Source organism: Pseudomonas sp. NPDC087615 (assembly GCF_044743445.1).
In the GTDB taxonomy this organism is placed as follows: domain Bacteria; phylum Pseudomonadota; class Gammaproteobacteria; order Pseudomonadales; family Pseudomonadaceae; genus Aquipseudomonas; species Aquipseudomonas baetica_A.
The window spans coordinates 114,142-170,732 of record NZ_JBIUWM010000002.1 but is presented as its reverse complement, the minus strand read 5'-3'; the positions used below and the strand labels follow the sequence as shown (position 1 = coordinate 170,732).

General features: G+C 45.5%; 60 protein-coding genes and 1 tRNA gene (2 of these 61 only partly in view). 29 read left to right on the top strand and 32 right to left on the bottom strand.

What is annotated here, in order from left to right:
- Positions 1-165, top strand: the 3' portion of a protein-coding gene (locus ACIOU6_RS02285; protein ID WP_401133458.1) for an ATP-binding protein. Its footprint begins 753 nt before the window's first position; the window shows 165 of its 918 coding nt (coding positions 754-918); its start codon lies off the left edge, out of view; it ends in the stop codon at positions 163-165.
- The gene (locus ACIOU6_RS02280) at positions 146-1,567 is read left to right on the top strand and encodes a phosphotransferase (protein WP_401133455.1); all 1,422 of its coding nucleotides are present in this window, start codon (positions 146-148) and stop codon (positions 1,565-1,567) included. Before ACIOU6_RS02285 ends, ACIOU6_RS02280 begins: the two co-directional genes overlap by 20 nt.
- Positions 1,568-1,660: 93 nt before the next feature.
- Here the strand turns inward: ACIOU6_RS02280 and ACIOU6_RS02275 are convergent, their stop codons facing one another.
- The 3 genes from ACIOU6_RS02275 to ACIOU6_RS02265 form a co-directional block, all read right to left on the bottom strand.
- The gene (locus ACIOU6_RS02275; protein ID WP_401133452.1) at positions 1,661-2,131 is read right to left on the bottom strand and encodes a hypothetical protein; all 471 of its coding nucleotides are present in this window, start codon (positions 2,129-2,131) and stop codon (positions 1,661-1,663) included.
- Between the two features lie 152 nt (positions 2,132-2,283).
- Positions 2,284-3,411: a hypothetical protein gene (locus ACIOU6_RS02270; protein WP_401133449.1), complete on the bottom strand. Its 1,128-nt coding sequence runs from the start codon at positions 3,409-3,411 to the stop codon at positions 2,284-2,286.
- A complete protein-coding gene (locus tag ACIOU6_RS02265; protein ID WP_401133446.1) occupies positions 3,401-3,970 on the bottom strand; it encodes a hypothetical protein in 570 nt (189 codons plus the stop codon). Before ACIOU6_RS02265 ends, ACIOU6_RS02270 begins: the two co-directional genes overlap by 11 nt.
- Before the next feature lie 733 nt (positions 3,971-4,703).
- Between ACIOU6_RS02265 and ACIOU6_RS02260 the strand changes: the two genes are divergently transcribed.
- The 6 genes from ACIOU6_RS02260 to ACIOU6_RS02235 all read left to right on the top strand — a co-directional run bounded on the left by ACIOU6_RS02260 (position 4,704) and on the right by ACIOU6_RS02235 (position 10,928).
- Complete coding sequence (locus ACIOU6_RS02260; RefSeq protein ID WP_401133443.1) at positions 4,704-5,120, top strand: hypothetical protein; 417 nt, start codon at positions 4,704-4,706, stop codon at positions 5,118-5,120.
- The gene (locus ACIOU6_RS02255; RefSeq protein WP_401133440.1) at positions 5,117-5,554 is read left to right on the top strand and encodes a hypothetical protein; all 438 of its coding nucleotides are present in this window, start codon (positions 5,117-5,119) and stop codon (positions 5,552-5,554) included. The genes ACIOU6_RS02260 and ACIOU6_RS02255 overlap by 4 nt, the downstream gene beginning before the upstream one ends.
- 121 nt (positions 5,555-5,675) lie before the next feature.
- The gene (locus tag ACIOU6_RS02250; RefSeq protein WP_401133437.1) at positions 5,676-6,365 is read left to right on the top strand and encodes a hypothetical protein; all 690 of its coding nucleotides are present in this window, start codon (positions 5,676-5,678) and stop codon (positions 6,363-6,365) included.
- Entirely contained in the window at positions 6,362-8,623 is a 2,262-nt protein-coding gene (locus tag ACIOU6_RS02245) for a hypothetical protein (protein WP_401133434.1), read from the top strand. The genes ACIOU6_RS02250 and ACIOU6_RS02245 overlap by 4 nt, the downstream gene beginning before the upstream one ends.
- A 121-nt stretch (positions 8,624-8,744) precedes the next feature.
- Complete coding sequence (locus tag ACIOU6_RS02240; RefSeq protein WP_401133432.1) at positions 8,745-9,404, top strand: hypothetical protein; 660 nt, start codon at positions 8,745-8,747, stop codon at positions 9,402-9,404.
- 216 nt (positions 9,405-9,620) lie between these two features.
- Complete coding sequence (locus tag ACIOU6_RS02235; RefSeq protein WP_401133429.1) at positions 9,621-10,928, top strand: hypothetical protein; 1,308 nt, start codon at positions 9,621-9,623, stop codon at positions 10,926-10,928.
- A gap of 65 nt (positions 10,929-10,993) precedes the next feature.
- Here the strand turns inward: ACIOU6_RS02235 and ACIOU6_RS02230 are convergent, their stop codons facing one another.
- Positions 10,994-11,302, bottom strand: coding sequence for a helix-turn-helix transcriptional regulator (locus ACIOU6_RS02230; protein ID WP_065948944.1), 309 nt, complete (start codon positions 11,300-11,302; stop codon positions 10,994-10,996).
- Positions 11,303-11,491: 189 nt separating this feature from the next.
- Here ACIOU6_RS02230 and ACIOU6_RS02225 point away from each other — a divergent pair, with 189 nt between their 5' ends.
- Genes ACIOU6_RS02225 through ACIOU6_RS02215 form a run of 3 tightly spaced genes read left to right on the top strand, consistent with a single transcriptional unit; the run spans position 11,492 to position 12,966 of the window.
- Positions 11,492-11,869 (top strand): hypothetical protein, encoded by a 378-nt coding sequence (locus ACIOU6_RS02225; protein ID WP_401133426.1) that lies wholly within the window; start codon positions 11,492-11,494, stop codon positions 11,867-11,869.
- Complete coding sequence (locus tag ACIOU6_RS02220) at positions 11,866-12,408, top strand: hypothetical protein (RefSeq protein ID WP_401133423.1); 543 nt, start codon at positions 11,866-11,868, stop codon at positions 12,406-12,408. The genes ACIOU6_RS02225 and ACIOU6_RS02220 overlap by 4 nt, the downstream gene beginning before the upstream one ends.
- 15 nt (positions 12,409-12,423) lie before the next feature.
- The gene (locus ACIOU6_RS02215; protein WP_401133420.1) at positions 12,424-12,966 is read left to right on the top strand and encodes a hypothetical protein; all 543 of its coding nucleotides are present in this window, start codon (positions 12,424-12,426) and stop codon (positions 12,964-12,966) included.
- 58 nt (positions 12,967-13,024) lie between these two features.
- On the opposite strand, the gene ACIOU6_RS02210 is transcribed toward ACIOU6_RS02215, so the two are convergent.
- Genes ACIOU6_RS02210 through ACIOU6_RS02200 form a run of 3 tightly spaced genes read right to left on the bottom strand, consistent with a single transcriptional unit; the run spans position 13,025 to position 13,858 of the window.
- The gene (locus tag ACIOU6_RS02210; protein ID WP_401133417.1) at positions 13,025-13,330 is read right to left on the bottom strand and encodes a hypothetical protein; all 306 of its coding nucleotides are present in this window, start codon (positions 13,328-13,330) and stop codon (positions 13,025-13,027) included.
- Between the two features lie 58 nt (positions 13,331-13,388).
- Positions 13,389-13,592, bottom strand: a complete 204-nt coding sequence (locus tag ACIOU6_RS02205) for a hypothetical protein (RefSeq protein ID WP_401133414.1) — start codon at positions 13,590-13,592, stop codon at positions 13,389-13,391.
- Positions 13,589-13,858, bottom strand: a complete 270-nt coding sequence (locus tag ACIOU6_RS02200; RefSeq protein ID WP_401133411.1) for a hypothetical protein — start codon at positions 13,856-13,858, stop codon at positions 13,589-13,591. Before ACIOU6_RS02200 ends, ACIOU6_RS02205 begins: the two co-directional genes overlap by 4 nt.
- Before the next feature lie 73 nt (positions 13,859-13,931).
- Here ACIOU6_RS02200 and ACIOU6_RS02195 point away from each other — a divergent pair, with 73 nt between their 5' ends.
- Positions 13,932-14,726, top strand: coding sequence for a hypothetical protein (locus ACIOU6_RS02195; RefSeq protein WP_401133408.1), 795 nt, complete (start codon positions 13,932-13,934; stop codon positions 14,724-14,726).
- Between the two features lie 34 nt (positions 14,727-14,760).
- Here the strand turns inward: ACIOU6_RS02195 and ACIOU6_RS02190 are convergent, their stop codons facing one another.
- Entirely contained in the window at positions 14,761-15,399 is a 639-nt protein-coding gene (locus ACIOU6_RS02190) for a hypothetical protein (RefSeq protein ID WP_401133405.1), read from the bottom strand.
- A gap of 82 nt (positions 15,400-15,481) precedes the next feature.
- On the opposite strand from ACIOU6_RS02190, the gene ACIOU6_RS02185 reads away from it, so the two are divergent.
- The 3 genes from ACIOU6_RS02185 to ACIOU6_RS02175 all read left to right on the top strand — a co-directional run bounded on the left by ACIOU6_RS02185 (position 15,482) and on the right by ACIOU6_RS02175 (position 18,072).
- Positions 15,482-16,231, top strand: coding sequence for a hypothetical protein (locus tag ACIOU6_RS02185; RefSeq protein WP_401133402.1), 750 nt, complete (start codon positions 15,482-15,484; stop codon positions 16,229-16,231).
- A 309-nt stretch (positions 16,232-16,540) separates the two neighbouring features.
- Positions 16,541-17,479: a hypothetical protein gene (locus ACIOU6_RS02180; protein ID WP_401133399.1), complete on the top strand. Its 939-nt coding sequence runs from the start codon at positions 16,541-16,543 to the stop codon at positions 17,477-17,479.
- Positions 17,476-18,072 carry a hypothetical protein gene (locus ACIOU6_RS02175; RefSeq protein ID WP_401133396.1) on the top strand — a complete coding sequence of 199 codons (597 nt, stop codon included), beginning with the start codon at positions 17,476-17,478 and terminating at the stop codon, positions 18,070-18,072. The genes ACIOU6_RS02180 and ACIOU6_RS02175 overlap by 4 nt, the downstream gene beginning before the upstream one ends.
- Here ACIOU6_RS02175 and ACIOU6_RS02170 read toward each other — a convergent pair.
- From ACIOU6_RS02170 to ACIOU6_RS02160, 3 genes are all read right to left on the bottom strand, one after another.
- Positions 18,069-18,782, bottom strand: coding sequence for a hypothetical protein (locus tag ACIOU6_RS02170; RefSeq protein WP_401133393.1), 714 nt, complete (start codon positions 18,780-18,782; stop codon positions 18,069-18,071). The two genes, ACIOU6_RS02175 and ACIOU6_RS02170, sit on opposite strands and share 4 nt — an antisense overlap.
- Before the next feature lie 5 nt (positions 18,783-18,787).
- Positions 18,788-20,143: a hypothetical protein gene (locus ACIOU6_RS02165; protein WP_401133390.1), complete on the bottom strand. Its 1,356-nt coding sequence runs from the start codon at positions 20,141-20,143 to the stop codon at positions 18,788-18,790.
- A 90-nt stretch (positions 20,144-20,233) separates the two neighbouring features.
- Positions 20,234-21,706, bottom strand: a complete 1,473-nt coding sequence (locus ACIOU6_RS02160; protein WP_401133387.1) for a hypothetical protein — start codon at positions 21,704-21,706, stop codon at positions 20,234-20,236.
- A 135-nt stretch (positions 21,707-21,841) separates the two neighbouring features.
- On the opposite strand from ACIOU6_RS02160, the gene ACIOU6_RS02155 reads away from it, so the two are divergent.
- The 5 genes from ACIOU6_RS02155 to ACIOU6_RS02135 all read left to right on the top strand — a co-directional run bounded on the left by ACIOU6_RS02155 (position 21,842) and on the right by ACIOU6_RS02135 (position 25,323).
- On the top strand, positions 21,842-22,531 hold the full coding sequence (locus tag ACIOU6_RS02155; protein WP_401133384.1) for a hypothetical protein: 690 nt from the start codon (positions 21,842-21,844) through the stop codon (positions 22,529-22,531).
- A gap of 70 nt (positions 22,532-22,601) precedes the next feature.
- A complete protein-coding gene (locus ACIOU6_RS02150; protein WP_401133381.1) occupies positions 22,602-23,216 on the top strand; it encodes a hypothetical protein in 615 nt (204 codons plus the stop codon).
- 1 nt (position 23,217) lies between these two features.
- Complete coding sequence (locus tag ACIOU6_RS02145) at positions 23,218-24,288, top strand: hypothetical protein (protein ID WP_401133378.1); 1,071 nt, start codon at positions 23,218-23,220, stop codon at positions 24,286-24,288.
- A 68-nt stretch (positions 24,289-24,356) separates the two neighbouring features.
- A complete protein-coding gene (locus ACIOU6_RS02140; protein WP_065948956.1) occupies positions 24,357-24,791 on the top strand; it encodes a hypothetical protein in 435 nt (144 codons plus the stop codon).
- A gap of 10 nt (positions 24,792-24,801) precedes the next feature.
- A complete protein-coding gene (locus ACIOU6_RS02135) occupies positions 24,802-25,323 on the top strand; it encodes a hypothetical protein (RefSeq protein WP_401133375.1) in 522 nt (173 codons plus the stop codon).
- 101 nt (positions 25,324-25,424) lie between these two features.
- Here the strand turns inward: ACIOU6_RS02135 and ACIOU6_RS02130 are convergent, their stop codons facing one another.
- The 7 genes from ACIOU6_RS02130 to ACIOU6_RS02100 form a co-directional block, all read right to left on the bottom strand.
- On the bottom strand, positions 25,425-25,718 hold the full coding sequence (locus ACIOU6_RS02130) for a hypothetical protein (RefSeq protein WP_141690855.1): 294 nt from the start codon (positions 25,716-25,718) through the stop codon (positions 25,425-25,427).
- Positions 25,715-26,527, bottom strand: coding sequence for a hypothetical protein (locus ACIOU6_RS02125; protein WP_401133371.1), 813 nt, complete (start codon positions 26,525-26,527; stop codon positions 25,715-25,717). Before ACIOU6_RS02125 ends, ACIOU6_RS02130 begins: the two co-directional genes overlap by 4 nt.
- Positions 26,528-27,190: 663 nt before the next feature.
- Entirely contained in the window at positions 27,191-28,207 is a 1,017-nt protein-coding gene (locus tag ACIOU6_RS02120; protein WP_401133369.1) for an SMEK domain-containing protein, read from the bottom strand.
- Between the two features lie 120 nt (positions 28,208-28,327).
- Positions 28,328-29,020, bottom strand: coding sequence for an SOS response-associated peptidase family protein (locus ACIOU6_RS02115; protein ID WP_401133367.1), 693 nt, complete (start codon positions 29,018-29,020; stop codon positions 28,328-28,330).
- A gap of 113 nt (positions 29,021-29,133) precedes the next feature.
- Complete coding sequence (locus ACIOU6_RS02110) at positions 29,134-30,282, bottom strand: hypothetical protein (RefSeq protein ID WP_401133364.1); 1,149 nt, start codon at positions 30,280-30,282, stop codon at positions 29,134-29,136.
- Positions 30,283-30,955: 673 nt separating this feature from the next.
- Positions 30,956-31,960, bottom strand: a complete 1,005-nt coding sequence (locus ACIOU6_RS02105; protein WP_401133361.1) for a DNA adenine methylase — start codon at positions 31,958-31,960, stop codon at positions 30,956-30,958.
- A gap of 143 nt (positions 31,961-32,103) precedes the next feature.
- Positions 32,104-32,670, bottom strand: coding sequence for a hypothetical protein (locus ACIOU6_RS02100; protein WP_401133358.1), 567 nt, complete (start codon positions 32,668-32,670; stop codon positions 32,104-32,106).
- 619 nt (positions 32,671-33,289) lie between these two features.
- Here ACIOU6_RS02100 and ACIOU6_RS02095 point away from each other — a divergent pair.
- From ACIOU6_RS02095 to ACIOU6_RS02085, 3 genes are all read left to right on the top strand, one after another.
- Positions 33,290-35,959, top strand: coding sequence for a hypothetical protein (locus tag ACIOU6_RS02095; protein ID WP_401133356.1), 2,670 nt, complete (start codon positions 33,290-33,292; stop codon positions 35,957-35,959).
- 58 nt (positions 35,960-36,017) lie between these two features.
- The gene (locus ACIOU6_RS02090; protein WP_401133353.1) at positions 36,018-38,588 is read left to right on the top strand and encodes a hypothetical protein; all 2,571 of its coding nucleotides are present in this window, start codon (positions 36,018-36,020) and stop codon (positions 38,586-38,588) included.
- A gap of 948 nt (positions 38,589-39,536) precedes the next feature.
- Entirely contained in the window at positions 39,537-39,788 is a 252-nt protein-coding gene (locus tag ACIOU6_RS02085) for a hypothetical protein (protein ID WP_401133350.1), read from the top strand.
- Here ACIOU6_RS02085 and ACIOU6_RS02080 read toward each other — a convergent pair.
- Positions 39,785-40,183 (bottom strand): hypothetical protein, encoded by a 399-nt coding sequence (locus ACIOU6_RS02080; protein WP_401133347.1) that lies wholly within the window; start codon positions 40,181-40,183, stop codon positions 39,785-39,787. The two genes, ACIOU6_RS02085 and ACIOU6_RS02080, sit on opposite strands and share 4 nt — an antisense overlap.
- Positions 40,184-40,465: 282 nt before the next feature.
- Between ACIOU6_RS02080 and ACIOU6_RS02075 the strand changes: the two genes are divergently transcribed.
- Both ACIOU6_RS02075 and ACIOU6_RS02070 read left to right on the top strand, forming a co-directional pair.
- Positions 40,466-40,729 (top strand): hypothetical protein, encoded by a 264-nt coding sequence (locus tag ACIOU6_RS02075; RefSeq protein ID WP_401133345.1) that lies wholly within the window; start codon positions 40,466-40,468, stop codon positions 40,727-40,729.
- Between the two features lie 109 nt (positions 40,730-40,838).
- Positions 40,839-42,572, top strand: coding sequence for a hypothetical protein (locus tag ACIOU6_RS02070; RefSeq protein WP_401133342.1), 1,734 nt, complete (start codon positions 40,839-40,841; stop codon positions 42,570-42,572).
- Between the two features lie 77 nt (positions 42,573-42,649).
- Here ACIOU6_RS02070 and ACIOU6_RS02065 read toward each other — a convergent pair whose 3' ends face one another.
- The 8 genes from ACIOU6_RS02065 to dapA form a co-directional block, all read right to left on the bottom strand.
- Positions 42,650-43,543 carry a hypothetical protein gene (locus ACIOU6_RS02065; RefSeq protein WP_401133339.1) on the bottom strand — a complete coding sequence of 298 codons (894 nt, stop codon included), beginning with the start codon at positions 43,541-43,543 and terminating at the stop codon, positions 42,650-42,652.
- 47 nt (positions 43,544-43,590) lie between these two features.
- Positions 43,591-44,082 (bottom strand): hypothetical protein, encoded by a 492-nt coding sequence (locus ACIOU6_RS02060; RefSeq protein ID WP_401133336.1) that lies wholly within the window; start codon positions 44,080-44,082, stop codon positions 43,591-43,593.
- A gap of 57 nt (positions 44,083-44,139) precedes the next feature.
- Positions 44,140-44,451 (bottom strand): hypothetical protein, encoded by a 312-nt coding sequence (locus tag ACIOU6_RS02055; RefSeq protein WP_144269764.1) that lies wholly within the window; start codon positions 44,449-44,451, stop codon positions 44,140-44,142.
- A 920-nt stretch (positions 44,452-45,371) separates the two neighbouring features.
- Positions 45,372-45,461, bottom strand: a tRNA-Ser gene (locus ACIOU6_RS02050).
- Between the two features lie 85 nt (positions 45,462-45,546).
- Positions 45,547-46,260, bottom strand: a complete 714-nt coding sequence (purC, locus tag ACIOU6_RS02045; RefSeq protein WP_122608857.1) for a phosphoribosylaminoimidazolesuccinocarboxamide synthase — start codon at positions 46,258-46,260, stop codon at positions 45,547-45,549.
- 28 nt (positions 46,261-46,288) lie between these two features.
- Entirely contained in the window at positions 46,289-47,050 is a 762-nt protein-coding gene (locus tag ACIOU6_RS02040) for an MBL fold metallo-hydrolase (protein WP_007911390.1), read from the bottom strand.
- A 4-nt stretch (positions 47,051-47,054) separates the two neighbouring features.
- Positions 47,055-48,170, bottom strand: coding sequence for an outer membrane protein assembly factor BamC (gene bamC / locus ACIOU6_RS02035; protein ID WP_339464863.1), 1,116 nt, complete (start codon positions 48,168-48,170; stop codon positions 47,055-47,057).
- A 17-nt stretch (positions 48,171-48,187) separates the two neighbouring features.
- Positions 48,188-49,066 (bottom strand): 4-hydroxy-tetrahydrodipicolinate synthase, encoded by an 879-nt coding sequence (gene dapA, locus ACIOU6_RS02030; protein WP_401133331.1) that lies wholly within the window; start codon positions 49,064-49,066, stop codon positions 48,188-48,190.
- A 339-nt stretch (positions 49,067-49,405) separates the two neighbouring features.
- Here dapA and ACIOU6_RS02025 point away from each other — a divergent pair, with 339 nt between their 5' ends.
- Positions 49,406-49,966: a glycine cleavage system protein R gene (locus ACIOU6_RS02025; RefSeq protein ID WP_016984694.1), complete on the top strand. Its 561-nt coding sequence runs from the start codon at positions 49,406-49,408 to the stop codon at positions 49,964-49,966.
- Positions 49,967-49,976: 10 nt separating this feature from the next.
- A complete protein-coding gene (locus ACIOU6_RS02020; protein WP_221729406.1) occupies positions 49,977-50,450 on the top strand; it encodes a peroxiredoxin in 474 nt (157 codons plus the stop codon).
- Between the two features lie 139 nt (positions 50,451-50,589).
- Here ACIOU6_RS02020 and ACIOU6_RS02015 read toward each other — a convergent pair whose 3' ends face one another.
- Together ACIOU6_RS02015 and ACIOU6_RS02010 are read right to left on the bottom strand one after the other, a co-directional pair.
- Positions 50,590-51,660 (bottom strand): AI-2E family transporter, encoded by a 1,071-nt coding sequence (locus ACIOU6_RS02015; protein WP_221729407.1) that lies wholly within the window; start codon positions 51,658-51,660, stop codon positions 50,590-50,592.
- A 32-nt stretch (positions 51,661-51,692) separates the two neighbouring features.
- A complete protein-coding gene (locus tag ACIOU6_RS02010) occupies positions 51,693-51,932 on the bottom strand; it encodes a sulfurtransferase TusA family protein (RefSeq protein WP_221729408.1) in 240 nt (79 codons plus the stop codon).
- 99 nt (positions 51,933-52,031) lie between these two features.
- On the opposite strand from ACIOU6_RS02010, the gene ACIOU6_RS02005 reads away from it, so the two are divergent.
- Positions 52,032-53,465: a M48 family metalloprotease gene (locus ACIOU6_RS02005; RefSeq protein ID WP_221729409.1), complete on the top strand. Its 1,434-nt coding sequence runs from the start codon at positions 52,032-52,034 to the stop codon at positions 53,463-53,465.
- Between the two features lie 79 nt (positions 53,466-53,544).
- Here ACIOU6_RS02005 and ACIOU6_RS02000 read toward each other — a convergent pair whose 3' ends face one another.
- Entirely contained in the window at positions 53,545-54,975 is a 1,431-nt protein-coding gene (locus ACIOU6_RS02000; RefSeq protein ID WP_221729410.1) for a DegQ family serine endoprotease, read from the bottom strand.
- 34 nt (positions 54,976-55,009) lie between these two features.
- Between ACIOU6_RS02000 and ACIOU6_RS01995 the strand changes: the two genes are divergently transcribed.
- Positions 55,010-55,156 (top strand): hypothetical protein, encoded by a 147-nt coding sequence (locus ACIOU6_RS01995; protein ID WP_221729411.1) that lies wholly within the window; start codon positions 55,010-55,012, stop codon positions 55,154-55,156.
- A gap of 29 nt (positions 55,157-55,185) precedes the next feature.
- Here ACIOU6_RS01995 and ACIOU6_RS01990 read toward each other — a convergent pair whose 3' ends face one another.
- Together ACIOU6_RS01990 and ACIOU6_RS01985 are read right to left on the bottom strand one after the other, a co-directional pair.
- Entirely contained in the window at positions 55,186-56,151 is a 966-nt protein-coding gene (locus ACIOU6_RS01990; protein ID WP_401133324.1) for a MucB/RseB C-terminal domain-containing protein, read from the bottom strand.
- An 8-nt stretch (positions 56,152-56,159) separates the two neighbouring features.
- A protein-coding gene (locus ACIOU6_RS01985) for a sigma-E factor negative regulatory protein (RefSeq protein WP_007911408.1) crosses the window boundary here: on the bottom strand, positions 56,160-56,591 show its 3' portion. Its footprint extends 156 nt past the window's final position; 432 of the gene's 588 nt are visible here — the last part of the coding sequence; its start codon lies off the right edge, out of view — the gene reads right to left on this strand; its stop codon occupies positions 56,160-56,162.

Genomic DNA, 56,591 nt, shown 5'->3' with positions numbered 1-56,591 from the left:
GGAGTTTCGAATAAAGATAGAAATCTCCATACGGGATATGGTCTCGCCACTGCGTCCAGTGCAATGAAAGCTATGGAAGGTGAATTATCACTTTCTAACAGCCTTGAGGGCGGCGCAAAGTTTGAACTTAGATGGTACAAAGATAATGAAACTACTACTGGTTGAAGATAATAAATCGTATGCCGAGACGCTTATAGAGCAGATTTCGAGAATAGAAGGAAATATTGAAGTTTTTCTAGCTGAAAGCCGTGATAGTGCGCTCTCATTTCTGAATGAGGTCTTTTTTGACCTGGTAATTCTTGATCTCGAAATTCCTACTACCGATGGTTCTTTCGATTTAGAAGTTGAGCATGGGCATCAAGTTTTTTATAGCGCAGGTAGTTTAACGCCAGGCACACCGGTCTATATTTTAACAGGGTCCGACCCAGATGCATTTCTTAGAGGGCTCGCTAGGAAAGGTCAAAGTATAGACTTATGGGGTGACGGTACATTGGTGCCAACTGTAGCCTATTACCTAAAAGAGGACGGCAATCAACTAATCGCAGAAATTAGGGATATCGCATCGCGCATAGCTCTCACTGACGCTATTCGCATAAATATCGGTGCCAACGCAATCGATCTTACGCAAGAACAAAAAAGGGCCATTAAAGTATTTACAAGAGCAAACGGTGGCAGCTTTTGTAAGTTAAAGAAGTTAGGCGGTTTATCAGATGCAATAGTACTGAAGATCAGTGTGATGGATCAAGCAGGCCGTGTTAGATGTGAATGTGTCGGCAAATTAGGTCTTGCGAGGCATGTCAAGAAGGAGATCGCTGCATATGAAGCAGAGGTAAAACATCTGCGACTGGGAACCTTTGCGCCAGTAATGAGTTATAACGATCAGGGACTTCGTGGCTTTTCTGCTATTTTTTATGTCTTGGCAGATGAACATACCGATACTTTTTTTCAGTTAGCCTTAACCAACCCTGCTGCAGCCCTTGATGTACTTGGACGGATACGCACTGCTTTAGCACGCTGGTCAGACTCGAGAAATGTCAAACCGGTGAAAATAAAAGACATTCGCAGGCGGATCTTGAGTGATGAAAACTTTCAAAATATCATTACTACTCACTCTCTTCAAATACTTATAGATTTGGAAGAGAGGACCGTTGAAATCTCAGAAGCTTGCATTCATGGTGATTTACATGGAGGAAACATACTAGTCAATGGAGATAACACTCCGGTACTTATCGACTTTGGCGACGTGGGTACTGGCTACACTTGCCTTGACCCAATAACCCTTGAGCTTAGTTTAATATTCCATCCTGATGCCAGAGCGAACGGATTAGCTACCCTGCTTGAATCATCAGGTGAAAGTTGGCTTGACCTAAATATCTACGCAAAGGATTCACCACTTTATCAAGTGGTTAAGTATTGCAGGGAATGGGCCTATGACGTCGCCCCTCACGATGAATCAGTTTTGAGCATGGCGTATTTATTTGTCTTGAAGCAGTTCAAATATGACACTGTTCCACCCGAAGTACTTAATAAGATCCTAAGAGGGATAATTAATAGACTCAAAGATTAGCGGTGGCGCTTACTCATTTATGTCTATTCTTCCCCCCAAATATAATCCGGCGCCAGGTATACGGCGCCGCAGTATATATTTACATAATTCTTATTATTTTAAGATACTCACTTCATTATAGGCGTCAGCTTGGATCATATTGAGCTGGGCAGACCACAAGCCTACAGCGGCACCCAGGACGATGAGACTCACCACTACAGGTACGTGGAGTGCGAAGGCTATGGCGAGCATCACAGAGGGCATCAGGAAGCACACAGCGCCGTCTTTGATGATTGCTTTGTGCTGTGCCACGTACTGGCCGGGTGCAAGAATATTGCTTGATAGTATCTTGCCTGAAAACGCGAGAGCAGGAGTAAACCCGCCTTCATAGCCATCATCCTTTTTGGCGCATTTGGCTCTTAGCATTGCTAGGGAGAAAACGCCTAGTAAGCTCATTAAAAATACCAAGGAGAATAGATAGAAGGCGAAGCTTGTACTGAAGGGTTCTTTGAGGAAAAAAGCAATTATCGTTTTGATCACGAAGCCACCCATAACGGCAATGGGTAGGATGCGGACAAGGTTCATGCCGACACCCTCAAGGAGATTCCTTTTTACGTGCAGTAGACTTTTGATTTCAGAATCGGTTGGTTGATTTATCATTTATAGTAAAATTTGTTCATGCTCAAATTATACCATTCCAAAATTCAAAACCAGACATTTAGAAATCATTTGACACATTAGTCCTGCAGTCCATCTCGTATCAATATGAGTTTAGAATGGTAATCATCCACAACCTTGAACTCATATGAGTTACGCACATATCTTTTTTGAACAGCGTGCAGCTCCTTAAAGAACTCTGCAATCATCTCTTTATAAGCACGCGTATCTTTCAACTCATTAACTCGTAGTTTTGAACTAAATGTCGTAATAAGCTTTTGCCAAGTTTCTAAGAACATTCGCTGACCGGCTGTATCCTTGGCTTGGTCAATCCAGAAATGAAGCCTAGCCAGCTCATCAATCATCTTAATTTTTTTGATTGGAACAAGGCCATGCTTTGCAGCAAAGCGTCCTTCAAAATTCTGCATCAGGGCTTTGCGTAACTGAGAACTTTCAGCCTTGTGATCAATGCTAGGAACTGTCGCATTACCTGTGAACGCAAGGAAAGCATTCAGGATAGTCGTAACACGATTAACATACTCGTTTATGGAGTAGATATTAATGCCGAAGTTGAATCCTTCAAGCTCCATGTCGCCATCATATTCAACATCAATATTAAGGAAGCTTAAAGAGTTAGGCATCATGATCAAATGCTTTACCAGGTTGTCAGCTTCAACATGAAACCACTCATTTTTTTCAAGCATGTATTTCAACATTTCATAGCTTGAAAACATATCCGATAAGTCACCGACCTTTGCCAATTGACCACTCACGATCTGAACCCTGAACGAGCATTCTAAAGGCGAGTTATGAGGAAAAATATTGTGGTACAGCTTATCTTGGTCTTTAAATTTTATTTTATTACCTAGGCTCTCTTCAATCTCGTTTAGGCGCTCGAAAAATAGCTTGCGGTGATTCACGTACTGCTCAAACGTAAGTGCTTCAATTTGCTTGCCCGTGACCTTCTGCTGCTCCTTAAATTGGGCATTCAGGAACAACAGTGTGGCTAGGGTTGCCAGTGTACCAAACAGTGTGAAAACCCCTGCAAGCATCGAGCCGAAACTGGCCCATGCCGTATGGTCATGTGAGCGTGGACCGAGACTAACTCCATAGGTAATGAAGATTGTCAAAATGAATAAAAAACCAACACCTATGACCGCGGAAATTAGTGGGTATGCCAAAAGACCTTTCCAAATTTTAGCTACCATTTCCTGGTACCCTCATAAGATAGTCAAGTAAGAACCACGTTGATATGGCACAGCCAACTGTAATCAAAGCCAAAATCCCATTTCGCTTGAAAGACTCGCTTTCTTTCAATGCAAAAAAATAAAGAATATTTATGGCAATCCAGTAAGCAATCGCACCACTTAACCACCACCAAGCCTCTGGATTTATAGGTGTCCAAAACAACTCCCTTCCGATATAAAACCCTAAAGCACCGTAAGCAATATCAGTCGCAATATTAGAAAAAAACAATAAAACCCTAACAGTAAACCTGCGTAACAATCCGTTTCGAAAAACTCTAATCACAGTAGCAGTAGCGACACAAACTGCGCTAACAACAACGCCAAAATATAAATTCTCCACAGTGACATTAGCACCGACAAACTTCCCCCCTCCAAACCAACAGGATAATAAAGCGATAAGAATAGTTAATATGAAAGGATAGATTGAAACGTTTACTTTATCTGAATAGCATTTTTTAGCTTTTTTTAACCGTACAGAGAGCCAATTTTTTTTCTTAAACTGGTAGGTTGATGCGTTCATTAACGGTCCTTGTTTTCAGATAAATTGAGGATGTGAGTTTACCTAAAATGATGGCATACAGACAGCACTACCATCGCCTGGAGCAAAACCACTCACGTTACCCAACAGCCGATCCAAGGACACACCAGCATCAAGCCATCCTGTCTATCGAATGGAATAGACTGAAAGCTCTTACCGCTTCTGTATGACGTACACGAACCATCCAGACACAGCCGATCCAGCTACGGCCAACACATCAGCTTGGCGAGCCGATTCCGGCTGCGCAGCGGTCGGATGTCTCACTCACTCCCCTACCCCCTTCGGATGACCACGAAAGCGGGGGATTCCATCAAAAACTATGCACCATTGGGTAAGTATTGGATATTCAATAAAGCTATTTATAAGCATTTTTTAGAGCAGGCAAGGTCAGGTTGTTAATTGACAAGTCAATTAAAACAATCTAGCGCACTCCGTTTGTTTGGATACCGCATTCTATAAGGCTTTCATTAAATCAGTGATGACAAAAATCAGACATAAATCAATAAAAAGTGAAAGCATGTTAAAAGGCATAAATAGAATAAAGTGCGCTATTGAAATGCTATAATCTAAAGTACAACAATCTCTATTCACCATGATAACCACACACCTAAAAAACTATTTTCGACTTATAAAGCTTGGCAAAAAATTACGCTCCAAAGAATCCTACAGAATCTTAATAACATACAGAAACTCTGTAGAGGACAACATTCGTGACGTGCTTAAAGAAATAGAGAGAACGCAGCCCCATAAACTACGCAAAGCTCTTTTTAAATCAGTAAAAGAAAAATCCGAAGAATACACACCTTCAGCCATGAATCTCGCAAGGTTAAACGCTTCAAAACTCGAAATAGACAATGCCATCTTGGACTACAAATATCTTTACCTTATGAACCCGGTTAAGCAAAGAGCCCTAACCTACAACTATGATTTACTCGACCTTTTGAAACTGCAAATCACATTCGTATTGTTAACTATTCTTTTAAGTATTGCCGCAGTCAATCACTTTGACAAAATCATCGCCGGGATAATTGCAAGTGTTGTTTTTATTTACAATCTACAAATGAAATCCAACAGAACAATTTGCGAAATTAAAAATGCTATAATAGATACAAACAAACAACATAAAAAATGACAATCACAAAAACCATTTCTGAACTAAAATACGACATTATCGAAAAACAAAACGAGTTCACAACGCTAGCTTCGGAAATAAAAAAACTTGAAGATCAGGCTAGTACCATTCGCGCAAGCCGAGACAAATTCGGTGAAACCCTACTGAAGAAATCTTCCACTGACGAAGCAAAAGCCAGGGCTGAAAAATCCTATGACAACAAAACCAAATTGCTTGAAAGAAACGAGTCTATAAAGAAATTAAAAACAGAAGCCCGAGGAAAAATCACGTCAGAAATAAGCGCTATTGAATATTCGATCTCAGTAATAGAAGCACTAGAGTTTGTCGAAGAAATGAAGGCCCTGACTTCAATCAAGGACACTGCCAAGTTAAGAGAAGCCTTCAGGACAAAACTCCAGCCGCAGCACACAACGAATAACAGCCCCCATCAGTGAGGGTTGACCCATGAAAAGGTATCTCCAGTTCAGGTGTTCAGAACGCTTCAAGTCAGACCTACAGAAACTAGTCTTTGCGTGTGGTTACACACGCCTTCCAGAGGTCGTGAATGAGATCGAGATGATTGCCAAATACAGAAAAGGCGTGAGCCTTTTCTTGACTCACCTCCACAGCGATAGAGACATTTACATTCCTCTGAAAGACCAGAAGAGCCTTGCCGGACTGAAGGACACGTTCAACAGAAATCAGAGCAACATCCAGCAGCTTTTCAACCTCTGTGCAGGGCAACAGTACACATCTAAGCAAGGCAAGACGGTCAAGCTCCCCAACGTGCTTACGATGCTTCTGAAGCATCACGTCAAGGTGAACCTGCTCAGTGAAAAATTCACGTATGTCCACGTGGAATACGTTGAACAAACCACTGGTGTAGAGGCCGTAGCCAAACGCAAATTCTTACGCAGCGCCGAGCTTTATAGGGAGAGCGAAACGCGCCTATCTGCGCTGCTTGAGGACGAACCATACTGGTTTTTTAAACACGATGACGATCCATTTACTCAGATTGTGAGGGCAATCGAAGAAGCCAAGATATTCAAGATTGGGGTTAGCTCAAAGCACCCCTTCTTCGTCGAAAGAAAGCTCATTTACGACCTTCTGAATCGACGCGTCAGAGACGTGAATGAGCTGGTGAAAATCGGTAAGGACTACAAAGAACTGCTGGTTCGCACAATGCTTGAAGCATCAAAAGCGTTGGAGCTTTTACACATGAAATATAGGAACAATAAAACGATCAGAATACGAGAAGAAAAATGATAATTGCCGTACCACTTAAGCTTAAATTTGCCAGCATTACATCCAACGCAAAGATAGAATACGTTGAATCCTCTGACCCTGAAATCAGAGGGAAGGTCAGGATTAAAGGTGCGGTTGCTTATTTGTACCTTCCAAAAATCAATGACGAAGGAATAGACACACACGTAGGAGTCCAATATTCAGAAACGAATTTGGATTTACAGTTAGATTCACCGCAAAAAATGAAGAAGCTTGGCCTTTTTAAAAACGATATTGATGAAAGAAATTATACATTAGAATTCGCAAATTCTTGTGCACAAGAATTCATACAGCATTCTAAGCAAGGCAGAAATTCTTCATCGAAAGCATCTGATGCTTTTTCGTTCATCGTTTCTTGTACAGACAACGAGCTAGCGACACTAAAAACTGACGAAGAAAAAGCAAAATTCCTTATCAATTCCGCCAAAGAAACTTTACTTGAGCTGTCTAATTCCAAAACGGATATTGCATTCAAATACATGATTGTTCCTCACCTTAAAGACGGGAATCCACACGTACACGTCCTAATGTCTACTCGTAGACTGGATGGGTATAGACCTAGCTTTTTCCGTGGCAAAAAACACAGCGGTATAATCAAGAAAATGAGAGACGTAAAATTCCGTCTCGAAGAAAAATATCCTTTCCTTTTACAGATGGAGCATGAAGACCGAGCTAAAACTATTGATGTATCAACAAATCCAAATACAGGCGAAGTCTTTGGAAAAGACGTTGAGCTAGTAAATAGAATTGAGTCAATCACCTCAAAATTCATTGGGCAGAACTTCTCTTATCCACAATTCACACTCGCGCTACGAGAAAGTGGTTTTGAGGTTGTGGATGATTACCTTAATGGAAAACAGCACATCAAGATCAAACACAAGGATTATAGCGATGACTTCCTTTCTATAGACACCCTCCCCCATCAAACGAAGGGTGTGCTTGAGTTGCATGCAGCATACAAATACAAGGCTAATCAGACAAAAACAGACGTTTCCCTAATTGTTTCCAAAGCAGTGGCGTTGGTCAACGCTTCCGACATGAGCAATGGGTTTGAAGAGCTGAACAAAAAACTGTACCAGGAGCTGGGCGCACGGCTGGTGCCAAACATCATCAAAAACAAAAGTGGCGAACGTAAAGTCAGCGGCTGGTCCATCTACCTGGACGAATTCGACTTCAAAATCTCTGCCAAAAAATCCGGCGTCATCATTGATAACAAGCTGAAAATCGACATGGATGAGGTCGAATCAATCAACAGTCTTTACCAAATGGTCAAGAAACAGAACATTCAAAAGCAGGTCACAGAAGCCACGGTGAACGGCTCTATCACCATCGCAGATGGCAGGAAGAAGAAGATCAAATTCAGGTTCATAGACAACACTGAAACCCTCCAGGACTTCATCACAAGGTTCAACGAGAACAGTAGATACGGCCCATCCATCACCAAGCAGATGATCGTGGGGAACACCGTTGTGTCGAAATTCAACCAAAGAGACGTATGCACAATCGTTGGGAATGCCGTAGAGACTTACCAGACTGACCTGAATTCAGCTCTCATCACTATGAGTATCCACGTTGCCAAAGGCCACACCAAGATCCGCTGCACAGGGGAGCCGAACCCGAGGACGCAAGCGAATCTCTACCTTGCATCACGTATCTGCGGGACAACGCTTCTGGACTACACGCCTTCTCCAGAGCTTGTCAGAGAAGCAGATGCAATGATGGACAAAGAGTACAAGAAGCCCGTGATATCTAACCGTCAGAGAATCAAAGACGCGGTAGCCATAAGAGCTACTGACCCAACAGGCAAATCGAAGAAGGTGTTCATCCAGACGAACAACAGAATGGATCGTGAGGTTGATGCCCGACCGAAGCTATATGGCTTCCTCTATGGCATACACAAGGGGATAGCCCTCCAAGACTTCACATACGTCCAGCACCTGAACCATCTGCCAAGGGCAGTGAAGAAGCGTGTCATTGACGATCTACGCAAGGATGAGCAGCTAACGGCCCACGAGCTGGACAGCATCCTTATACGAGCTGGGATAACCCTGGAGGACGCACCACCGGCAAAACCACCAGTACATGTGCCGGCAATTGCTGCGCAAGATCAGAAGCCAGCCCTTGCCACGCATTCAGCTCAAGCGGTCACAGAGCAGGAAAAGCCGGATCAGCCAGGTTCTTCAGCATCTGGTAAGCCTAGATCCCCTATACGATCACCTAGTAAACCGGGGAAGGCGTGATGGTCTATTCATCCTACCCTGCTCTCCCAGGCCCTTTCGGTTTCTGTCATGATCATCATCAATGGAGGTTCCCAAGGATCTAGGCAGTTGTTGGGGAGCCTGACGCACATAAAGGATTAACATGTTTCGCAAAGCTCAAATCATTACTTTTCCGGCCTTAATCGCGACGGTCATTTTGCTGACCGGCTGCCCGCCGTCACCCGAATTTACACAGTGGAAACGCCCTTCTACATCTGTTGAGGGTGTCAAAGCCGCAATGACAGAATGTGGCGACCCGGTAGGCACTTCGATGACGCATTTGCCAATCAACGAACAGGTGCTGCAATTCCAATGTATGAAACGTCATGGTTTCATCCGAAAAGACGGTTTTGAATACTGTGACATTATGAAGAATATGCCCGCCTGCGTTGAAGAGAGGCAGGGCCATCCTCTCAGCTTGTCCCAGCTCGAAGCCTTGCCGTTTGTCGAAGATGAGGCATTTCACCCGATCAAGCCAAATTCAGGCCGGGATGAACGCATGCAAGTCACTTGGCGGAAGGCGGGAGCATCACCGCATTTCTCAGTCCAGATAGCCAATGATAGTGAAGCCCTGCCGGTGATGTACGCATGCGGCTATGCCAAACCGCTAGGATCAAATTTGGACGTTGCAAGTATTGGAGACACAGCTAAAGCTCAACGCTGCATGATTGATCACGGCTTTGAGCCGAAGCATAAATCAACGTTGGTTTGCCTGATATATCCCCAAGTGACTGGCTGCTCGTCAACGGCACTGCCGCGTTGAACCATTCAGTTAGAGGCAATATCGGCGGAAAACGATCATGAACGAAATTCTGACTGCCCCTATGTCACCGATACCGCGCTCGTAGGCCATCCTCGCGCTTGCACCTGCTTGGATCGATTAATTGCTCGTAGTAGCATGTGGCTACCCGTGTCGATGGCAAAGCGCCCGCACGCACAACTAAAGGCTAAAGGCTAAAGGCTAAAGGGAATTATAGATATGTCGATGCTGGATTTCATTGGCGAGCTGGGACGTGTGGAAAAAATTCACAGGAAACCACACATCCCTCGCGACAAAGCCTACAACGCTATCGCTTCGTATTGCCCAACCACTAGTTATGACGACATTCAAATTCTCATTGATGAAACGGTATTTGGTAACGCAAAGGTAGGCGTCATCATCACTGAGAACGAAATCTGCGGCAAAGATAATTTCTGTGATCCTTTCCACTATTCCCTGCCGAAGGTTTCATCTCTTTTCGTCAAGAAAGGGCTGATGAACTCAACACTTTACATTAACGAACAGCAGGTGATTAAGCTAACCCAAGCGTCAGGCGCTAAGCTGGTATATCTGTTTGAAAGGATCGAAAAGTATCTGCTTAAAAACAAGAACATTCCTACGCCGAAGCCTTCTGCTACTCCAGTTGCATCGTCTATAAGTGAGGCACCTCTTACCTCGGCGCAGCCCTACACAGTTCAACCGATCAATCCACCTACTACACAGATCCAAGCTCAGACCAGTTTACCCGCATCGGCCGAACCTTTTCTGGAACCAGCACTTGAGATGGTTGAGACTGTCGTAGTTGAACCAGCAGAAGAAGATGCTTCGGTCGAAGAGCCTAAAACTAAATCTCGATTCCGCCGCTGGCCGAAGGACGATTTGATTAATTCGATTCAGGCTAATAAACATGTCAGTGCTGTATTTAACTTCATTGGCGACGTGCTAAGTGATAATAAATCCACCAAATCCGCCGCACTGCGAAGGGAAGTCCAGGTTTTTCTGACTAATTCAGTTTTGCGATTGAGAAAGGAATACATTGATCGAAACCATGTCATCGGGCTGATGAACGATGTGGCCACAATGGAGTTAATGATCTACAGCATCGCTTACCTTCGATTAGAGCTAGCTGACCGTCAAATAGATCCGAGGATGATTACCTACACGATGAGCGAGGGTGTCAAAGCATTTCTTTCACTAGACAATTCAACCAGCTCCAGAAACATGCTGGCCAATCTGTTGCATCTCGCTGACGCAATGGGTGAGAACATTGATGCGATCAATTTTACTTTCTACATGAGAATCTTGATGAGCAATATGAAGGGAGGACTGGCTGATGACGAATTTGATATGAGCCAACTGCGTACACTTGCTTCATTCCACAAAAACCAACCACCACGAGAAGCGTTGGTAGAAATTGTTGAAGAATTTGCGGTTGCCTCAATGGGTGAGTTTGGTGATATTAGTAGCAATCGTCAAATGAGCAACGATGCGAGACGCTGCGCAGACAGCGTAATCGATCTCTTCTAAACACCCCCTCCTTTGCCCCTGGTAAAGCCGCCGCGTGGATGGAAGGATCTACGTCCTACCATCCGCTAGGGCTTCGATGCCTTGCGAGCCTTCCCTACCAACGCAACGAGCCGCCGCAGCTCTTCAGCATCTGCGTTGTGGATAACCTCAAAAAGAAACGCCCTCTGCTCAATCTCGCCTTCAAGGTCAGCAAAAAAATCCTTCACCGGCACGCCAAGAATTTCAGCAAATTTGTACACAGCCTCCACGGTTGGGACGTACTCGCCCGTTTCAAATCGACTGATCGTCTTGGGGTCGAATCCTGACCGATTGGCTAGCTCCGCTTGTGTGATTCCCTTCCCCAGCCGGTATTTCTTAATCGCTTTTGCAAGCACCACAGTTTTTCAGCCTGTTCGTATTTCAAACAAGCACTTCACAGTAAAAATCCTTGTCTACAAACGCTCTGTGCCATCGGATTTTTTGCTAAGAATACGATGGCTGGCGTAGAATCCGCTTCAGGTATCAGACGGCCACCATGCCGTCTGTCAGGGGCTCTACGTGTAACCAGGTCGAGGATTCAGGGAATGGCAGATCGAGACGAGAACGATGAATGGTTGAGGTCGTATGACGGCCAGAAGCATGAGACTCATTTCCAAGCAAACGAGCGTAACAAGGCGCATGGCGAGGAAATGCGTCAGACGTATCAGAAAGAAGTGAGCCTTAAAGGCAACCTTGTCCAGGTCATCTACCTGATTATCTGCGTCCTTGTGTTTGCAGGTGCGCAGGGCTTTCAGAGTGGCTTGGGGTACGTCCTTCTCATCCCCATGGCGTGGGGTTTGTACGCGCTGACGAAATTCGTCAACAAATTCACACAAGAACAAAGAGACCGAGTGTTCGGATGGACACTCTTCATCATTGCGGTGATTTCAATAACGATGATGATACGAGGAATCGTTAAATGAAAATCGCTGACCTAATTCTTTCAGCTTTGATTATCTCCGCTGCCACACTTGTTCATGCTGACGCTAGCTCTAGCTTTTCAAAGAATGAAAGCTACAAAGACAGTCAGGTGAGTGCAGACATACAAGGTTACGGCAATCGGATTTTAGATCAGGCAGGCAAATCGAAGTATCTAAAATTTGATCTGCAAGGCACAGAATATGCCTACGTCATCGAACGCATGGGTTCAAATGATGTGCAATACACGGGCAACACTAAAGACCTTGAAGGTGTGATTTTTATCCGTGTCAGAGCCTTCAAAGACGGTTTTGAATTACCCAAGCAGGTCAGTACGTTCACACCCAGTAAATACAATAACGCAATCAGAATCGTGAAGTTGGATAGAAACGACGAGCGCCCTTACGAGTTCGACCTTGGAATGGATGAAGACAAACGGTTGTTCTTAATCGACGGCCCTACGTCTACGACCCACTTAGAACAGGTCGATACAATTAAGAAGTACGTTTCAAGAAAAGACAAAAAAAGCCCTTACGCTTTCTAAATGGAATTTCATACCATGATCAAAAAAATCAGCAGTTTTGCATTTGCAGCTTTGCTAATTTCATCAGCTACACTTGTACAAGCTGACACAAGCTTTTCGAAAAACGATAGCTACAATGAAAACCAAGTCAGCGCGGATATTCAGGGCTTTGGTAACAAAGTCATCGATCAAGTCGGCAAATTTAAATACATAAAGTTCGACCAACAAAAAACCGAATACGCATATACCATTACTCGCTATGCAGAAGGTGATATTCAGTACACGGGCAACCCTTCAGACATGAAGGGCGTGCGCTTTATTAAGGTGCAGTTATTTGTGGACGGTACACCAGGGCGAACTCAAGTGAGTACGTTCGCACCCAGTAAATACAATAATGCAATCAAAATAGTAAAAATGGATAGAGACGATGAAAGACCTTACGAATTCGATTTAGGTATGGATTTAGACAACAAGCTTTTTATAATCAATAAAAATGGCAGCACAACACAGCTCCACCAGGTCAATGAGATTAAACGCCACATTCCGCTTACAGAAAAATACAAAGACATGATTTTCTAAGAACAAAAAAGGCAGTAGAACAAAGCTACTGCCTTCTAAAAAGCAACGAGATTAAGCCTTATCCACCGATGACTTTCAACCTGATAATTTTCTTTTCATCGGGGGTTAAATTCATCGTAGCCAGTTTGCCTACGGCGAAAAGGTAAGCGTCCTTGGTAGATGGAAGGCTTTGAGCAAATTCATCTTCAAAATTATGGAAATATAGATTAGCTAATCTGTCAGCTTCAACAACCAAATCATATCTAGCCAATTCCTCTGCTAATCGTCTTCTTTTAGCTTCTTCATTGTGAAGCCTCACAGCCTTAACGTAGTCATTATCTTTCTTATCTTCTAGCTCTAACGAAATCGTTTCATATGTATTCATTTTTAGTAAAGTTTGTTGTTAAGCGAATTATAGCATTTCACCTTAATAAAATTTACCATTAAGCAAAAATAAAAAAACAGACTCCAAGGTCTGTATTAATAGGCTTCCAACTCTCTCTAAATTCTTGATGCTTTTTCCGCTCAAGATGGATATTCATTTCCAGACTCAAACATTCGTCAATCTCATCATCTGATTTTTTATGTTTAATCGGCTCTAAATCATCATCGTAATAGTTAAATGGCTTCTTTTTCCCTATTTTCATTTAACAGCCTCCTTACTGATAAGCTCAAGACTTAAGTCATGGAGCGCAGAAACTGCTGACTGACTGAAAGTGATAAATATAGGCGCTCTGAAATTCATCACTTTGATTTTTGTTATCTTCTGCATTTTCTTAGTAAAGCTTAAAAACTTATCCGCCTTGATTCTGACTTTCACCAGAATCGACAACCTTTTTAACTGATCGCCCTCAACCTCAAGAGTAAACGCTTTTAAAACATTTACATCTTCAACTGTTATATCCTTTTTCATTTTTTGGCTTGTTTGCTTGTATCTATTATAGCATTTCAAAATGGTATAATTTGAGAAACAAACCTTATAAACAATGAAAACAATAAAAAAATGGCTAATGATTCTTTCAGCCATCATAGCCATTTCAATAACAAACATCCCGTTGAGCCAAGCGGAACCAATTACCGGAGAATCCATATCAGAACATTCAAGCGGATTCGTCGGGGTTGATGACAATGATGAAGGCTATGACGAGTGGGCAGATAATGCTAATGGAGACGCATATCTAGACCTTATATCAATAATAACTTGGATTACTGTAAAGGTTTCGGTTCTGATCGGAGTAGTTCTTGTCCTAAATGCTTTCATGGATATGCGTCTATCTACAGAAGTAGGCGGACATGACAAACCAAAGCTGGTGCGGAAAGCAATGGTAGGATTTCTAATTGGCGTTTTATTGCTTAATATCACGTCCATCATTGACGTCGTTGTACATACATTAAACCCTGAATCAAAAGGGGGTTGCCTTATCACGAATGCCGAAGCTTTGGATGATATAAGGGTTGGTAAAAACAAAGACGCATGCTGGAGTCTAGCATCAGCACAAATAACTGGTCCAACTTACGAGAAAGCCAAAAGCATGATTGACTCACAGTATGCCGGAGGTATTGAAAGTCAGTTAAAAATTGTAATAAGCGCCCTGCAAGCCTTGGGTGTCATATACTTTATTATTGGTATTAATGAACTGAACCAAATATCAAAAGGTTCAAGCAGGCATGGCGTTGGGCGTATTTTAACTCAAATAATTGCCGCTGGCCTAATTATTGATTTCCCGCACACTGTAGCTGTAGTCCAAGCTTCTGGAAAGCTGTTAGGTCTGGACATATAAAAAAGCCCCATCTGGGGCTTTTCTAATTCATTGCTCACTCGCTAATGAATTGATCAAACAGGCGCTTGGAAATTTCATATCTACATTCGTTGTAAACTCCACGCTTGATAAGAGCCATTTTCAGCACATTCTCAAGATAGTCGAATTCTGCTGCTGTTGGGTCAAAATCGTAGCTGACTAATATCCGTGCAGTTTTAAAAGCATCACGCAAAAGCGCTTCTTCTTCTTTCTTATATTCAAGAGCCCAGCGCTTGTAATCAGCAAGGGAACCGCCCTTCTCTTCCATAGGCGTAGCCGGTGGCGTTGCTATGCATACGTCTAGGCTTACATCCTCTTCAACCTGGACGTACCCCACAGGCTCATAGGACTCACTTACACCCAGGGGCACAATCACGTCTGGCACAACGATAGGCCATTCATCTTCCTCTATGCCTAGCGTAGCCTCAACAGAAGCTACTGAATGCGCTGCGGTGGATGCTGGTGCTGGTGCTGGTGCTGGTGCTGGTGCTGGTGCTGGTGCTGGTGCTGGTGCTGGGAGCTTGATCCCGGCAAGTGATGCATTCAAGCCACAATGTTCAGTTATCGAGCTTAACGCTTGGATTAGTGAGTCAGTTCCGAATAGATCTGGTAAATCAATCTGCACTGCCGGTTCGTTAAAATTTAATTCATTCATGCTTTACACAGTTGTTTTTTTCATTATAGCAAATGCGATTAGCTCAAATGGTATAATACATTAAATAAATAAATTCCAGCACATGCCGAATTCAAACCTTCACGTATTAAAGCCAGCCACGAGACTCACATTTCAAGACTTCACAGTAAACGGAAAGCCTTTAATCAATCACAATCTTATCCAGGCACTGGCAGATCTGCACAAAGCGAATACTAGTGAGCTGATGATTTACACGGCTCAAAGAAAACGCTTCGCTACAAAGATTCAGGTGCATTTCACAAGAGACTTGCTACTAGAACGACACATCAGTATTACAGCACCAGATGCTATACGCATCGAACACGAACACCACTGCTGCATTGAATTCGACATTAGCCATAATGGTAAATCCGAAACAGCTAATGAAGATTATTTGAAGCTACACCTATGCCGCTTTTTCAAGGTTGTAGTGAATTACGACACTTGGGATTCTTTTACTAACAAAGACTACAGTAAAGCCTATAGGAAATTCATGCCTTACCGTTGCCAATCAGACACGGCAATCAAGGTAAGCAAAACAGATCTGCTTCAAGGTTTACGCTCAATAACAAAAGACCTTGAAAGCCCAGTTATCAAATACATCCCAAATGGAGAGGAAGGATTTGTAGAATTAACGCAAGATATAGAAACAAGAACGCATAAGCTATTCGTCGCAATTGAAAGCAATACAGGGGAATTACATTCCATGGCGGCAGTTGACGCGGCCACTTGTCAGATGTTTGCACACTACCCTAAATCAAATCTAAAAGACCTCGCATATTTTAGTAACGTCTTTCTTAAAGAATCCTCCTGACAAAATGGTATAATCTATAAAAACAAACTTAACAATTATGCAAAATTCAAAACCATCTACAACTCAAGCTTATGCTAAATACTATAAAATTGAACGCGCCTTCAAATTTGCAATACTTGCGTTTGCCATATTGATAGCTTGCTCAATTTTCATGAGCCATTCCATGGGCAATTTTAGCTTCATAAATTGGCTGGAGGCAATTTCCCGATCAAATGTCACTCAAATCATGTGTGGCTCAATTGCTTACATCGCCGTACCAATTACCCTCTCCTATCTATTCATTTACAGAAGAAAAAACCGTCAGGCTTAATGCCTGATTATCTTTATCCTATAAGTAAAATTTCGGCACTATCAAATGGTATAATTAGAGAAGAAAAAACAAACAATGCCACTATGTTTAAAGCCAGCCTAACTAAAGGTCGAGAAATTCCGATCAATGATTTGAACGAATTGCTTTACAGCAAGACTTTCGACTTCGATCCAAAGCCCAATACACTTGACGAAATCAATAGTGCCAAAAATTACACAGAGCTGAGTAATCCTTTTATCCTCTACAAGTACAACAAAGAAATAGAATTTCTACTTTTCTTTTCTAGCTGTCCAACGCGAAATGACCTAATCAGTGCGCTTATCTATGACGATTACTCGCAACGACTGGCTAACAAACCTCTCGTTTTTCGCTTGAAGTGGTTCTATGAAAAAGATCTGAAAGGTTTCCTAAAGACTCTATACGCTTTTCCTACGGACGCTTTGAACGTCAGTGGCTATAGAGCCAATAGCCGTTGTACGGATCATAGATTCCGAATCAGACATGACTGGGCACAGATTCAAAACGAAGAATCATTAAACAACTTCACTACGAATGAAGAAAACTGGCTGGCATTTGATGCTTTTCAACTATGCCAATTCGATGAGTGGGCTGAAAACGCTAGACCAAACAGCATTAATGAATACATTGCTTTTTTGCTAAAGAAAAACTATGCACGATACTTTACCCATTACGTGAATAAACCTGAATGGCTAAGATACCCATCAGACTACATGACTCAGCATCCTACGCTTCATAAAGACTTGTTAATCAGTTATGAACCCTTTCTGAGAAAATACGGGCACCTGTTCCAAAGATACAACGAGAAGTATCTCAATAAAAAAGCCAAATCATATAGAGCCTTCCTGTTGGCTACGAAGCCAAAACAAAGATTAATGAAAACACTTTCAATACCAACCAACCTAATGAGGATATTATGACAGGCGAATATGACGAAGACGCGATACATCAAATTATGGAAAATTTAGATTCCGGGATAAACGGTGATGATGAAAAAGATATACCCAATCCGAATGCTGACATTCTTGATCAAATTTTTAACTCTGATCCGCCACTAGAGGACAAATCTTATTCAGGGATTAAGAAGAAACTAGGCGCGCCGCTGGATAAATACTGCACTGCATTTGATCAAATCATTACAAGCAATTTTCTAAAACAATCAATCGAAACCTGTGCATCTATAATGTTTGTCACGAGTATGATTAGGACTTACACAAAAATCAGACCCGGCTCACCCGAATGGAAAATGTGCAATGAAGAGGTAAAGGCATTCGTAAAACACATGGATGACTATTATAGTATTTTTAAGTACACCCAATTCGAAAACAACAAGATCAACACTCACTATGTAGAAAATCTATTCGAGCTGGACAGGATTATTTTCAAGATCGGTTATTCAAAGGTCAAATGGGAATACAGACAACCCATGGAAATTCTAACAATCTGCCTAAAATTTCCAACGAACAAATCAGTGCTAGCCGAGACATTTACAGATTTGCAGGGCGACCTTTAATCGACTTTCCTGTAGGTGCTTGTCGTATCAAAGATGTAAAGTTCATCGAATAGAACATCTGCATTCTTCTGTAGTTTCTTATCCAAAAAGATTTTCAAGTCTTCATAACCCACCAGGTGAGGCGCCTTCAAGGCTTCATGACGAGCTACAGCTAACGGGATGCGCTGATTGTCAGCGAAGTACTGCCCAAGAGTCGAAGCAAGCTTACGCGCAATCACAGCATAAACCTGACCCTCCACATCGTCACGCCCAGCTTCCAGCACCGAGTCAGGCAGATCGATGCACGCAGCGTGGATTACGTCAGTGATAAGCCGTACAAGTCCCCCTTCAGGCGTCACAGACTCATCAGCTAACAAAGAGAGAATGATCTGACCTTCGTTCGTGGCTCCCACTGAGAATTCATGATGCGTGTCACGTATGAGTGAAAGAACAAGCTCTGCAGACTGGGTACGCACGTCCAGGACACAGAATCCCTTGCCCTTCACGAGAACAGAAGCCAAGCCGTTGGCCGTGGCTGTCAACTCTTCACCATCATGGGAAACAACAAGCAGCAAAGACCGGGCCGCACGAATCATGGTGCTGATCAAACGCTCTCTACATCTGTTGATGAATTCAGCCTTCGCAACAAGCTCTTCAGCAGCCTTGGAAGCCTCTATGCTTCTTGGCTTTTGCGCTGGATTAGGAACAAAAAAGGAGAACAGCCCCTTCATAGAAATCACCGCTTGTACCCCCTTTTGACTACATCGCGCACTGTGTGGTCGTCTTGCTCATTCTTTTCGAGCTTGTGCATTTCTGAAAGAATTTTACCTCCATTAATGCCATTTAGCTCTAATGATACTTTGTGTAGGTTTCCGTCTTTCGCTTTTTCTCCAACAATATTTTTAGAATCTTGTGATATAGAAATATCAATACTCAAATCCTTTGAAGCCGTTCCTGATAAATCTTCAAAAGTGGATAGGTTGCCTTTAGAATTCATAACAATACTACGAATCGAATTGGTTATCTCTCTCGCGCTCAATTCTTGAAGATACCTCTCTCCTTTTTCTACGGTTTTTGTAAGAAAGGTTGCAGATAACTTTTTATCAACAGTCGAACCTGTGACGTGCTGACCATCAGCGCTAAACGTAATTTCTAAATTGTGTTCACTTGCGAGGACTGGTCTTTTGCTATCCAAGAAATCCAAATCACCACCGAAAACCTTCAGCATTCTTAACGTTCGTTGTTCTAATGCTTCTTGTGCAGTTATGGTTTTAACACCACCAGTAAGTGGCGGGGCTTGCGAATTCGATGGTTTCGCGTTGTTGGTTGATTCCGCTTCAACCTTGATGGGTTCGATTTTAGGCTTTAACTCATCCATAAGGTATCTGAAATCTTTATCAAGAACGACAATTCTTTTATGATCGATACCTGCAGCATGAAGCGTTTTATAGCATGACACGAAATATTTTTTACGTTCTTCATGGCTTACCAAATCTGGATCTGTTGAAAGCTCAATGCTTTTTCTGTTCCCCGAATAGTTATGCCTTGCTTCAAAGTCAACAACCTCTTGAACCCACGGACCATTTATATTTACATAAAACCTAACCCCGCCTGTTCTATTGAGGTCAAATTGAGTTCTATTTCTTTCATCTGCTATCTTAATTTTTGAATTAGAAAACTCCATTATAGACATATTGTACTTTTCTAGAATAACCTTCAATTCAGCAAGATAATCTTTTGCCTCGACCATCGAATTTTCCGGGTTTTTATCCCTTTCAGACTCCGGCACTTGCTTAATATTTATACTAGCAATAACTTTGTCACGGAATGATCCATCTGTGTCAGTCAAATAATCATATTTTGTTTGACTATTGCTTCCCATTCCAGATGCCTTAGATTCTTCTGCGAAAGCCTTTAATATATCATCGCTATATTGTTCTTGACTTTCAGGCAAATCATTAATGACACTAGGTGTAGAATCTGTATCTTGAAAAGACTGAATTACATCTACAGTATTCTCTGTGAACCCACCGTCTTTTTTTCCGCCAAATACCTCTTTGATGTTATTTTTAATTTTATCTATAAACTTCATTTTAGATTTGTTTGTTAATGCTTTAATTATACCATTTCGCAATCAGTAAATTATGCGCAAAAAAAGAACCCGCAGGTTCCTTTATTTTTTTCACATCGAAGGTTTGTTTCTTCGACTTGTTTGCCTCTCTTCAACATCCACAGGTTTTGGCTCAAACAAAGCATCCGCATTTGCTGCTTTGGCTGCATTACTTGGCCTTATTTCTTTATACTGATTGTCGGCGCTTGAAATATTCTTCAGTGCGTTGAACAACCCCGCCCCTAATTTTGAAGTCCCAACCACGATGCTACTTAGAGGAAATGTTTCCCTCTCTTTTGTATTACCATTTACTTTCGAAACAACCACGTCTTGGTAATCATCTGAAAATGACAAATCAATCCCATTTTTCTTTAAATTCGTTTTTTGCTTATCAAAATTTTCGAGGCTCATACCTGATCTTATGATTGCCAACTGACCTTTCCCTTCAAGAGAATTGAAGACCCTTTTAAACTCATCCTTTTCAGGCATTTTAGAAGTGTCAAACTGGAATTTTCTATCTGGAATTCTTTTACCATCACCTATTTTTGTGACGTTCCAGGTGCTTCCATCTGACGATAATTGAATTTTTAATCCTTCAGTTCTTTCTAGTCCTGCACGTCTATTGAACATATCCAAAATAGTGTCTCCCCTTCTGAACAATCCCTCACCAATAAAAATCTCTTCGATTCTAGTTTTCACTTCATCAGATGGAGTATCGGTTACATTCTGCTTCGCAGGAATCTCATCTTTTGTTTGAACTTCCTTTGGCGAATGTTCCCCTACGGCGGTTGTAGGTTCAGAAGGCTTATCATTAGGCTTGTTTTGACTCACGACATTAACACCAGCTACAGCAGGTTCTTCTGGATTAGCTGCTTTTGCGTCTTTTTTGTACTTTTCAAGGATGGCGTTGAATTGCTCGTTTTTTAAGACAATACGGTCGAGACTAACGCCAGATTCTACCAATGTGCCAATAGTGTTCTTAATGAATTCCTCTTGCGCAGCAATTGATTCTGGAGTCTTTTTTGAATCATCAACCCACACCTCAAGCACGGTGTCAGGCTGATGAAACTTGAATGGAGCTACTGCTCTCACTATGTCCTGATTCATCTGGCAATTCAAATCACCTTCATTGAATCGTATATCACCACTATGCTTTACACTCACATCAATAGCGCGTTCTTGCCCTACTTTGATGAAGAACAAATCAATACCATCGGTAATGTCGTCCTTCTTCTGCATTACTTTTCTGTCGTAATTCTTACCTATCTTCAGTAAAACCGAAATAAATTCATCCACTGGTAGCTGCTCTTCTTCATCTTCTTTTGAAAGCTTTGTTAACGGAAGGGCACGTTTAACATTTACACCACCGCTTATAACTTCTTGTTGTTCAATGTGAGACACTGGATCTGGTTCAGGTAGTTTCTTAGCAACACCTTTTTTGACAAGCATGTCATCAATATCTTTTGTTTGCTGTGCCTCATCTATTTTAGATGCTTGATTTCTTTTTTCCAGAGCTTGCCTTTCTTCTTCTTTTGTATACTTCATATTAGACTTGTTAGTTATATGAACAATTATATCATTTTCTTTTGTAAATTCCCGCAAAACAATTTGACAATAGGTTTTGCATCAATTCGCTTCAGTTAATTGTTTCAAAAATACCTACACGCAAGGAATGAGTGAATGTCTGACAAAGCCTCTCAAAATGAATATGAAGCTGCCGTTACTGCTGATCTCCACGCAGCTCCTGCTAAAGAGCTGGGCGCAAAGGTTTTGAAGCACCTGCTGTCTGTCACGACTTCATCAGCCCTGACTGACATCCACGCTCAAATCGCCACTGCAGCATCTTCAGGCGATGACGAAAAGCTGGTTAAGCTTTTTGAAGAATTGAAAAAGCTAAAAGATGCGGAAAAAGCCAACCTCAAGTCACTGGCAGAATTGAAGAAAAGCACGTCTTTTGAACGTGTTCTGTTGGCGTTCCAAGACGAATTCAAAGCCTTGGCATATGAGATTTCGCTTGAGGTCATCAAAGGCACACACGTAGCGTTGAAGAACGCCGGTAGCAAAACAAAGGGCACTCGCAAAACTAGCGAGAAAGACCCATCCGGCGAGCCGACATTTCACACCCTGACGCACAAGGGTAAGTCTGAAAAACTGTTTTCCCGCCGTGGCCGTGCTGCTGCGAACCTGACCCAAGACGAACCAGCATTCACCTTCTTGGGCTTTAAGATCGTCAAAGATGCTGCCGGCAAGGAAACGCTCGATCCGGCCACTATCAAGCTTGGAGACGGGTCCGAGGTTCCAGCTACACGACCAAACATCATTAAGGCTATCACCGAGAAAACCGCTTTCGATGGGTACACCATCGCTTGATGGTTCCAAACTGCTAGCATGAAGCCCCGGCCTATCGGGGCTTTTTTTCGTCTGCCATTAGGGACTGAACATGGAAGAAGATTTCCCAGAGTATGAGCATTACCAGCACCGCCAACGTCCCACATTGGTGGACGACAAGAGCCACCAAAATCATTGGCGGAATCGTGCTAACGACCTTCATGCCTCTGCCGGTGCCGTTTGGCTTTCCATGTCAAACGGGCGCGGCCGTGATGCTGCTATGGAGCTTGGGTTAGGTGAAGGGTTCGACATGCACCTTGCCTGTTCCCACGTCTACCACATGCTCTGCGGGCTATCGTTGGAAGTAGCGATGAAGGCGGCGCTTGTTAGCCAAGGAACTACCCCACCAGAGCATCACGACTTGAACCTGTTGGCTCATTTGCTTGGTGTGAAGAGAAACCCTGCGCAGAAGAAGATCCTCAATTTCTATCAGCACAGCGTTGTATGGGCTGGGCGGTACCCTGTACCCGTAAACGCCACTGATGAAAAGCTCATCGACTATTACGACATGGCCAACACCATCTTATTCAAAGGCAAGACGGCGATTAAGGGAACGTCCATCAAGACCTACTCACCGACCGGGGCAACGTCATGGAAACGGTATGACGCTCTCTACAAGAGCTACACCGCCCTCTTCGATCATCGCTACCCAGCCAAGGCCAAATAAAATGAGCGAGTGGGAAGAATTCTGTGAGTCCCGTGGCTTCTCCACGGGGGAAGACGACTATGAAAAAATCATCGACAGTCTTGAGAAAACTCCATGTCAAAAATTTTCGAGCCAACCGCCTCCCTGTGATCTTAACCAGGAGGAAGTGAACGCTTTGATCAAGCTTGATGTACACGGCATCCCCAAGCATTCCGAAATCTCTCTTATGGTTTGGACGGGCCAAACGGCTGAAATCGGTCAGTGGTCATTGGATGGCATGATCGCGGGTAAAGATGAAGGGCTGATTGTTCGCTTCCGAGAAAAGGACGGTGATTATTTCGCGCCTTTGCACATGCTCATCGAGGCACTCCGCTCAACGTGCTTACCTCTGCAATTGGAGGACCAGCTTGTTATCTGGGATTCCAAAAACGAGTGCTTGGATAGCTGGCAGGGCCTTTTTAAAGAGTCATTCTTGGTCCAACGTACTGATAGGGTTCCCTCGGGACAGGACGATCTGAACATGCTGCACCTTCTGGATCGTGCAAAAGCCGCTGACCATTCTTTGAAACCACTACTGGTAGCAGCCACTGACCTTGAACGGGCGTTGGCCGGTGGAGTTGTTGAGTTCATTGATGGTAGCTCGCTGTCATCAGAAACCCTGTCTGTTGCTTTCCTTGTTTACATCACGAGCAAGGGCATACCTGTCAGCAAGCCGCTTCGGTCGATGGATGAGTTCGTGATGGAGCTTCACACTCGAAATGGCACCTACAAACTCTCAGATGGCAAGGTTCGCACGGTAAACGGCCCCGCTCGACTCACTGCCGGTGCAATCCTTCTCGACAAGGAAACGAAGTACCCAACGTACTACCTGCGGGCCGACCATGGGACGATCTACCAGCCTGTGTACAGAAAGGTTTCCGAGGACGATATCCAGGACCACGACCCAAGCAACATTTTCGCAACTGATGGTGCCCACCCTCTTGAGCTGAACGGAACGAATAGCGCTGATCGGTACGTTACAACACTGCTCTATGCAGAGCGTTACCAAGGCAGTTTATTCAACGGCATAATGAACGAGGATATTTTTCGATAGCGCGAAAAGCATACCACTTACAATCAAGTAAAATACTCCGCACTACATGGATCTATAAGAGGTTTTCAATGGAATATTTGATCGGTGCAATCGTGGCCGGAATTATCATTTTTGTTGTCTTGGTAAAATCCAAAACAGACAAATTTAATAAGCTCACGCGGATGCACTTTCCGAATTGGTTTGCATTATTTTCCAACAGTCAGATGCCTGAAAATCACGGGATGGCGCGTGCGTTGATCCTTCAAACCTTCCACCTTGCAGAAGAATTCGGAGCCATCACCCCGACCGAGAAACGCGAACTCGACGCCGGATGCATGAAGGAAGATCCTATAGAGATTCTGAATGGGTGGTTGGAGCATGCTTTGCCGGTCGTAAGGAGAGAATTTGGGGATGCTGAAATCGCCACTTCGGAGGCTCGATTAATCGGAGTTTTGATGTTGGTTAGCGTCAAAGGTGTACGTCCAGAACGTGACCTTAACGAATTTCTAAAACGGTTCAATTAGGAACGTCAGCATGGATGAAATTGACCCTCAAGCCCTCCAATTTAAAGAGGTCTGCGCCTACTACGGTGCAGCTATGCACATGGCCCAGGTGCTTGAGCATGGGATAGTGAACGCCATCTTCTTCCTGGACTTTTTACCTAGTAAAAAATCCGAATGGACTGACACAGAATACAAAGAGTTTTTTGACGGTAATTTCTCCAAGACATTTGGCGCGCTGGTCCATTCCTTGAGAAAAGTTATGACCGTACCGGACGCCTTTGATGACTTGATTCGCAGATCCAACAAACGCCGAAATTACCTCGCCCATACCTTTTTCCGTGAAAACATGGACGTGCTTTACGCAGGTGGTTTTGAGGAAATAGTCACCAGATTAAACGATGACATTGAGCTGTTTCGAGAGGCAGATGCTGCTCTCACAGTCATCCTTGAACCCTTGTGGATAGAGAACGGTTGGACTATAGAACTGATCGAAGCGGAGGCTGAAAAATACCAAGCTGAATTGCGTAGGTCCAAGCCAGATGAGGTGGTTTGATGATCAGAAGCTGACGGCCCAGCACGTTTGAAGGGAGCTTAACGGCTCCCTTCAGTTAGGCATTCTCTAAAGTACAGGCATAAACTTGCCGGAGAAAGCTGTCAAATTGACTTCTCGGCAATGGCCTTAAATTCTGGATAGAGCTTTCCATTTGCATCACGAAACGATCCACTGACCAGCAAACTGCATTCTGCAAGGGTAAATGGCGAGTCAATATCAGCCCACGATATTTCAATCCTTTTATCTATGCATATTACGGTCACAGGATAATCAAACAAAACAGATTGAACAGAGGCACAAGCACAATTCAAAGCACTAGAAAAAGCCGTTTCCGAATCAATGAAAAAATCTTGATCTAGCAATAGGTTAGGCTCTACCTCAAAAACGTATTTCATAGTTCACCTTTCATATCCTTGAAAAATTCTGCTGATTGTTCATCAGTGATACCCCTCATGAAAATCTTGAACGATTCAAATTCCTCATCAGATTGAGACTCAAGAATTGGAATCGCACGCAAATCATCAGCAATGTCTCTGCGGCTAATATTGCCAATAATAGACATGCCATTATTCATTTGGTAATCAAGAGAGCCACACTCTCGATTGATTATTCCAAAAGTCAGGAATGAGCTAATGACCTTTTCACGTTTGGGCATATGGTGCTTCGCGAGGGCGACACGAATGGTCTCAAGCCGTAAAAATATGAACCGGATTTTATTCAGGTCACCTCGAAGCTTTTCCACTAGCGCAGGGTCATCAATTAAGCTCTGAATCTCTTTAGACCGCTCTATAGCAGTCGGATTCTCATATCCGTAGTCTTTTCCTGCTCGCTCAACCTTGTAGACCAACCCCCCGTTGTCGGCGGCTGTAATGTATCCCTTTGCCTTACCTATCCAAGTTCGCAACAACTCATATGTCGAGAAAATCCACATTTGTGACTGCGCAGCAAGGAAACGTTCCTCTTGGGGAGTGGCCTCGCCTTCGTAGTAATGTCGGTGATATTCAAGCTCCAGCCCCATGATGAAAGGGTCTACGGTGGCGAGATTCATAGCCTGTGCTACGAGGTTTCGATCAGAGCCGAAGGCAGTGAGTGCCATCAGAGCATCGAGCAATTCATTTTCACCGATTTCTTGAGGATTCCGGTATCGGGGAACGTCACGATCAGCCTGATCAGACTCCCAGTCTTCCTGATGCTTGTCATCCATGTAGATCCATTCCTGGCTTTGAATTTGATAGATGGTAAATGCAATTCAACCGTGTGAACAGTGGCTAAGATTTTTAATGACAGTGTGGAAGAAGCAGTATAAAAAATTGAAACCCTATACCCTCTGCGCATCCAATTCTTTTAAATACTTAATCTGCTTGTAGGTAATAACCGTCTCTCCGCGAAGAAGCTGTACCTCTTTATCCTTGAACCTTCTCACAGCGATTCCTACGTCTTTAACCACATTCCAGCTAGCCAAAGAATCTAGTTTTACATCATAGTAGTCCAAAGAAATAACGGTTCTTCCTGAACAATCTTTGTAAGATAAGCCATATGCGCAACAACCGTAATCACGGGCTATATGCCTTAAAGAGTCAATCAACCCTTTGAAATGCATTAGATATTCGTCATCAGATTTAAATTTAATTTTACTCATAGCAAATTAAGATTTGTTTATGATTAAGATCATACCAAAAAAATTTGCAAAATTCGCCTTTAAGGCCAATTAATTTTTACAACCTGATTTATGGCCCATCAAGCTTATATACTCAACGGGTGAAAGCTCAGAAAAAGTCTATCGCATTTTATAAAACCGTATTTAATTTCCGCTCAATCAACATAAATAAAACCATGAAGAAACACTCGTCAATGCAATTATGCACTATCAAATACTAAGACATTGATAATTGCTCATACAAAACATCTCCCTCATTTTTGTTGAATCGCCCTTAACAACATGTTTCATCCAGCCAAAAAGATTAGTTGAATCTAGCTCACCTCTATAAATAACCGTGACCACATCTTCCTGACTATCATAGTCAGTACTATATTCTTCGTATTCAGCGAACAACTTGAAAAGTTTCAGAGAGTAAAGCCAATCACACTCCGCTTCACTGAAGAGCCTAAAAAAGCTGCGCCGGGGAATAAAAATTTCATCCGGCTCCACAATTCCTCTTCGGTTCTCTCTAAAACTACATAAAGTCATAAACTTATAAATAACACTTTTCTGCTCTGGCACGAGAAGATCAATTATGTTTGTTAAATTTATCATATCAGTTTCAAGGAGTTGTTTGGATTCAAAATCGTTACCCAAATTCATTGCATCTATGATGCGCTGAACTGATGGGAGATTAACTGAAGGTTGTTCAATTGGAGGTAAAAAACCTTTTTTCTCTGGAAGCACAACTTCAGAGGTAACAACACGGTGAATTTCTGAAATTCGTGACTCGTCATTTATCCCATCAATTTCTTTATACAACCCTTTAACCGATTGGAATGTTAATTTGGTCTTCAACGGATTTTCTATATCCGAATCCGAGGCTGTTTTAGGATCATCATTGCTTATAAACAAAAATCGAAGCTCATCAAAATCTTCATACATTTTTTTAGCTTTGAACTTCGTAATGGTTTTCTGGATTTTATCCTTAGTATTGGTCGCAGAAATCTGATAACAAATCCGACGCGAAACGTCTTTTAAATCTATAGCCGGAAAATTGCAAATATCGAAGTTTGTGTTTGTGAGATTTAAACCATGCACCACATTTAAAACTTGTTTAAAAAACCTTTCCAACTTTAAGCTTGAATCTGTCAAATTTACCGAATTTGCGTAAATCATTTCTGTAACAGCGTAAGCGATATGCTGTCTGATCTCCGATATTTTATTGCCTGTAAGCGTCGTCATACGATTCCTTCCCCCTCAAGTACATTTCCAATATTCTTACACACCAACAAGGGAAGGCACAATGCCATCTAATACGCTTTTACAAACATCTATTACTTTATATTTATATCTACCTTTAATTTAGGTTATCGACTTTATGAGATAAGCCCCTTTGTTCTTCACGTTCCCTACGTCTTTGCTGACCGGATACCACTCAAAATCTTCTGCAGGTTGCCCAAGATCGCAGGCAATTTCCTTTGCTCTATCCTTCGTCAGATCAGGAGAAAGCCATTCCCGCGCAAGCTCGGGAGAAAGAACCACGGGCCTACGGTCATGAACGTCCACCATGCCCCCGGCAGCATCAGCAGTGATGATCAAAAAGCCCGGTGGCTCATCAGGGGACGTACCTGGCTCTACCTGGGCCAGTCCAGCGAAGAACATAGGCTTGTGGCTCTTTAACCTGATGAAGGACGGCTGCTTCTTCTCATCACCCGGTTCTTTGACCCATTCGTACCAACCGTCAGACATTACCAAGGCCCTGTGGTCAGGGAACAGATCCTTGTAGAACCTACCCTTCGCAATGGTCTCTATGCGTGCGTTGATAGGCTGCACAACCTTCGGCTTCGGCCAAGACACTTCCCTCTTCCAACCCCAATGCACTGGCGAGATCTGCAGTCCGTCAGGCTCTGCATGGATGATTGGCACATCAGTAGAAGGGGCGATGTTGTATCGCTCAACAGGCGTGGTGTCAGCGCTTGTGAAGAGGTCGCGTTGAGGGTCCAGCTCATGCACATACTCATCAAGGCTTCTAAACATCACGAATCGACCACACATAAACCTTCTCCTGATATTAAGGTCAGGTCACTCACCCTTCCCCCATCTGACTGCAGATAGAAATTTGGATGACTCCAATGCTGAGAAATTCATTAAAAAATGAAGGCACCAAACTAATATTTTAGTGAAGGTGGAACGGTCCAAGAAGGGTTAACCCGGCCTTCGCCTAAAATGATCGCGAGTTCTTCTAACTCGGTCTCGGAAACGGGCAATAGCTTCTGATGAAGGCCAATCATCTGCTGACCAGGGCTTGATGGATCTGCAAAGGTAAGCCCCATCCAAAAGAAGGCCAAATTTTTATCGCGAGTGACAAGAGTGACCTTTAGCTCTGGGGCCTGTGTCTGGAGAACGTTAGTAAGCATAATCAAAAAAAGATCATACATAGAGTTGTATGCATCTTCTTCCGTGTAAATCGCTTTAGGCTTGATAAGCTTTTGAGCCGGATTGAAACCTTGTTCAGCAGAAGTAGCACTTAAACAGGCAAGAAATACAATATGACTTACAGGAATATTTTCAGCCCTAGCTATTTGAGCCATGGCTTTCCACCTATCGACTCGTTTATTACGTGCTGGTGAATTAATGACAAATGGAGCTAATTTCACGAGAAGACGCACACCCTGCGAAAAATACTCACGAAACTTATCTGCCAATTCCAGAAAATGTTCTAGATCCGAATCAGATTCGGGCCAGGTTTTAACGTGGGGCAAAGCTCTCGATAAGGTTTTTAAGGCTGCACGATGTTGTTCAATAATTTTTTCTGACGAAGGGAGTTTTCGCTCATTACTTTCAAGCGCATAAGATATTGTGTGGAGAGTACATGAACAGCTCTTATCACAGATATAGTCTAAAAAATCGTTCGGCATTGTTCCTGATGACATTTCACCATTCAAAAATCTAGCTTGAATTTCAGAAACCAGATTCCTATCGGCAATAATATTCCCCTTGGAAAAGGCATAAAATATAGGCACCCATCCGCCTTTCACCAATGTAAAACATGAGTTCTTTAAGGTTGGATCAACTGAAAACCCAAGCTTAAACCCCTGACCAACTGGGGGGAACTTTGTATCCCAATCTGGCTTACCTGCAACAATACCGTGAATTTTTATCTTCAAATCATTTGTGTTAGAAAATTCAAGCCAGTTATCCAATGTTAACGGCAAGGCTTGAACATCCGTAATAAATACTAATCCCTGATTATCGGGTTTCTCACATTGGACTGGGATTTTCATATTAAGCTGAGTATCCAGAGTGGCGTTATGCATTCCTATCCCTTTAGAAGTTGTGGCTGTAGGTCGATAGTAGCCTAGCGGTTAAGTTTTTAGAAGGCAAAACCGTCTTCCTTAAAATCCATATAGAAGTTGGGAGCATCCAGGAATAAGGCACCTACCCGCGTAGCGCTGACCCTACTAAATGAAAGGGTAAACCAACAATGTAAAGCTCTCTTGAGGGATTTACATTAACCAAAAAAGCCGCGTTTGTTAGCTATTTGTTTTTGCACCATGGGATTTCTCATTTCTACCTTTAAAAAAGGAGTATGGTTATTTGACTTTAAGGCTGCATTGTAGATCCTACTGAAAGCTTTATAAATCTTTTCAAATTCTAAATCCTGAACTTTAGGTCGAAAGCACTTTTTAAAAATAGCATTACATAGATACCTTGCTTGAATATCGCAGCAGTCGTTATCAAATCTTAAATATTCATTCCACGTAGCGAACATTAATCTCGAAATTATTTCGTAGACCGGCTTGCGTTTAGGATGGATCATAAAACCTGAAGTCCTATTATTGAACCCGGCGAACATTGGAAACGATGACTTATGCGTTTTTTAATTCTGCCTCACATCCCTCCCTGCTCATAAAATCGAACAACACTGCATAACCGTCTGTAGTAACCATTATGGAACCCTCCTATTCAGATATATTAATAAAACAGTGATCATTTATTCTTGTGCAAAACATGTAAATATTCAGTCACGTATATTTCATTAGCAGCTTCTTTACGTGATTTGAATTTCTTGTACTGCATTTCTTTTCTTTCGTATGAGCCAAAGCAGCTCATCACATCGACAATCAACTCCACGGGCATGATGCTTTCGTTTGAATAGCTCATGACCAGGTATTCAAAATTGGCCGAATAAACAAGCTGCCTGAATTCGGCTTCAACCTTCGGCCTGCTAGCCCATGGAGATACATTCCGGCCTTCGGGCCGACCGCTGATCCCGTAGATCGTTGGGCGCTCGTTCTTCGCAATAGTGTTGAGGACGTGATATGCGTTGCTGTACTGCATCGACGTGTAAGGTGGGTCGAGGTAGAGAACGTCACCACTAACGCGCTTCAACAGCTCGTTAGCGTCTCCCAGGTACACCTCATTGCTTGCCACGGATTCCTTGAGGTCGAACCCTCTGAACTCAATGGGTTTGAGCGAAGCACCAGTGAATTTCTTTAGGAACGATGAGTACAGTCCGGTCGTGTTGCTCACCCTGTCAGCAGCCTCTAGGACAGAGCAGAGGCAGTAGTAGAACTGCCCTTCAGTCAGCTCTCCATTTCCATATAGCTCGTACACCAGAGACACCCCAGCGTCGATCCTCATAGCGTTTGCATTGGTAAAGAAGGTACGGCCACCAGCTTCGCTATAATTCTGAAAAATGAAGCCTTCAACACCATCCATGCCGTGGTTCATGTAGTCGATGATCGGCTGACATTCGTAGACGGTCGAAGGGTCATTGTTCAGAAGATTTTCAAGCGTCGCATAGGAGTAGTACTCCAGGTCATTAGCTACGACCTGGAAACGATTTTTGAAGTGGTTCGCTACCCTGCCCGACCCTGAAAAGAGGTCACACAGAACAATCTCATTTGATGGCTTTGCAATTGTAGAAACGCAATCACTGACTACAGAATCAATGAAGCCAAGCAGTTTGGCTTTTGAGCCCAAATATTTCACACGCGCACAGAGCGATGCACGGATTCAGAATGAACCAGCGGAAAAGACTTTAACTTTTCGGGCTTGCACTGCTGAACTCAATCAGCCTTTAGAAATAGAGCTATTTCAGGTAGTGCAAATGAGTTGTACTTTTTCGATTAACGTTAGGAAACCTTGAAGCGTGGACGCAGTTCCTCTAGCGAAACACCGTAATGAACCTTTACATAGCTATTTCCTATTTTTACAAATCCACGTTTTTCAAGGTTTGGCTTGTTCGAATAACCCCATAAATATTTGGCTTCATGTTTTATGTGTTTTTTCCATTTTCCACCATCATCACTCCACACATGACATTCACAACCAATGCCTTGAAAGCGGGGATCTTTCACGAAACGAACCGCCTCAATAAGCATTTCACAACATGAACGAACACTGAATGTAAGATGAGAGTACTTATTCATCAGTGCAAAGCATACATGGTGAGGTGTACCGCTATTAGTATCAAACCGAAAAACAATCTTAGTTGAACTCATGTGACACAGTTGAAAATTGAATGCTTCACTTTCGCTTCCCCAGACGGTATCCATGTCTTGACCATTCATGGGAAGAATCTTGTCCATATCGAAATATTGACGTTCGGTTGCACCATCGCCTAAAACCTCGAAAACAAACTTCTTAATTTCTTGCTCTGCACCTTTTACTTCATATTCTGTGCGGTATACGTTAGCCATTGTGTTTACCTCATATTTTCGAATCCCTGTGATTCGATGAAGCGAACTTTAATGTTTTTAAAAACATTGTCAAACAACCAAAATTAAGAAAAAACAGATTTTTATTCAGTCAGAAAATATTAAATTCTAAATGATGATTTTGATAAATAACACACAGCGGCTCGCACATCGCTGCCGCTCTTAGTTTCTCAGGTCTAGAGGTCATTAAGAAAAAGGAAATGACTTTTTTCGGAAAAAATAAAAATCGGATTTTTAGGGAAACGCTATTCCCCCGTGTCATTTCTGATAGTCAAACTCGATCAGGTGCATGGAAGTCGATTAAAACGATTTTGAAAAAATATGTGGATCACAGCTTGAGAACAGAGAACAAAGCAACCTAACAACGTCGCATCATTGATCTTTCTCACAGTTCACCAGGATCTTGCTTGTCTCCCCGGCACAGTAGGCCACAAGCTATCCAATGTGATGGGGTAGGAAGCAGAGCGAGAGCTACACACTGCCTATCCAAGGAGGGTGGAAGATCCACCAGGAGAATGGCAAATGGGTAAAAAGGCAATCGGCTTATCAGCCGGAATTCACAAAGCAAAATGGTATAATTTAGAAAACAAAACCTATTCTTATGCGTCAATTAGCTCTCGCTCTTCTTCTATTGCCTTTCATGTCTCTGTCTCAAGCATCTGCAGCGGAGTGTGGATTCAAAGCAGACAACAAAACCGTAGACCCAAATTCAATGGTTCTCTGCCCGAATAACAAATCATTACAGTTACTGACAAGCTCTTATGGTGAGGGGGTGATGGTTTTCACAAAGGATCAGGACGAGACCTACGCAAAAATCCAAAATGAAAAATCAGAATCACAATTAAGGTTTGACGAATCTAACCAAGAACAGACAAGAAGAGATAAAGAATTTTTTCGCAGCGTTGTATATATAGTCGCACTTATAGCCGGTTTAATATTGATTGCTCAAATAATTTTCAATGCTGCTCTTGGAAATTTTGATGACAAAAAAAATGAGAGCGGAGAAACGGTAGAGGCAAGATACAGCTTGTTGACCAACCTGTTTTTGGCAGTTTTTGCAGTAGGTTTAATTGGGTTCGGCCTTGTTGGCGCTAAAAACTCATTATCAATCATTGATTCTGTTGGCATTAGACTCACGATGATTGGTAACTCTTTAACTCAATATGAAATGCAGCTCTATACCTACATGCTCCAAACGGGAGGACTGGAAAAGAATATTGTTGATCCAGACACAGGGGTTAAGGATGATGTATCGCAGACCCAAGCGGCCTATACTGCGTCTGCATGGACAGAACAACTCATACTCAAAGCTATTGTTGCACGACATTCAAGCCAGCATTACAACGACATTTTCTACAAAAGCGATTCCTCAAATTGGGTAGTTTCAGATTCTCTTTATGATTTATCTAAAAAAGAAGACGTGAGCTATACCTTTGAAAAATACAGTCCAAAAGGAGATCTGCTTTTCGAGCTAGACCCTGTAACGGTTTTCAAATCAGAGTTAAATGCTGGTGCAGCGAATTCTTACTTTCAAGCAGTTCGATACGATCAAAGATACAGAGACGAAGCTGATTTAACAACGGTCGAAGCTACTGCTAATCAGCTTAAAAACGAATTATTGAGTGGGCCATTTGATAACAATCGCGCAGGGTATGAAGATATAAAAAATACTGCCATGTCGATATTTTATAGAGATTCAAGAGCAAACACTTACCTCAAAGAACTTCCCAATGATTTCAAGCTGGCTGATAACGCTGCAGTGGTAATGCTGAACCTCATCTGTGCAGAAAATCTACAGCTACGCATGTCTGCGAAGCAATATATAGATGCCCACAATGGAAGTGGCCCTAAAGGCACAGGATCTATTTTTTGTGTGGGCGATGACTGGAAAGTCAAAGGAGAGGAAAACGCAGACGTTTATAAGAAGCAACTCTTCGAGACAAGAAAAAACCTTGAGACGAAATTGAGAGATAGAATCCTTGCGTACAATGATGCTTTTAGCAGCGCATTAACAAATGACTCATCCTTGACCCAGTTGAAAAAGATGCTTCAAGAAGGTGATTTGACCTTTCTATTTTATATTTTCAATTACAGCGAAGACACCAGCTACACTAGCGCAGCTCAAAACATGTTCAACGACAAGGTGTTGATAATTTCAGAAAGAAAAGCGGTCGATTTCTTCCTGGACGATGAGTGGGCTAGAGGTCATGGATACGATCCTGATTATTCAAGTGCCATAAACATAAGCCAGTATGTCAGAACCTATTTCGAGAAAACAGAAAGCACGAAGCTTCCGAACATTGAGGATTCAGATGCTATTTCACAAAAATTGATTTTTGATAATGGCACTGCAGCAGGAATGAACAAAGACCTTCAACAAGGTGCAGGGCTTGCATTTGAAATGCCTATGACCGCTTTGCAGCGTTGCAAAAACACAATCACACACCCTTTAAAATGCTATCAGATGTACGCCACAAGCATCAGCAAAACGGCCAGTGACCTACGTGCTGTCGGCTTGAGCCTAGCGATCAGTGGTAAAATTGCTAACGACTACGCAAATTCCAAATTGGCAGATGTGCAAGGTAAAAGTGCCGCGAACATAGGGAAGAAAGACAAAAGTAACGCAGTAGTTTCCTTTTCACAAACCGCAACATTTATTGCAGCCGGCATAGGAACAAGTCTTGTCAAGATGAGTATCACACTCGATCAAGCAAGTAACTTCTTAAGATTCTTACCGATGTTGATTTCAATATTGCCTTTTTTTGTTCTTTTGTTGTCTCACAAATTCGTTACCTTGATGACAATCCAGCTTTCCCCATTTTTCCTTTTGGCATTCTGCCGTTTAAATGACGCTGATAATTTCGCATCCATGAGAAGCAATCTTTTAGCGTTCGCCTCTAGCATAATATTTGTCCCGTCAGTCGTAATGATGACAGCGCTGTTAAACTGGGAAGTGAGCAAAGTCATATTGTTGTACACAGACAGCTACTCACATTTTGAAGCTGGCGGTATCTTAGATAACGTGGTTGGTTTCGTCGTTGAATTCATCAAGCCAGTGATTGTTTCTATCGTATCAACAACATTGAGCCTCCATTTCCTTAACAGGGTACTTAACTTAATGAATGGACACGTTATGTTTTCAGAGTCGGGTGAGCGAATCATTGCTGTCATGATTAGCTTTTTAAGCATGTTATCGTTTGGATCAGTAAATCTAATTCTAAAATTAAGCTCTGGATTAATGGACTCTGTAAAATCTTACAATCAGCGGTAATCGTATCCCAAAATTGAAGGCTTGAAAATGTTATAATACAACAAACAAGCCCTACACCATGAAAATCATTACCTATGTATTTTTAATAGTCTTATCGACTATTTCATCATTTGCTAACGCTGATAATATTGCTACCAGAGCAAACGCTCATATGCAGTCATTAACAGAAGAAGAACGTGCGGCATCATTTACCGGCCCACTCGTGGAATCAATGTTTGGCTGTGAAATGACGCAGAGTGCAGTACAAGGTGATGAATTTGGGAAGCATGAATGCGTAGGCAACAATAATCAGTTTAACAGTGGAACGTCAAAAGTACTGAACCCTGCAATTTTTTATACGCTCAATGCAATTTCTATCCTAGCTGGTCTGATATTGAGCAGATTCATTTACCTAAAGATATTTGTCGCTGCCTCTACCAAATTCAAGGATAAGAACTCAATTATCACAGCCGGATCTGTTTCAGCTCTTATTTTAATATTTGCATCTCCTGTTTTTGTGAACGAACAAGGTATTAGGTACAATCTTTTCACAAAGCTGGCTATTCAGGTCGTGGTTAAAGCGCTAGACATTGATGAAACGCATCAGTTTGAAGAATTACAAAAAACACGGGTTGAATTCCCTAAACGTTTCGTTCCGAACAAAGATTCTGGCGGAGCGATAAATGAATATAACGCGATTAGCTTTCAACTCTGCACTTCTAGTATGTCTATCCAAGAAGCTGCTAAACAGCAAAAAATCAAATTCACAATTGACGAATCGAAAGGAGAAATCAAATCTTTCCATCAGCTTGGTAGCTGCATTCTAGACATTAGCTTTTTGGTAGACATGAATACAGAAAGCATCTCCAAAAGATTTGGGCTCCCAAGCTACTTAGATTCTGCTATAGAAACAGCCAAAAGGATCGTGGAAACAGAGTACACACTGAATGCCAAGAAGATTGCAGACAACATCATAAAAGCGGGTAGGCCCACCTTGGGTGTGGCCGATACCTATACTCCAGGCCAGCTTGATTGCAACGACGAAGCCAGTTTCAACCTTAGAGGGATGAGCCCTAGCAGCATCAAGGACTACGCCTTTGATGCGGCAAAGTGCATGCATGGGCGTGCAATAGATGAGCTGAACAAAGTGCCCACATACACAGAGTCACTGATGCCAGCAGACAGAAACGTCAGGATCTGCTCGACGGTTGACCATAGCGCAGGGCAAGGGACAAATCTAAATCAGGACTCAAGCTCAACATCGTTTGTCGCTGATGAAACCCTAGAATCGACGTTGAGGGCGTGTGTAGAGCGTTCTTGTGCAGAGGATTCAAGCCCAAAGAACTGTTCTGACTCAATAAACTTCTACAATGTTTACTTTAACAATCGTTTCATGACGAACCCGAACATATTGACGATTTTACCAAAAATATTATTCACGGAATTTCAGAACAATCAGTACTCAACACCAGGAGAAACGCTAGCTAACTCAATGAAGGTTGATATGTACCAGTCGGGCAGCATTTTAATCTCTGAGAATAACAACAAAGTCATTTTCACAGTTGACTATCAAAGGGCTGAATCAGACATCAATCTTCAATATTTTTTGAACAATAGCCTTGATTCAGTTCAGCTTACTAAAACCTCTAACGACTGGTCCGCTGGGTTATTGAAAGCAGTGACAGTGGGAGAAAATGGCGTACTGGGTATTGATAAGCTAATCGACTGCCTAAATTACCCAAGCTCCACAACACCGAGTGGCAGGGAATGCGGCTCTGTGTTCGTTGAAATTCAGAATTTTGGTCAAACACTGGTATTCACTGCGTCATTAATAAAAGCTGAATTGCGTGTAAATCAACAATTGAGAAAAAATACTCAAAGCAGAAGCAAGGAAGCAGCTGCAGTGAACGGTACAAAAAGCATTGTAGATTCTGCCATAGGCTTTTTTGGCACAACTGGGGGTAAAATTGGAATTGTCTCTGCTGGTGTAGCAGCGTCCGCTGGATTCAATGACATTTACAACCCTGTTGGCTTAAACATCGGGCCTGAAGCAATGGTAGCCCTTGCGGTCGTGGTCAGTGTCCCGCAGATGCAAGAGTTCCTGGACTCTCTGTCATCGACGTTGCTATCACTTGGCTACATTCTCATTTGGTCTATTCCTATAGCCGTCACAGTGAGCGTAGTAAGCGTAATCGTTACTTTAATAGTCGCTTTAGTCGGCTTCCTTTTGACCTCAACAGCTTCATCACTGCAGATAATTAACGGCACGACCGTAGACAGGAAGACTGACTACCTGAAATTCATAATTGAACTGTCAATGCTGTTCATACCGACAGTCTGCTACACATCAGTTTTGTACATGACATTCAGATTCATAAAGGCTTTGTTCATATACAAAGTCATAACATTGGAAATGTTGACCGGCTCACTGAGCGTTTCGTACACCATAACGAGCATAAGTGATATATATTCAACCCTTGTAGCAATTTGCATCTACCTCTTTGTTGTTTTATTCATCTGTGTTCACATGATAAGAAAAGTATCGAAGATTCGAGAAATCATGAAAGTCATTCTTTTCTCGAAACAAGATTCAAACCTCCCAGAGCATGCAAATGATATTGTTTTTGCCCCTAACAGGTATCACATGTAAATAGATTGGCCTTACGGCCAATTTCTGATTTAGGAAATGCTATAATTTGCAAAACAGCCTAATACTATAATGTCAATCAAAATTGAGAAACGAAGCGCACGATACACAGATGAAGAAAAACTAGAAATTCAACAACAGTTTGACTACTCGTTAAGTCAATACAGTGAAGTCGATAACCTTTACAAAATCGCAAAAATCACTGCCCTATTTTTCCCCTATGCATTTTTTGCGACATCAATACCTATAATGAGACTGATACGTTCAAAAAACAAAATATTCAAATTTTGGGTTATCGCTCCACTCATAATAATTTCCCTTTGGGTATTCGCAAGCATATACATTTGGTACGCGTACTTTTCACTTTATGCGAAAGGCTTACAAGAGAATTTTCCTTTAGTGATATTTTTCGGATGTTCAGCTTGCCTTTACATTACAGCCATAGCTTTCAAACAATTAAGTAAATTTTTGTGGACCATCAGAGAGTTCATTTATTATAAAAACGCTGGCAGAGTTCAGCATTTCAGAGCCATATTAGCTATGCGCAGAAAGAACTCTGGATTTAAAAATCTCTTCAGCAGCTTCATGAAGAGGGGCTGATAAAACGAGGGCATGTATGATGCAATGCCTTCGCCAGATCATCCCCAGGATGATTAATCCAATGTCTGATGATTCCATCCCTTATGAATGGCCCGTAATAAAATCAAAAAAGCTTTGTGCCGTTTACAGGCGATTCACACGGGATGCATCGCCCCATTCATTCGTACAACCCTTACCAGACACTTACCGCGTCAGCGAATGCTCCACCAGGTACTCAACCTTCCCTAGGCCGTTCCTAGGCCATTCCGAACAGAATCCGAAGCCTCTATTACCCCGATAGAATCTGTCCAAGTCCAGGGAGCGCAGGGCCGGTTATACTCACCCATACCGCAGGTTCAGGGAGTTGACCAGATGGACAAGGAATTCAGCTACAACCCTCAAATTCCGTGCATTGTGCTGCACAACGGCCAAGATGTAGGCGCGCTGGTAGCCGGAAGGCTGTACAGATTCGATTCCAGCCTAACCGCCGCCAACCTCCATACAGAAGCAGAATTCCTTGTGGATAACGTCCTATTTCAGTACGGAGAGCCCATAGGCCACCTTGAAGGCAGAAGGCTCATCATTGATAGCCGTTGCGAAATCCTAGAACTGGTTGAAGCCTAACCGCCCTTCTCTGCTCCATTGGTAAGCTGACTACGTGCAGCATCGAGGGATTCCAGCAGGCTCTGTGAGTAGCTGACGGCATCAGCTAGAGCCACTTCTGCAAAGCCCGTATCAACCTCTACGAATTTCTCCACAAACGCCCTGCAGTACTCCTTCCACTCCCCATCCTCACCAAAGCCGTAAAGCCCGAGCCAACAGGCGATGATTTGATGTACATACACAGCGTTCCTCGCGCCCTCCCCCCGTGTCCGTAGAAAGGCTTCGCGGTCATCAGAGACCGAGAACTCACGGAAAGCTTGTAGGTGCTGATTCAGGTTCAGGACACACGCAGCAACGTCAAAATCTAGCTGAATTCGCTCCCTAGGGTTGTACCTGTTGCGGATCGGTCGAGACATGTGAGGGCGCCCTGGAAGAAGTCGATCTGATCCTAACTCCAGATCTCGCAGCGAAGCCACTTAGGAATCACAGAAAGCGAAAAGCCCGCATGATTGCGGGCTTCTCTAAAAACAAACCTAACTAACAAGCAGCGGACTTTACTAAAAGATGAACAACTTGCTGCTTGCTTCTACAGTTTAACATTTTATATTGACAAAAACCCCACTAACAATCTTTTCTTTGAATTAATTAGATTTTCTTTTTTAAATGCTATTATTTAAAAACAACAAACCTTTACTAAAATGAAAATCAGATTATTTACCTTTGCAGCTTTAGCGTTACTTTCGAGTTTATCCCATGCGAATGACTCAACTCAGAACAAATCAGGAAAACAGAATATAGATGAACAAAACCTGATTGAGACCACGAGACAAATTGTTGACTCAGTGGGTTTCGTTGATATGGATGCACAGTCACGTTCTTTTTTAAGCAAAGACTTCAAAGGAATTCCTATTGAAGATTATGAAGACACAAACGATTACGACGCACATTTAGACGCTTCATAATTTACCAATTATCAATTAGTGCCTCATCAGAGGCTTTAATTTTGCCCACAGGAAAAATATGGAATCGGAAAAATGGTATAATTAAGCTAATAAACAAACCTTTTGAATCATGCAAAAACGAATTATTGCGTTACTCACGCTTTCCATAATTGGACTTACAAACACAGCAAATGCTTACACTTGGCCTGCAGACCAGCTTTACGAAGAATCATTGGATGCTGAAATCTGGAGCGTTTCTTGTCCGCAGGGTAACGGGTGGCAAAGTCAATACAGACGTGTTTATATAAAAAACGCTGACGGTTCAAGAACATATGTCAACAAAGGAAATGGCATAGTATTTAGAAATCAAGATGGTTATGAAGTCACTAGAGATTGCTACAATTATCAGATAGAAGGCTTGAAAGCTGACTACGAAGTCGCTACTGACACTAAAACGATAGCTTGCGAAAATCCAAAAGCTATTGGAAACGTCACTAAATTTAGACGCTACATCAGTTACACCACTCCTAAGATCACCACAAATCTAAAAACATCGTTCAACATTTATGAATTGAGTGATGATTGTAGAACAAAAGAAATTGAAGTCAAAACCGAAGCCTGTCAAGCGGGATACACAGGACAAATCGTTAATTCTAGAACGTATGATTTATACACTGATGGTCGTAAAACAAATTATTCGAATTGGACAACAACCCAAGATACTTGTTCGAAAAACGAAACCCAGCAGCTTACAAGAGCAAACTGCCCTTCATTAGCACCGAATTATCAGTACAATCTTGGAAACACCCTCGGTTTGTACGGTAGAACCGTTAAGCAATCTGGCGCAGCAAGTGATTGGAATTTAATAGTTGTAGTTCAAAACAATTGCTACTATTTGAAAGACACAGTGACAAGCACAAATGAGGTCGCTTGCCCGGTTGGTCAATCAGGAAAAATCGTAAGGGAAACACACTTAAAATTAAAACAGTATATCTCCTGGTCACAAACCGATTCTTCATACATTGTTGAAAAAGAAAATACTTGCAAGCCAACTGGCCCAGTCACAGTTGAAATCAAACCAGGCACTCAAACGGTGAGCTGTGATAACTATTACGGGGTTCAACAGGGTACATATTCTGGTAACGTAACAAAAACAGGCGACAATTCAACAATCTTCGACCCAGTGAGCGGATCTACCAACACGACTTTTCAAGCTAAAACTGAAGACACAACATCATGCGTAAAAGAAATCACAACGACTTCAAAAGAATTCATTGAGGAAGAGTGCCCAGCCGGATTCATAGGGAAAATCACCAAGTATTTGGTAAAAGCCGAAAACGCATCAGGGACAGTTTACCCTTATGGAACAACACCGATTCTTGAGTCAAACACCTGCACTGCTGTTTCTATAAGCGATGAAATAAACGCACCTAGCACTGAACATTTGCAAGATTCAGTTCTTTCAAACTTGAGCTTCACTACAACCTCTATTTCAAAAAGCGATTTGACAATCGACCAACTCAATAAAATCGACACATCAAAGCTTGAAGGCAAAGCCTATATCATGAATGTCAGTGCTGATAACTTAAGCGCCGGGGCATTTGACAGCACAAAGATTTCAAACCTTGTGAAAACCTTTAAGACAAAATTAGGCACACAATCTACAAGCGTGAAATTAACGTCTGCGCCGGTCACTTTAGATAAATACATTGGTCAAGATGGTTTGACACAATCAAGAATTGCAAAAGAGAAATTAGCGCTTTCTGGAACGAGTATTGATAAAGGCACAGTCACTGTTAAATACGTGTCACTTGCAAAACCTACCCCTGCGCATTTCAGCTTCACCGTGAAGGTATTTGAATAAGATAAGCAACAATAGAAGCCCTACGGTGCTTTTTTTGTGCCTTGAAATCACCGCCTTTTTTCTTTGGTGGTCATTCATCAGAAGGTCATGAGCTTCACAGCATGCTCCAAAGCATTTTCCCTCGCTTTGACGTGACCCTGGCTCATCAAGAAGGCCAACACGTCATCACCGCTGTAATGCTCTGCAAATGCTTGTCTAGCCACTCTCCTATCGATCACATCATCGATCACGGCATCACCAAGAAGCCTAGATTTGTACACCAGCGTTTCACGTAACGCATTTAGGTAGAAAGCGGTGTCATCAGGGCTGCCAGCTCCAACAGCAGGCGCTGTGAGCTTCATTCCCCTTACCTTCTGTATCTGATCCACACATTCAGTGCAGGAACGCTTTAGCGAGCGATTACAGGTCACGAATGACCCTGTGCCATGGTGCTTGAAACCAGCAGCGTGGATCGGTGCTTCAAGGCTCTTTGGGCGCGGTACGCGCAAGGTGCTGACACTCTTGTTCAGAGCCCACATAAACATCTGTGCGTTGTAGGCATACTGGTCGTCAGCCTTGTGCTTGTCGATCCTGCAAACGAGGTCATAAAGCTTGCTGTGAAGGCTTCCCTTGATGGTTGTTACCAGAGTGGGGGCAAAGCCAAGGCTAGCCAGGTCTTTGAGCTTTACGGACGTGACAGAGCTAATCGTGAGGTAGTGGAAGGTCTTTGACTTTGGGACAATCGTTACGTCATACCCTTCAATATTCTTAGCGCTCATCAGCTTGAAAAGCTTTTCGGTCAGCAGGTCATCAGCAGTGAAGAACTGATCCTTCACACCCTGCGCATTGAATGCTTTCAAGCAAAAAGCCGCCTTGCCTTTCTCAATCAAGACTTCTGTAGCCGGGTTGAATATGACTTGGAATTTGTCAGCTTCAAAGGATGCTAACTGGTTTGAAAAATGGTCGATTCTAGCTATTTTTGTTTTTGTCATGTTGTTCTCGTTTTTTGTTATTTCTCCTTGCGGAATATTATTGCCAATTAGAATGGGATGAGCCCATCAACACCCTCTTGCTTCATATCATTATTAAATTGCTTATATTTCTTGAATTTATCTTTACAAATCTGCCCATTTACCAAAGCAGCAGATCTAAACGATTTGTTCAATGCGCTAGGCATCTTCATTTTCTCTTCAATACTACCTTTGCAAGCAAACTGGACATTCACTTTAAAATTCGTTTCACCACCAGTCCTATTACTATTTTTAGTTTCAATGAAATTCATATACCTCAAAACATTTAGGGATTTCTTACGAGTATTTTCAGAAACGTCCAAGTACTTATCAAGGTCATGAAGGTTAACCTTGCACTCATTAAATCTATCCATATTTTCGACTGCAGCCATCAGGATTTGCCCAGCCACTTTATCGAAACCAACTACAGCTATATAAAAAGGCATAGCACTTGTAAGAATTTGCGCGTAATAATTCTTTTCTAATTTATTAAATGCTATACTATTAAAAGGGTTCTTCATCTCAACCTCAACTCATTAATTAGACTGTTTGCCGCAGTCTTTTTATTTTTCCATCAATTAAAGGTTAAGGAACTTAACTTCAATCCACATCATTCCATGGGCTTTATCATGCTCAACAGCAATTAATTTCTGCTCAATTAAAACGTTCATGCATCTGCGTACATTTTCGCTTGTGCAATCCATCCACTTCATAATCTCTGCTTTGTCCGTATAAACGACATGCAAGCCAGTTTCTGTTTTATCAGCAGCAGTGCAGAGTTTTATCAATAGCGTATGCGCGGAGTGTTTTGTCAAAGCCACTTTACAAAGAGCTTCCAAGGCTTTGTCAGAAGTAGGCAGTTTTATATATCTTCTATTCTCAATGTTCATGTTGATTATTATTTAGTTTGTTTTAATACGATAGCATTTGAAAAACACAAAATTGTGGATTAAGCACAAATTTTTTGAAAAATATTTTAGTATGAGAAAATAAAGAAAACTTTGGAGTACAATTTTTTGTACTCCAAAAAGAGAAATTCCACAAATATTTTGGAAAACACCGCTTTAGAGTACAGTTTTTTGTACTCTAAAATACCTTTACAGTACAATTTTTTGTACTGTAAAGTCTCTACAGGCCACGGAAATCAAGGACTGAAAACCTATAGCGCGCGCGTATAATTTTAGATCTCTTTAAAAACTTAAAGGCGTCAGCAAACCAGTTATCGATAACTGGGTATTGGATCATGTGTTAACCATTGAAATGCATTAGACAGTGCAATGTCTTTGGTTGATCCTTGAAGCTCATTCTTTTGTTTACCGTCCGGGCACTCGCTGCGCGAAATTGTTCAGCACTGCAAGCCCAAAACTTTGGATCATGCGCTTGTCGTTCAGCTACCCGCCAAGATACTTTTTTTATTAAAGCTATTCCTGCATTTCTGATCGTGGATTATCTGGCCTTGCTGGTCGGTCCATTGGACTGAATCTCGTTCAGCTCAACACGATCAAATAATTTTCCCGTGAGAAGGCCTGTGAAGCGTTTTGAGACGCTTGCGACCCACCAACCTACCCTTCTGTCATTTTCAGTACAAACTGCCCTGCACAGGCGTACTAGGACGGAACACCCATGGGTGACGATAGGAAATCGAGGGTAAAAGCCTTACCAGCTTCGTAGGCACAGCAACTGAACAAATTTTGGTCAAAAAAAAGCCCCAATCCGAAGATCAGGGCTATTTATTTTGGTACAAAGCGTTGGTACAAAACGCTTTTTTTGACCTCTCGTAAGTGCTTGATTTACAAGAGCGTCAATAAAATGGCGGAGAGATAGGGATTCGAACCCTAGGTACCGGTGAAGGTACAACGGATTTCGAATCCGTCCCATTCGGCCACTCTGGCATCTCTCCAACGGCGCGCATCATAACAACACTTTCGCTGGTTGCGAACCCCCCCTAGCGAAATTTTTTCCGTGCTATCAGATGCTTGCGTCGATTAAAGCGGTACGCCCAGACGATTGGCGACTTCTTCGTAGGCTTCGATGACGTCACCGAGGCCTTGGCGGAAGCGGTCTTTGTCCATCTTCTTCTTGGTGTCCTTGTCCCACAGACGGCAGCCGTCCGGGCTGAACTCGTCACCCAGGACGATGGAGCCGTCGCTGAATACGCCGAATTCAAGCTTGAAGTCGACCAGCAGCAGGCCGGCGTCGTCAAACAGCTTCGTCAGCACTTCGTTGACCTTGAGCGACAGTTCTTTCATGCGAACCAGTTGCTCGGCGGTGCCCCATCCAAATGCGACAACGTGGGATTCGTTGATGAACGGGTCGCCCTTGGCGTCGTCCTTCAGGAACAGTTCGAAGGTGTAAGGGTTGAGCTTCAAGCCCTCTTCGACACCCAGGCGCTTGACCAGGCTACCGGCGGCGTAGTTACGCACGACGCACTCGACCGGGATCATGTCGAGCTTCTTCACCAGGCATTCGTTGTCGCCCAGCAGTTTGTCGAACTGGGTCGGTACGCCGGCCGCTTCGAGCTTTTGCATGATGAAGGCGTTGAACTTGTTGTTCACCATGCCTTTGCGGTCTAGCTGCTCGATACGCTTGCCGTCGAACGCCGAGGTGTCGTTGCGAAACAGCAGGATCAAGCGGTCAGCGTCGTCGGTCTTGTAAACCGATTTGGCTTTGCCGCGGTAGAGTTCTTCACGTTTTTCCATGATGGGCTCCGCTTGCTAAGTAGGTGGGCTAGGCGATGTGGCGCCAGTCGAGCCCTGAATCTTGATCGGCCAGTTGCAGCCAGTCCGGGTCGCACCCGAGGGTGTCGACAAAACATTGCCGGGCCAGCTGCGGCAAATTGTTCTTGCTGCTCAGATGGGCCAGAACCAGGTGTTGCAAACCCTGCCAGCCCAACTCGGACACCAGGAATGCCGCCTGGTGGTTGTTCAAATGTCCCAACTCGCCGCCCACCCGTTGCTTGAGAAAGTACGGGTAGTGACCACGAGCCAGCATATCGCGGCAATGATTGGACTCGATCATCAACGCATCGAGGTCCCGATAACCGTCAAGCACCCGCTCGCAGTAGGAACCCAGGTCGGTCAGCAGGCCGAAGCGCCGCTGCTCGTGATCACTGAAGACATACTGGGTCGGTTCCTGCGCATCATGGGCCACGGCAATGACCCCGATGTTCAGTGCACCGATCTGCAGTTGCTCGCCGCCGGCCAGAAAGCCTGCGGGTTCAATCGGTTTGCGCATCCCGCGCAGTGTGCCGCGACTGAGGTAGACCGGTAGATTGTAGCGCCGAGACAGCAAACCCACGCCATGCACGTGGTCGGCATGTTCGTGGGTTACGAGTATCGCGCTCAGTTGCGCCGGGTTCACACCCAGGCGCAACAGGCGTTTTTCGGTTTCCCGCAGGGAAAAACCACAATCCACCAGCACATACGTATCAGCACTGGCGATCAGCGTGCCGTTCCCTTGGCTACCGCTGCCGAGAACGGCAAAACGCATGTGATCAGCCCAGATTGTCCTGAATCACGCTCAACACTTTGCGCGCTACGTCAGCCGGTGCGACGGTGTTGATGTTTTTCTCGACGGTGACCTGGATGTTCTCGCCAACCTTGCTCAGGCGAACCTGATAACGCTCGGCACGGGCTTCAATTTCTTCCTTGCTCGGCGCACTGCCGAACAGGCTGCTGAAGAAACCAGGCTTGTCGTCTTTCTTCTCGGCTTTTTCGGCCAGGTTGATGTAGTACAGGCCCAGGCTGCGGTTGATGTCTTCAACACGCCATTCGCCCTGCTCCAGCGCACGGCCAACGCTGGCCCATGCACGGTTCAGATCGGTCCCGACGTTCAACACCGGGTTACCGCTGCCATCTTCGCTGAGGCTGACGCGGCTTGGCGTATCGAAATCACGCGAAGCGAGCATCGACACCGAACCGCCCTTTTCGGCAGTGCGGCTCATGCTCGCGAGCATGTCGTCGACCAGCGCTGCGTCCAGGCCAGTGTTGACCGAACGATTGGTGAAGGCTACGTCTGCAGTACTGCCGGCAGGCCGCTCGGCACTGACCACATAGATTTCACTGGTATTGCGCTGCACACCCGGCTCGACACGCACACGAACGCGGGTTTCGCTGTCGGCGCCGACGCCAGCTGCGCTCAGGCGCTTGGCCATGGCAGCGGACAGTTCATCGGAGTGCTGCCAAGTGGTGGTGAATTCGCCCGTTTGCGGGCGCTGTTCATCCAGACGGAAACCGTTGTCCTCGAAGAACTGCACGGCCACTGGCCAGACTTCGGCCGGTGGATGCTGCCCCATGACCCAACGCGAATCGCCGCTTTTCTGCAGCGAATAATCGCTGGCATCGGCGATGGCCGACAACGGCTGAGGACGTGGAACAACGTACTCACCCTTGGCGGTATCGTCAGCGACGTTGCGCGGGATCGGCAACAGCGGATCCAGACGTTTGGAGGTGCTGACATCCGATGGCAGTTGCATCGGTGCAGTCTGTTGCGCTTGCAGGTAATCGCTACCACGGTCGCGGAAATAACCTTCCGGCCCCCAGACCCATCCGCAGCCGCTGGTGCTGGAGATAATCAAGGCAAGTGCGGAAAGTCCGGCCATTCGCTTCATGCGTTGTACTTCCTCAATTAAACCAGGACGCTGCACTGGCGCAGGGCCGTGCGAAGCGTTTCATGACAAGGTGCGCTCAGCCACGTCAGCGGCAGGCGGATGCCTTCGTGCATCAGGCCCATTTCAACCAAAGCCCACTTCACCGGAATCGGGTTGGCTTCGATGAACAGGTCTTTGTGCAGAGGCATCAGTTTTTCGTTGATGGCCCGTGCGGTATCGGCGTCGCCCTTGAGCGCGGCCTCGCACAGATCCGCCATTTCGCGTGGAGCGACGTTGGCGGTAACAGAGATATTGCCTTTGCCACCCAGCAGGATCAGCTCGACCGCGGTCGGATCATCGCCCGACAGCACGATGAAGTCCTTGCTCACGCTATCGATGATCGCTTTGGCACGCGTCAGGTCGCCGGTGGCTTCCTTGATGCCGATGATGTTCGGCACGGTGGACAGGCGAATCACGGTCTCGGCCTGCATGTCGCAAGACGTACGACCAGGAACGTTGTAGAGAATCTGCGGGATGTCGACCGCTTCGGCGATATGTTTGAAGTGCTGGTACAGACCTTCCTGAGTCGGCTTGTTGTAGTACGGGACTACCAGCAGGCAGGCATCGGCGCCGGCGGCTTTGGCGTTGCGGGTCAGTTCGACGGCTTCGCGGGTCGAGTTGGCGCCGGTGCCGGCGATGACCGGAATGCGGCCAGCAACCTGTTTGACCACGGCTTTGATCACGGCGATGTGTTCTTCTACATCAAGGGTTGCCGACTCGCCGGTAGTACCGACCGCGACAATGGCATGGGTGCCGTTCTTGAGGTGGAAGTCCACGAGTTTGCTGAGGCTGACCCTGTCAACACGCGCGTGGGCGTCCATGGGAGTGACCAGTGCCACCATACTGCCCGCAATCATGAAACCGCTCCTGCCGGAAAAAGAGAGCGGTAATGGTACTGGCGCCAAGATGCTTGCACAAGCGAAGTACTGCGCTGCCGCCATTCCCCTTGGCGTCGCTTTTCGCTACCCTTCAGACTTTGATCGGTACAGATCAGCTTGTACGCCGGGTTACAGCCTCCCTTTTCGGCCTCCCAAACCCCGTTCCTGCGTCGCATCGACGCGCTCCCGCTATAGTGGAGCGAGCCGCGAGCGCTTTGCCGGGGCTTTTTGAACGGACAGCCTGAATGGGCACACAGGCACCTCCCGGCGGCCAACGACCGTAAACCTACCGACCGCTCATCGCTTTAGGAATGCTGCATGTCCACCCCCACAGTTCGCGAACAATTCCTTGTCATCAGTGCCCTCGGCGCCAACCCCATGGAGCTGACTAACGTCCTGTGCCGCGCCAGCCATGAAAATCGCTGCGCGGTGGTTACTTCACGCCTGACCCGCCACGGCGAGTGCAGCGCGCTGATCCTTGAGATCTCTGGCAGCTGGGACGCCCTCGCGCGTCTGGAAGGCAGCCTGTCGGGCCTCGCCAAGAAGCACGCTTTCACCGTCAACGTGGTGCGTAGCGCGGCGCTGGAAAATCGCCCGCAGGCACTGCCGTACGTGGCTTATGTCAGCTCGGCGTATCGCCCGGACATCATCAATGAGCTGTGCCAGTTCTTCATGGATCACAACGTCGAACTGGAAAACCTGACCTGTGACACGTATCAGGCACCGCAAACCGGCGGCACCATGCTCAATGCTACATTTACCGTGACCCTGCCGGCCGGCACACAGATCAGTTGGCTGCGTGACCAGTTCCTGGATTTCGCCGATGCGATGAACCTCGACGCACTGATCGAGCCTTGGCGCCCACAGAACCCAATGTAAGGAAGCTTTCATGGCCGTTGTCATCGACCAACCCGTAGCGGATTTCGAAGCACCTGCCACCAGCGGGCAAACCGTCAGCCTCTCTGCCCTGAAGGGCAAGCAAGTGGTGATCTACTTCTATCCGAAGGACAGCACCCCGGGCTGCACCACCGAAGGTCAGGGCTTTCGTGATCAGTACGCGGCGTTCCAGGCTGCCAACACGGAAATCTTCGGTATTTCCCGCGACAGCCTGAAGTCCCACGAGAACTTCAAGTGCAAGCAGGAATTTCCGTTCGAGCTGATCAGCGATAAGGACGAAGCCGTCTGCCAACTGTTCGACGTGATCAAGCTGAAGAAGCTTTACGGCAAGGAATACCTGGGCGTTGATCGCAGCACTTTCCTCATTGATAAGGACGGTGTACTGCGTCAGGAATGGCGCGGCGTGAAAGTACCGGGCCATGTGGATGCGGTGCTGGTTGCTGCCCAGAATCTGAACAAGGCCTGATGTTGTTGCGTCGTTTTCACTGACGCCTTTGCGAGCAAGCCCGCTCCCACATAGGAACTGTGGCATTCACAGATCCAGTGTGGGAGCGGGCTTACTCGCGAATGGGCCTTGAGCCGCACCGAACAATACCGATCAGCCACTAAAGCAATGGCGCCACCGCCGGCTCCTTGCGTGGCCACGCATCCAGCACGGCCTTGAACAGCGTCGCAAGGGGAATCGCGAAGAACACTCCCCAAAATCCCCACAGCCCACCAAACAACAGCACCGCGCAGATGATTGCCACCGGGTGCAGATTGACCGCTTCGGAAAACAGCAACGGCACCAGCACATTGCCGTCCAGTGTCTGGATGATGCCGTAAACCGCCATCAAATAGATGAACTGATCGCTCCAGCCCCACTGGAACAGCGCAATCAGCAGCACGGGCACCGTCACCACCACCGCTCCGACATACGGCACCACCACCGAAACGCCGACCAGCAAGGCCAACAGCGCCGCATAGTTGAGGCCCAGCGCGACAAAAGCGATGTAGGTAACGCCGCCGCAAATCACAATCTCGATGACTTTGCCGCGAATGTAATTAGCGATCTGTCGGTTCATCTCCTGCGCGACCCGGGTGATCAGCGCCCGTTCGCGAGGCAAATAGCCGCGCACCCACTCGCCGATCATTGCCCGATCCTTGAGGAAGAAGAACACCAGGATCGGCACCAGCACCAGGTAGATCATGATGTTCACCAGCAACGGCAAACTCGACAGCGAGAACGTCAGCGCCAACTGGCCGAATTTGCCAATCTCGCCGCGCGCCACTTCGATGGCCTGCAACACTTGTTCGTCGGACACCAGATGCGGATAGCGCTCCGGCAGCAACAAAAGCAGCGATTGCCACTTGGCGAGCATGCCCGGCAGCTCGTTGAACAGCGTGATCAACTGATGCCACAGCAGCGGCAACACCACAACGATGAAGAGCATCAATACGCCCATGAACAGCGCAAACACCAACCCCACCGCCGCTCCGCCCGGCATGCGCAGACGCTCCAGCGTGACCACCAGGCCCTGCATCAGATACGCCAGCACCATCCCCGCCAATACAGGCGCAAGCATGCCGCCGAGGGTGAGCACCGCAGTAAAGGCCAGCACCAGCAGCACCGCCAACACCACGGCTTCTTCGTCAGAGAAGTAACGCTGAATCCAGTCGCGTAACACTTTGAACATCAATAATCCTTAGGTCTTTTACGCTGTCAGGTTCAGGCCTTTTTCAACCAGTAACGATAGACGCCCGATTCATCTTCTTCACGCAGCAGCGTATGACCGGCCAATTTGGCAAAGGTGCGGAAATCGCGCTGCGAGCCCGCATCCGTGGCGATCACCTTGAGCACCGCACCGCTGGACAACTTGTTCAGTTCCATTTTTGCCTTGAGCAACGGCAACGGACAATTCAGGCCGCTGGCGTCCAGTTCCACATCATGGGCTACAGCGTCAGTCATTGCGTCACTCCGGATCAGGTCAGTCGAGCGACCTAGAATATCTGGTCGCAGGCCTGGTGTCCGGCTACAGTAAGGTCTTTGTCTTCTAAGGCTTTGTGCATGACTTTTCTGCGCCCTACCCTGCTGACGCTCGCTTGCCTGCTCGCCTCACCGGGCTTTGCCGACGATCTGCCGTCACTCGGCGACGCCAGCTCTGCCATTGTCTCGCCACAACAGGAATACCAGCTCGGTCGCGCCTGGCTGGCCATGTTGCGCAGTCAGGTTTCACAGCTCAACGATCCACAACTCAAGGACTACGTTGAATCGAGCGTTTACAAGCTTGTGGAGACCAGCCAGGTTACTGACCGGCGCCTTGAATTCATCCTGATCAACAGCCCGCAGCTCAACGCTTTTGCGGCACCTGGCGGCGTGGTCGGGGTCAACGGTGGATTGTTCCTCAATGCGCAGACCGAGGGCGAATACGCGTCGGTACTGGCGCACGAACTGGCTCACTTGTCGCAACGCCACTTCGCCCGCGGTGTCGAGGCGTCACAGCGGATGCAGGTGCCGATGATGGCCGCGCTGCTGGCCGGGATCGTGATTGCCGCGGCCGGTGGCGGTGACGCCGGCATTGCAACCATCGCGGGCACTCAGGCTGCTGCGATTCAGTCGCAACGGACCTTCTCCCGCCAGAACGAACAGGAAGCCGACCGTATCGGCATCCTCAATCTGGAGAAGGCCGGGTACGATCCGCGCTCGATGCCGAACATGTTCGAGCGCTTGATGCGCCAGTATCGTTTCGATGCCAAGCCACCAGAATTCCTGTTGACCCACCCGGTTACCGAATCGCGGATCGCCGACACCCGCAACCGTGCCGAACAGGCCAAGCCCGGCGGCATCGAAGACTCCATGCGCTATCAGTTGATTCGCGCCCGCGTCCAACTGATCTACGAGGGAACCCCGGGGTTAGGCGCCAAGCGCTTTCGCGCACAACTGGACGAGAATCCGAAAAACGATGTGGCGCGCTATGGTCTGGCAATCGCGCAGATAAAGGGTGGCCAGTTGAATGAAGCCCGGGAGAACCTCAAGCAATTGCTGGCCAAGTCGCCAAACGAGATCATCTACAACCTTGCTCAGGTCGACCTGGACATCACCAACAATCGCCTGCCCGATGCACAGTCGCGGGTTGACCGCATGCTTACGCAGTATCCTGGCAACTATCCGCTGAACCAGGTTCGTGTCGATCTGCTGCTCAAACAGAATCGCGCCGCCGATGCCGAGAAGGCGCTGGAAGGCTTGCTCAAATCACGCCCGAATGATCCGGACGTCTGGTATCAGGTTGCCGAAACCCGTGGTTTGTCAGGCAATATCATCGGCCTGCACCAAGCACGCGCCGAGTATTTCGCGCTGGTCGGCGATTACCGTCAGGCGATCCAGCAGCTCGATTTTGCCAAGCGCAAGGCGGGCAGCAACTTCCCGCTGTCCGCACGCATTGACGCACGCCAACGCGAGTTGATGGAGCAGGAACGCATGGTCAAGGACATGATGGGCTGAGTCATACCACCGATATAAAAGCTTCAGATATAAAAAAAACCGCCTCTTTCGAGGCGGTTTTTTTTAACCGTCAGCCTGCTTATTCAGCCAGTTTGAAGGTAATGAAGCTCGCGCGACCTTGACGCAGAACACGCATCGACACCGAGCGATTCTTCGGTAGCGCCTTGGCGATCTCGGCGAACTCCTTGGTGGAGCCGATGGCCTGGTTGTTCAGGTGAGTGATGACATCACCTGGTTGCAGACCGATCAACGCCGCAGGACCGTCCTGCACTTCCTTGATGACCACTCCCCCTTTGAGGTCGTAGGTTTTCTTCTGCTCAGCGGTCAGTTCGCCCACCGACACACCGAGGCGGTTGCTGCTGGTTTCAGTTCCGGACTTCGGCAGAACATCCAGATCTTTGTCTTCGTCAGGAATAGCACCGACTGTCAGCTCGACATTCTTGCGCTTGCCGTCACGGATCACTTCCAGATTGGCCTTGGCACCCGCTTTCAGTGCACCAACCAGATGCGGCAGGTCAGCGGACATGACGATCGGTTGACCATTCATGCTGAGGATCACGTCGCCTACTTGCAGACCGCCCTTGGCCGCCGGACCGTCATCCTGGATCTGTGCAACCAGCGCACCGGCCGGTTTATCAAGACCGAACGACTCGGCCAGATCCTTGTTCACTTCTTGAATGACCACGCCCAGCCAGCCGCGGCTGACCTTGCCACCGCTCTTCAACTGGTTCGACACATCCATTGCCACATCGATAGGGATCGCGAACGACACACCCATGAAGCCGCCGGAACGGGTATAGATCTGCGAGTTGATCCCGACCACTTCACCGTTCAGGTTGAACAGTGGGCCACCGGAGTTGCCCGGGTTGATCGGCACGTCAGTCTGGATGAACGGCACGTAGTTCTCGTTCGGCAGACTACGACCCACGGCGCTGACGATGCCTTGGGTCACCGTATGGTCAAAGCCGAAAGGCGATCCGATTGCCACCACCCATTGCCCGGCTTTCAAATCCTGGGACTTGCCGAGCTTGAGCACCGGCAGATCCTTGCCTTCGATTTTCAGCAGGGCCACGTCGGAACGCGGGTCAGTGCCGACCAGCTTGGCTTTCATTTCGCTGCGATCAGCCAGGCGTACGAGAATTTCGTCAGCATCGGCAATCACATGGTTGTTGGTCAGGATATAGCCATCTGGAGAGATGATGAACCCCGAACCCAGCGATTGCGCTTCACGCTGGCGACCACCGCCCGGAGAACGCTGCTGAGGCGGCATGCCGCGTTCGAAGAACTCACGCAGCATTGGTGGCAGGCCTTCGAGATCAGGCATCTGCTGGTTCACTTTGCGATCCGGCAATTTCTGGGTGGTACTGATGTTCACCACGGCCGGCGAAGCTTGTTCGACCAGTTGCGTAAAGTCAGGCAGATCGGCTGCTTGCGCAGCAGGAATGGCCTGACCGAGCAACAGCACGGTGGCGAAAATGGAGAGATAAGACTTCAAGCTAGGTATCGACATACAGCTCCCGTTACGACGAGCAGGTTTAAGCGATATGGAACAAGGAACACCGGAAACCACACACCGGTATTTTTCTTCCAGGAAAAACAAACAAGGCCAGAGCCGTGAGGCTCTGACCTATAAAAAATTTCCGGGTGATTTGCAAATGAAAATGCTCAACAAACATTTCATCTCCGTCTGAACGAAGAAAGGGTAATGACTGAAATCAGCTCACTGCTTGCTGGTTGCTGGGGCATCGGTATTACGCATCGAAAGAGCAATTCGTTCGGCAGTGCCGATTGGAATCTCACCCACCACGGTGACCATGATCTCGCCTTCCGGCGTGGTCAACCGACGGGATACGGCGACAGTCGGGCCCAGTTGGGTGCGAGTATCAGTAACGGTAGCGCCATTCAATGGCTCAAGAAAAACCGAGAAGCGCGCCAAGCCATCGTCATACATCAGGCTGGTGACCTGCGCCTTGGTTTCGGGATCTTTGTGCGAGGCGCTGCTGGTCAGTTCGAAGCCTGGGGGCAACCACACTGAATGCCAGACCTGAGCCGTTTTCACGGCAGAAGCCTTGTCGCTGTCGAGCTTGACTGGCTTGCAGTCGGCGTCGGCCAGCAGGTCTTTATCGGAGGGCACATCGTCGGTATCGAGGCTGGTGAACTGGAAGCGTTCGAGCAACTGCCCTTTGTCATTGAGCAACAATGACTTGAGCGGCAGCCCGGTCTGCTTGTCCAGATGCAACTCAAACCCGTAACGATGCTGGTCACGAGGCGTGAGCGATACGATCACTGCGTCTCGCCCCGCCACGCGCGATTTGCCAATGACGGCAAGGTCATACCAGTTTTTAAGCTTTTGCGGATCGAGAGGACGAGCGGCGGAGTTGGGAGTATCCCCCAGCCCGGCAATCAGGGTGCCGCTGACGCACTGAGTATGTCCATCAATGCGCACGACTTCCTGTGCAGAACCGTCGAGCTGAAGTAAACGCTCGCGAACCTGGCCATTCTGGACGCGATGCCAGATGTTATGGGTAGAAAAACTACCGTTACGCTCGTAAACGAATGTGCCTTTAAAGCTTTGCTGCTGTTCGGCTTGGCCCAGACGGGTCAACCAGTCCTGGGCCTCGTCGGCGTGGGCTGGAACAACAAACCAGCCACTGAGCAGAAGCGAGAGTAGAGGTATGGCGCGCATGATCCTCCTTAACGGTTTTCCAGGCTCGCTGCACGCGCATATGGCAGTGCGCTTTCAGTACCTTTCAGTGCTGCCTGTTGAGCGTGTTGGCGCAAGTAACCCGGCAGACGCTGATCGTGCCAGCCCGGCTGACCTTGCAGTACGCCGTTGGCCATAGGGCCAGTAGCTTCCGAACTCTCACTATAGCCTGCCAGAACAGCCGGGCCTTTCACTTGTGGAGTGGCCAGGGTTGGCTGGTTCGATTGCTGTGCCAGTTCAACACCCGCAATTTCATCCTGGTTGTAAAGGCGAACACCGGCCAGAACGGCAACAGTTACCGAGGCCGCAACAGCCAGACGGCCGAGGTTGCGCCATGGGCTGCGGGATACTTTGGCCGGAGCCGTTTCGTCTTCCAGTGCAGCAGACACTGCCGCAGCGATATCCAGACGCGGAAGCAGCAA

Coding starts and splice junctions, on each gene's coding strand:
- ACIOU6_RS02080 (WP_401133347.1), bottom strand. CDS start 40,183: ATGTCTCGACCGATCCGCAACAGGTACAACCCTAGGGAGCGAATTCAG.
- ACIOU6_RS02240 (WP_401133432.1), top strand. CDS start 8,745: ATGTTTCGCAAAGCTCAAATCATTACTTTTCCGGCCTTAATCGCGACG.
- ACIOU6_RS02215 (WP_401133420.1), top strand. CDS start 12,424: ATGATCAAAAAAATCAGCAGTTTTGCATTTGCAGCTTTGCTAATTTCA.
- ACIOU6_RS02125 (WP_401133371.1), bottom strand. CDS start 26,527: ATGGATGACAAGCATCAGGAAGACTGGGAGTCTGATCAGGCTGATCGT.
- ACIOU6_RS02175 (WP_401133396.1), top strand. CDS start 17,476: ATGACAGGCGAATATGACGAAGACGCGATACATCAAATTATGGAAAAT.
- ACIOU6_RS02005 (WP_221729409.1), top strand. CDS start 52,032: ATGACTTTTCTGCGCCCTACCCTGCTGACGCTCGCTTGCCTGCTCGCC.
- ACIOU6_RS02280 (WP_401133455.1), top strand. CDS start 146: ATGAAACTACTACTGGTTGAAGATAATAAATCGTATGCCGAGACGCTT.
- ACIOU6_RS02155 (WP_401133384.1), top strand. CDS start 21,842: ATGTCTGACAAAGCCTCTCAAAATGAATATGAAGCTGCCGTTACTGCT.
- ACIOU6_RS02040 (WP_007911390.1), bottom strand. CDS start 47,050: ATGCGTTTTGCCGTTCTCGGCAGCGGTAGCCAAGGGAACGGCACGCTG.
- ACIOU6_RS02115 (WP_401133367.1), bottom strand. CDS start 29,020: ATGTGTGGTCGATTCGTGATGTTTAGAAGCCTTGATGAGTATGTGCAT.
- ACIOU6_RS02025 (WP_016984694.1), top strand. CDS start 49,406: ATGTCCACCCCCACAGTTCGCGAACAATTCCTTGTCATCAGTGCCCTC.
- ACIOU6_RS02135 (WP_401133375.1), top strand. CDS start 24,802: ATGGATGAAATTGACCCTCAAGCCCTCCAATTTAAAGAGGTCTGCGCC.
- ACIOU6_RS02150 (WP_401133381.1), top strand. CDS start 22,602: ATGGAAGAAGATTTCCCAGAGTATGAGCATTACCAGCACCGCCAACGT.
- ACIOU6_RS02250 (WP_401133437.1), top strand. CDS start 5,676: ATGATTGCCAAATACAGAAAAGGCGTGAGCCTTTTCTTGACTCACCTC.
- ACIOU6_RS01995 (WP_221729411.1), top strand. CDS start 55,010: ATGGAACAAGGAACACCGGAAACCACACACCGGTATTTTTCTTCCAGG.
- ACIOU6_RS02110 (WP_401133364.1), bottom strand. CDS start 30,282: ATGCATAACGCCACTCTGGATACTCAGCTTAATATGAAAATCCCAGTC.
- ACIOU6_RS02200 (WP_401133411.1), bottom strand. CDS start 13,858: ATGAAAAAGGATATAACAGTTGAAGATGTAAATGTTTTAAAAGCGTTT.
- ACIOU6_RS02095 (WP_401133356.1), top strand. CDS start 33,290: ATGCGTCAATTAGCTCTCGCTCTTCTTCTATTGCCTTTCATGTCTCTG.
- ACIOU6_RS02165 (WP_401133390.1), bottom strand. CDS start 20,143: ATGAAGTTTATAGATAAAATTAAAAATAACATCAAAGAGGTATTTGGC.
- ACIOU6_RS02100 (WP_401133358.1), bottom strand. CDS start 32,670: ATGGCTAACGTATACCGCACAGAATATGAAGTAAAAGGTGCAGAGCAA.
- ACIOU6_RS02000 (WP_221729410.1), bottom strand. CDS start 54,975: ATGTCGATACCTAGCTTGAAGTCTTATCTCTCCATTTTCGCCACCGTG.
- dapA (WP_401133331.1), bottom strand. CDS start 49,066: ATGATTGCGGGCAGTATGGTGGCACTGGTCACTCCCATGGACGCCCAC.
- ACIOU6_RS02170 (WP_401133393.1), bottom strand. CDS start 18,782: ATGAAGGGGCTGTTCTCCTTTTTTGTTCCTAATCCAGCGCAAAAGCCA.
- ACIOU6_RS02015 (WP_221729407.1), bottom strand. CDS start 51,660: ATGTTCAAAGTGTTACGCGACTGGATTCAGCGTTACTTCTCTGACGAA.
- ACIOU6_RS02180 (WP_401133399.1), top strand. CDS start 16,541: ATGCCTGATTATCTTTATCCTATAAGTAAAATTTCGGCACTATCAAAT.
- bamC (WP_339464863.1), bottom strand. CDS start 48,170: ATGAAGCGAATGGCCGGACTTTCCGCACTTGCCTTGATTATCTCCAGC.
- ACIOU6_RS02090 (WP_401133353.1), top strand. CDS start 36,018: ATGAAAATCATTACCTATGTATTTTTAATAGTCTTATCGACTATTTCA.
- ACIOU6_RS02265 (WP_401133446.1), bottom strand. CDS start 3,970: ATGAACGCATCAACCTACCAGTTTAAGAAAAAAAATTGGCTCTCTGTA.
- ACIOU6_RS02275 (WP_401133452.1), bottom strand. CDS start 2,131: ATGAACCTTGTCCGCATCCTACCCATTGCCGTTATGGGTGGCTTCGTG.
- ACIOU6_RS02245 (WP_401133434.1), top strand. CDS start 6,362: ATGATAATTGCCGTACCACTTAAGCTTAAATTTGCCAGCATTACATCC.
- ACIOU6_RS02195 (WP_401133408.1), top strand. CDS start 13,932: ATGAAAACAATAAAAAAATGGCTAATGATTCTTTCAGCCATCATAGCC.
- ACIOU6_RS02055 (WP_144269764.1), bottom strand. CDS start 44,451: ATGAACATTGAGAATAGAAGATATATAAAACTGCCTACTTCTGACAAA.
- ACIOU6_RS02255 (WP_401133440.1), top strand. CDS start 5,117: ATGACAATCACAAAAACCATTTCTGAACTAAAATACGACATTATCGAA.
- ACIOU6_RS02060 (WP_401133336.1), bottom strand. CDS start 44,082: ATGAAGAACCCTTTTAATAGTATAGCATTTAATAAATTAGAAAAGAAT.
- ACIOU6_RS01990 (WP_401133324.1), bottom strand. CDS start 56,151: ATGCGCGCCATACCTCTACTCTCGCTTCTGCTCAGTGGCTGGTTTGTT.
- ACIOU6_RS02225 (WP_401133426.1), top strand. CDS start 11,492: ATGGCAGATCGAGACGAGAACGATGAATGGTTGAGGTCGTATGACGGC.
- ACIOU6_RS02075 (WP_401133345.1), top strand. CDS start 40,466: ATGAAAATCAGATTATTTACCTTTGCAGCTTTAGCGTTACTTTCGAGT.
- ACIOU6_RS02210 (WP_401133417.1), bottom strand. CDS start 13,330: ATGAATACATATGAAACGATTTCGTTAGAGCTAGAAGATAAGAAAGAT.
- ACIOU6_RS02130 (WP_141690855.1), bottom strand. CDS start 25,718: ATGAAATACGTTTTTGAGGTAGAGCCTAACCTATTGCTAGATCAAGAT.
- ACIOU6_RS02270 (WP_401133449.1), bottom strand. CDS start 3,411: ATGGTAGCTAAAATTTGGAAAGGTCTTTTGGCATACCCACTAATTTCC.
- ACIOU6_RS02235 (WP_401133429.1), top strand. CDS start 9,621: ATGTCGATGCTGGATTTCATTGGCGAGCTGGGACGTGTGGAAAAAATT.
- ACIOU6_RS02085 (WP_401133350.1), top strand. CDS start 39,537: ATGGACAAGGAATTCAGCTACAACCCTCAAATTCCGTGCATTGTGCTG.
- ACIOU6_RS02120 (WP_401133369.1), bottom strand. CDS start 28,207: ATGACGACGCTTACAGGCAATAAAATATCGGAGATCAGACAGCATATC.
- ACIOU6_RS02190 (WP_401133405.1), bottom strand. CDS start 15,399: ATGAATGAATTAAATTTTAACGAACCGGCAGTGCAGATTGATTTACCA.
- ACIOU6_RS02070 (WP_401133342.1), top strand. CDS start 40,839: ATGCAAAAACGAATTATTGCGTTACTCACGCTTTCCATAATTGGACTT.
- ACIOU6_RS02160 (WP_401133387.1), bottom strand. CDS start 21,706: ATGAAGTATACAAAAGAAGAAGAAAGGCAAGCTCTGGAAAAAAGAAAT.
- ACIOU6_RS02205 (WP_401133414.1), bottom strand. CDS start 13,592: ATGAAAATAGGGAAAAAGAAGCCATTTAACTATTACGATGATGATTTA.
- purC (WP_122608857.1), bottom strand. CDS start 46,260: ATGGAAAAACGTGAAGAACTCTACCGCGGCAAAGCCAAATCGGTTTAC.
- ACIOU6_RS02140 (WP_065948956.1), top strand. CDS start 24,357: ATGGAATATTTGATCGGTGCAATCGTGGCCGGAATTATCATTTTTGTT.
- ACIOU6_RS02220 (WP_401133423.1), top strand. CDS start 11,866: ATGAAAATCGCTGACCTAATTCTTTCAGCTTTGATTATCTCCGCTGCC.
- ACIOU6_RS02010 (WP_221729408.1), bottom strand. CDS start 51,932: ATGACTGACGCTGTAGCCCATGATGTGGAACTGGACGCCAGCGGCCTG.
- ACIOU6_RS02020 (WP_221729406.1), top strand. CDS start 49,977: ATGGCCGTTGTCATCGACCAACCCGTAGCGGATTTCGAAGCACCTGCC.
- ACIOU6_RS02065 (WP_401133339.1), bottom strand. CDS start 43,543: ATGACAAAAACAAAAATAGCTAGAATCGACCATTTTTCAAACCAGTTA.
- ACIOU6_RS02145 (WP_401133378.1), top strand. CDS start 23,218: ATGAGCGAGTGGGAAGAATTCTGTGAGTCCCGTGGCTTCTCCACGGGG.
- ACIOU6_RS02185 (WP_401133402.1), top strand. CDS start 15,482: ATGCCGAATTCAAACCTTCACGTATTAAAGCCAGCCACGAGACTCACA.